General features: G+C 60.2%; 48 protein-coding genes, 3 tRNA genes and 3 rRNA genes (2 of these 54 only partly in view). 22 read left to right on the top strand and 32 right to left on the bottom strand.

Annotation, left to right across the window (positions count from 1 at the left end; all coding sequences use genetic code 11):
- The 8 genes from argB to ACMVPR_RS12980 form a co-directional block, all read right to left on the bottom strand.
- A protein-coding gene (gene argB / locus ACMVPR_RS13015; protein ID WP_300580519.1) for an acetylglutamate kinase crosses the window boundary here: on the bottom strand, positions 1–400 show its start. Its footprint begins 470 nt before the window's first position; 400 of the gene's 870 nt are visible here — the first part of the coding sequence; its start codon is at positions 398–400; the stop codon falls past the left edge of the window.
- A gap of 87 nt (positions 401–487) precedes the next feature.
- Complete coding sequence (gene yihA, locus ACMVPR_RS13010) at positions 488–1,138, bottom strand: ribosome biogenesis GTP-binding protein YihA/YsxC (RefSeq protein WP_292268285.1); 651 nt, start codon at positions 1,136–1,138, stop codon at positions 488–490.
- Between the two features lies 1 nt (position 1,139).
- Positions 1,140–1,883, bottom strand: a complete 744-nt coding sequence (locus tag ACMVPR_RS13005) for an MOSC domain-containing protein (RefSeq protein ID WP_416883232.1) — start codon at positions 1,881–1,883, stop codon at positions 1,140–1,142.
- The gene (gene yidC, locus ACMVPR_RS13000) at positions 1,880–3,694 is read right to left on the bottom strand and encodes a membrane protein insertase YidC (protein ID WP_416883231.1); all 1,815 of its coding nucleotides are present in this window, start codon (positions 3,692–3,694) and stop codon (positions 1,880–1,882) included. The genes ACMVPR_RS13005 and yidC overlap by 4 nt, the downstream gene beginning before the upstream one ends.
- Before the next feature lie 143 nt (positions 3,695–3,837).
- On the bottom strand, positions 3,838–5,367 hold the full coding sequence (locus tag ACMVPR_RS12995) for an EAL domain-containing protein (protein WP_416883230.1): 1,530 nt from the start codon (positions 5,365–5,367) through the stop codon (positions 3,838–3,840).
- Positions 5,368–5,426: 59 nt separating this feature from the next.
- The gene (gene ttcA, locus ACMVPR_RS12990; RefSeq protein WP_416884656.1) at positions 5,427–6,308 is read right to left on the bottom strand and encodes a tRNA 2-thiocytidine(32) synthetase TtcA; all 882 of its coding nucleotides are present in this window, start codon (positions 6,306–6,308) and stop codon (positions 5,427–5,429) included.
- A gap of 66 nt (positions 6,309–6,374) precedes the next feature.
- Positions 6,375–8,828 carry an ATP-dependent helicase HrpB gene (hrpB, locus tag ACMVPR_RS12985; RefSeq protein WP_416883229.1) on the bottom strand — a complete coding sequence of 818 codons (2,454 nt, stop codon included), beginning with the start codon at positions 8,826–8,828 and terminating at the stop codon, positions 6,375–6,377.
- A 42-nt stretch (positions 8,829–8,870) separates the two neighbouring features.
- On the bottom strand, positions 8,871–9,341 hold the full coding sequence (locus ACMVPR_RS12980) for an excinuclease ABC subunit B (protein ID WP_416883228.1): 471 nt from the start codon (positions 9,339–9,341) through the stop codon (positions 8,871–8,873).
- A 121-nt stretch (positions 9,342–9,462) separates the two neighbouring features.
- Here ACMVPR_RS12980 and ACMVPR_RS12975 point away from each other — a divergent pair, with 121 nt between their 5' ends.
- A complete protein-coding gene (locus ACMVPR_RS12975) occupies positions 9,463–9,729 on the top strand; it encodes a zf-TFIIB domain-containing protein (RefSeq protein ID WP_416883227.1) in 267 nt (88 codons plus the stop codon).
- A gap of 150 nt (positions 9,730–9,879) precedes the next feature.
- Here the strand turns inward: ACMVPR_RS12975 and ACMVPR_RS12970 are convergent, their stop codons facing one another.
- Both ACMVPR_RS12970 and uvrB read right to left on the bottom strand, forming a co-directional pair.
- Positions 9,880–10,461 (bottom strand): hypothetical protein, encoded by a 582-nt coding sequence (locus ACMVPR_RS12970; RefSeq protein ID WP_416883226.1) that lies wholly within the window; start codon positions 10,459–10,461, stop codon positions 9,880–9,882.
- Positions 10,462–10,664: 203 nt separating this feature from the next.
- Positions 10,665–12,845, bottom strand: a complete 2,181-nt coding sequence (gene uvrB / locus ACMVPR_RS12965) for an excinuclease ABC subunit UvrB (protein WP_416883225.1) — start codon at positions 12,843–12,845, stop codon at positions 10,665–10,667.
- Between the two features lie 400 nt (positions 12,846–13,245).
- On the opposite strand from uvrB, the gene ACMVPR_RS12960 reads away from it, so the two are divergent.
- The 3 genes from ACMVPR_RS12960 to ACMVPR_RS12950 all read left to right on the top strand — a co-directional run bounded on the left by ACMVPR_RS12960 (position 13,246) and on the right by ACMVPR_RS12950 (position 14,144).
- Positions 13,246–13,557, top strand: coding sequence for an ETC complex I subunit (locus ACMVPR_RS12960; protein ID WP_292268283.1), 312 nt, complete (start codon positions 13,246–13,248; stop codon positions 13,555–13,557).
- Positions 13,545–14,021, top strand: coding sequence for a GNAT family N-acetyltransferase (locus ACMVPR_RS12955; RefSeq protein WP_416883224.1), 477 nt, complete (start codon positions 13,545–13,547; stop codon positions 14,019–14,021). The genes ACMVPR_RS12960 and ACMVPR_RS12955 overlap by 13 nt, the downstream gene beginning before the upstream one ends.
- A gap of 46 nt (positions 14,022–14,067) precedes the next feature.
- Positions 14,068–14,144: transfer RNA gene (locus tag ACMVPR_RS12950), tRNA-Arg, on the top strand.
- 56 nt (positions 14,145–14,200) lie between these two features.
- Here the strand turns inward: ACMVPR_RS12950 and ACMVPR_RS12945 are convergent.
- Entirely contained in the window at positions 14,201–15,493 is a 1,293-nt protein-coding gene (locus ACMVPR_RS12945) for a PQQ-dependent sugar dehydrogenase (protein ID WP_416883223.1), read from the bottom strand.
- A gap of 104 nt (positions 15,494–15,597) precedes the next feature.
- A complete protein-coding gene (locus ACMVPR_RS12940) occupies positions 15,598–17,517 on the bottom strand; it encodes an FAD-dependent monooxygenase (RefSeq protein ID WP_416883222.1) in 1,920 nt (639 codons plus the stop codon).
- Between ACMVPR_RS12940 and ACMVPR_RS12935 the strand changes: the two genes are divergently transcribed.
- From ACMVPR_RS12935 to rrf, 6 genes are all read left to right on the top strand, one after another.
- A complete protein-coding gene (locus tag ACMVPR_RS12935) occupies positions 17,516–18,082 on the top strand; it encodes a MarR family winged helix-turn-helix transcriptional regulator (protein WP_416883221.1) in 567 nt (188 codons plus the stop codon). The genes ACMVPR_RS12940 and ACMVPR_RS12935 overlap by 2 nt on opposite strands.
- Before the next feature lie 563 nt (positions 18,083–18,645).
- Positions 18,646–20,110 (top strand): 16S ribosomal RNA (locus ACMVPR_RS12930).
- Between the two features lie 222 nt (positions 20,111–20,332).
- Positions 20,333–20,408: transfer RNA gene (locus tag ACMVPR_RS12925), tRNA-Ala, on the top strand.
- 103 nt (positions 20,409–20,511) lie between these two features.
- A tRNA-Ile gene (locus ACMVPR_RS12920) sits at positions 20,512–20,588 on the top strand.
- A gap of 474 nt (positions 20,589–21,062) precedes the next feature.
- Positions 21,063–23,957: ribosomal RNA gene (locus tag ACMVPR_RS12915) — 23S ribosomal RNA — on the top strand.
- Positions 23,958–24,141: 184 nt separating this feature from the next.
- Positions 24,142–24,256: ribosomal RNA gene (rrf, locus tag ACMVPR_RS12910) — 5S ribosomal RNA — on the top strand.
- The 16S, 23S and 5S rRNA genes sit together here with 2 tRNA genes alongside, the layout of an rRNA operon.
- Before the next feature lie 162 nt (positions 24,257–24,418).
- Here the strand turns inward: rrf and ACMVPR_RS12905 are convergent.
- From ACMVPR_RS12905 to xylB, 8 genes are all read right to left on the bottom strand, one after another.
- On the bottom strand, positions 24,419–25,921 hold the full coding sequence (locus tag ACMVPR_RS12905; protein ID WP_416883220.1) for a mannitol dehydrogenase family protein: 1,503 nt from the start codon (positions 25,919–25,921) through the stop codon (positions 24,419–24,421).
- Positions 25,909–26,682 (bottom strand): L-iditol 2-dehydrogenase, encoded by a 774-nt coding sequence (locus ACMVPR_RS12900; RefSeq protein WP_416883219.1) that lies wholly within the window; start codon positions 26,680–26,682, stop codon positions 25,909–25,911. The genes ACMVPR_RS12905 and ACMVPR_RS12900 overlap by 13 nt, the downstream gene beginning before the upstream one ends.
- Positions 26,679–27,683 carry an ABC transporter ATP-binding protein gene (locus ACMVPR_RS12895; RefSeq protein ID WP_416883218.1) on the bottom strand — a complete coding sequence of 335 codons (1,005 nt, stop codon included), beginning with the start codon at positions 27,681–27,683 and terminating at the stop codon, positions 26,679–26,681. Before ACMVPR_RS12895 ends, ACMVPR_RS12900 begins: the two co-directional genes overlap by 4 nt.
- 25 nt (positions 27,684–27,708) lie before the next feature.
- Positions 27,709–28,539 (bottom strand): carbohydrate ABC transporter permease, encoded by an 831-nt coding sequence (locus ACMVPR_RS12890; protein WP_416883217.1) that lies wholly within the window; start codon positions 28,537–28,539, stop codon positions 27,709–27,711.
- A gap of 2 nt (positions 28,540–28,541) precedes the next feature.
- Positions 28,542–29,408: a carbohydrate ABC transporter permease gene (locus ACMVPR_RS12885; protein WP_300580327.1), complete on the bottom strand. Its 867-nt coding sequence runs from the start codon at positions 29,406–29,408 to the stop codon at positions 28,542–28,544.
- A 135-nt stretch (positions 29,409–29,543) separates the two neighbouring features.
- Positions 29,544–30,845: an ABC transporter substrate-binding protein gene (locus tag ACMVPR_RS12880; RefSeq protein WP_416883216.1), complete on the bottom strand. Its 1,302-nt coding sequence runs from the start codon at positions 30,843–30,845 to the stop codon at positions 29,544–29,546.
- 91 nt (positions 30,846–30,936) lie between these two features.
- Complete coding sequence (locus ACMVPR_RS12875) at positions 30,937–31,968, bottom strand: LacI family DNA-binding transcriptional regulator (RefSeq protein WP_416883215.1); 1,032 nt, start codon at positions 31,966–31,968, stop codon at positions 30,937–30,939.
- 140 nt (positions 31,969–32,108) lie between these two features.
- Positions 32,109–33,545 (bottom strand): xylulokinase, encoded by a 1,437-nt coding sequence (xylB, locus tag ACMVPR_RS12870; RefSeq protein WP_416883214.1) that lies wholly within the window; start codon positions 33,543–33,545, stop codon positions 32,109–32,111.
- A 111-nt stretch (positions 33,546–33,656) separates the two neighbouring features.
- Here xylB and ACMVPR_RS12865 point away from each other — a divergent pair, with 111 nt between their 5' ends.
- Together ACMVPR_RS12865 and ACMVPR_RS12860 are read left to right on the top strand one after the other, a co-directional pair.
- A complete protein-coding gene (locus ACMVPR_RS12865; protein ID WP_416883213.1) occupies positions 33,657–34,871 on the top strand; it encodes a pyridoxal phosphate-dependent aminotransferase in 1,215 nt (404 codons plus the stop codon).
- The gene (locus ACMVPR_RS12860; protein WP_300580312.1) at positions 34,868–35,671 is read left to right on the top strand and encodes an aspartate dehydrogenase; all 804 of its coding nucleotides are present in this window, start codon (positions 34,868–34,870) and stop codon (positions 35,669–35,671) included. The genes ACMVPR_RS12865 and ACMVPR_RS12860 overlap by 4 nt, the downstream gene beginning before the upstream one ends.
- A 4-nt stretch (positions 35,672–35,675) precedes the next feature.
- Here the strand turns inward: ACMVPR_RS12860 and ACMVPR_RS12855 are convergent, their stop codons facing one another.
- From ACMVPR_RS12855 to ACMVPR_RS12845, 3 genes are read right to left on the bottom strand one after another with little or no spacing between them, the layout of a single operon-like run.
- The gene (locus ACMVPR_RS12855; protein ID WP_300580342.1) at positions 35,676–35,807 is read right to left on the bottom strand and encodes a hypothetical protein; all 132 of its coding nucleotides are present in this window, start codon (positions 35,805–35,807) and stop codon (positions 35,676–35,678) included.
- Entirely contained in the window at positions 35,804–37,108 is a 1,305-nt protein-coding gene (locus ACMVPR_RS12850; RefSeq protein WP_416883212.1) for a c-type cytochrome, read from the bottom strand. The genes ACMVPR_RS12855 and ACMVPR_RS12850 overlap by 4 nt, the downstream gene beginning before the upstream one ends.
- A gap of 1 nt (position 37,109) precedes the next feature.
- Positions 37,110–38,360, bottom strand: a complete 1,251-nt coding sequence (locus ACMVPR_RS12845) for a formate dehydrogenase subunit gamma (RefSeq protein ID WP_416883211.1) — start codon at positions 38,358–38,360, stop codon at positions 37,110–37,112.
- Positions 38,361–38,557: 197 nt separating this feature from the next.
- Here ACMVPR_RS12845 and cls point away from each other — a divergent pair, with 197 nt between their 5' ends.
- Together cls and ACMVPR_RS12835 are read left to right on the top strand one after the other, a co-directional pair.
- Positions 38,558–39,961 (top strand): cardiolipin synthase, encoded by a 1,404-nt coding sequence (gene cls / locus ACMVPR_RS12840; RefSeq protein ID WP_416883210.1) that lies wholly within the window; start codon positions 38,558–38,560, stop codon positions 39,959–39,961.
- Entirely contained in the window at positions 39,961–40,638 is a 678-nt protein-coding gene (locus tag ACMVPR_RS12835) for an endonuclease/exonuclease/phosphatase family protein (protein ID WP_416883209.1), read from the top strand. The genes cls and ACMVPR_RS12835 overlap by 1 nt, the downstream gene beginning before the upstream one ends.
- Positions 40,639–41,194: 556 nt before the next feature.
- On the opposite strand, the gene fdh3B is transcribed toward ACMVPR_RS12835, so the two are convergent.
- The 6 genes from fdh3B to ACMVPR_RS12805 all read right to left on the bottom strand — a co-directional run bounded on the left by fdh3B (position 41,195) and on the right by ACMVPR_RS12805 (position 46,935).
- Entirely contained in the window at positions 41,195–41,788 is a 594-nt protein-coding gene (fdh3B, locus tag ACMVPR_RS12830; RefSeq protein WP_416883208.1) for a formate dehydrogenase FDH3 subunit beta, read from the bottom strand.
- A gap of 15 nt (positions 41,789–41,803) precedes the next feature.
- Positions 41,804–44,692 carry a formate dehydrogenase subunit alpha gene (locus tag ACMVPR_RS12825; protein ID WP_416883207.1) on the bottom strand — a complete coding sequence of 963 codons (2,889 nt, stop codon included), beginning with the start codon at positions 44,690–44,692 and terminating at the stop codon, positions 41,804–41,806.
- A 103-nt stretch (positions 44,693–44,795) separates the two neighbouring features.
- Positions 44,796–44,987 (bottom strand): ubiquinol-cytochrome c reductase iron-sulfur subunit N-terminal domain-containing protein, encoded by a 192-nt coding sequence (locus ACMVPR_RS12820; protein ID WP_292267669.1) that lies wholly within the window; start codon positions 44,985–44,987, stop codon positions 44,796–44,798.
- Positions 44,988–45,077: 90 nt separating this feature from the next.
- Positions 45,078–45,692: a TorD/DmsD family molecular chaperone gene (locus ACMVPR_RS12815; protein ID WP_416883206.1), complete on the bottom strand. Its 615-nt coding sequence runs from the start codon at positions 45,690–45,692 to the stop codon at positions 45,078–45,080.
- Positions 45,689–46,372: a DUF3306 domain-containing protein gene (locus ACMVPR_RS12810; protein WP_416883205.1), complete on the bottom strand. Its 684-nt coding sequence runs from the start codon at positions 46,370–46,372 to the stop codon at positions 45,689–45,691. The genes ACMVPR_RS12815 and ACMVPR_RS12810 overlap by 4 nt, the downstream gene beginning before the upstream one ends.
- Positions 46,369–46,935, bottom strand: a complete 567-nt coding sequence (locus ACMVPR_RS12805; RefSeq protein WP_416883204.1) for a DUF3305 domain-containing protein — start codon at positions 46,933–46,935, stop codon at positions 46,369–46,371. The genes ACMVPR_RS12810 and ACMVPR_RS12805 overlap by 4 nt, the downstream gene beginning before the upstream one ends.
- A gap of 124 nt (positions 46,936–47,059) precedes the next feature.
- Here ACMVPR_RS12805 and ACMVPR_RS12800 point away from each other — a divergent pair, with 124 nt between their 5' ends.
- Positions 47,060–49,030, top strand: coding sequence for a 4Fe-4S binding protein (locus ACMVPR_RS12800; RefSeq protein ID WP_416883203.1), 1,971 nt, complete (start codon positions 47,060–47,062; stop codon positions 49,028–49,030).
- Between the two features lie 76 nt (positions 49,031–49,106).
- On the opposite strand, the gene ACMVPR_RS12795 is transcribed toward ACMVPR_RS12800, so the two are convergent.
- Positions 49,107–49,868, bottom strand: a complete 762-nt coding sequence (locus tag ACMVPR_RS12795; protein ID WP_416883202.1) for a hypothetical protein — start codon at positions 49,866–49,868, stop codon at positions 49,107–49,109.
- A 98-nt stretch (positions 49,869–49,966) separates the two neighbouring features.
- On the opposite strand from ACMVPR_RS12795, the gene ACMVPR_RS12790 reads away from it, so the two are divergent.
- Genes ACMVPR_RS12790 through ACMVPR_RS12775 form a run of 4 tightly spaced genes read left to right on the top strand, consistent with a single transcriptional unit; the run spans position 49,967 to position 52,405 of the window.
- On the top strand, positions 49,967–50,158 hold the full coding sequence (locus tag ACMVPR_RS12790) for a DUF6494 family protein (RefSeq protein ID WP_292267676.1): 192 nt from the start codon (positions 49,967–49,969) through the stop codon (positions 50,156–50,158).
- A gap of 2 nt (positions 50,159–50,160) precedes the next feature.
- A complete protein-coding gene (locus tag ACMVPR_RS12785; protein WP_416883201.1) occupies positions 50,161–51,225 on the top strand; it encodes an Mrp/NBP35 family ATP-binding protein in 1,065 nt (354 codons plus the stop codon).
- Positions 51,222–51,926, top strand: a complete 705-nt coding sequence (locus tag ACMVPR_RS12780) for a DUF4444 domain-containing protein (protein WP_416883200.1) — start codon at positions 51,222–51,224, stop codon at positions 51,924–51,926. Before ACMVPR_RS12785 ends, ACMVPR_RS12780 begins: the two co-directional genes overlap by 4 nt.
- The gene (locus tag ACMVPR_RS12775) at positions 51,926–52,405 is read left to right on the top strand and encodes a DUF6505 family protein (RefSeq protein WP_416883199.1); all 480 of its coding nucleotides are present in this window, start codon (positions 51,926–51,928) and stop codon (positions 52,403–52,405) included. The genes ACMVPR_RS12780 and ACMVPR_RS12775 overlap by 1 nt, the downstream gene beginning before the upstream one ends.
- Positions 52,406–52,453: 48 nt before the next feature.
- Here ACMVPR_RS12775 and ACMVPR_RS12770 read toward each other — a convergent pair whose 3' ends face one another.
- The gene (locus ACMVPR_RS12770) at positions 52,454–53,158 is read right to left on the bottom strand and encodes a DUF1194 domain-containing protein (RefSeq protein WP_416883198.1); all 705 of its coding nucleotides are present in this window, start codon (positions 53,156–53,158) and stop codon (positions 52,454–52,456) included.
- A 133-nt stretch (positions 53,159–53,291) separates the two neighbouring features.
- On the opposite strand from ACMVPR_RS12770, the gene ACMVPR_RS12765 reads away from it, so the two are divergent.
- Both ACMVPR_RS12765 and ACMVPR_RS12760 read left to right on the top strand, forming a co-directional pair.
- Positions 53,292–53,699: a c-type cytochrome gene (locus ACMVPR_RS12765; RefSeq protein ID WP_416883197.1), complete on the top strand. Its 408-nt coding sequence runs from the start codon at positions 53,292–53,294 to the stop codon at positions 53,697–53,699.
- A gap of 120 nt (positions 53,700–53,819) precedes the next feature.
- On the top strand, positions 53,820–54,566 hold the full coding sequence (locus ACMVPR_RS12760; protein WP_416883196.1) for a methyltransferase domain-containing protein: 747 nt from the start codon (positions 53,820–53,822) through the stop codon (positions 54,564–54,566).
- 6 nt (positions 54,567–54,572) lie between these two features.
- Here ACMVPR_RS12760 and pepT read toward each other — a convergent pair whose 3' ends face one another.
- A complete protein-coding gene (pepT, locus tag ACMVPR_RS12755; protein WP_416883195.1) occupies positions 54,573–55,811 on the bottom strand; it encodes a peptidase T in 1,239 nt (412 codons plus the stop codon).
- A gap of 169 nt (positions 55,812–55,980) precedes the next feature.
- On the opposite strand from pepT, the gene ACMVPR_RS12750 reads away from it, so the two are divergent.
- Positions 55,981–57,178 carry the 5' portion of an FAD-binding oxidoreductase gene (locus ACMVPR_RS12750; protein WP_416883194.1) on the top strand. Its footprint extends 515 nt past the window's final position, so only the first 1,198 of its 1,713 coding nucleotides appear in the window; its start codon is at positions 55,981–55,983; its stop codon lies off the right edge, out of view.

The raw sequence follows: 57,178 nt of genomic DNA, 5'->3' as shown, positions 1-57,178 counted from the left end.
CGTCGTCTTTGCCGGACAACCCGACAGCCCGCCCGCCTTCGTCCATGATCGCCTGAACGATGCGCTTGTTCACAAGCCCGGTCAGAACCATCTCGACCACTTCGACCGTCGCCTTGTCGGTCACGCGTTTGCCGCGCACGAATTCCGATTTGATCCCCAGCTTGTTGAGCATGTCGTTGATCATCGGCCCACCGCCATGCACGACAATCGGGTTGATCCCGACCTGTCGCATCAGAACGATGTCGCGCGCGAATTCCGCCATTGCGTCCTCGTCGCCCATCGCATTGCCGCCGAACTTGACGACAACAATGGACCCGGCATAGCGCTGCATGAAGGGCAGGGCCTCGGAAAGAGTACGGGCAGTGGCAATCCAGTCGTGGTTCATATCTCTGGGTTTCATCTTTGGTCTCGATCCATACCGGACCCATGCCCGGCGCTCATCCTGTGTGCGACATGGTTATCGCAGAGGCAAGCCGTTTTGCGGCGCTTAGCCGATCCCGGCAATGATGCTGCGCAACGTGGCAATGCCGTCGCCCTTGTCGCTGCTGGTCAGCACCAGTTCGGGATAGGCCGCAGGGTGCTTTGACAACTTGCCCCGCACCTGATCCAGAAGCCGGTCATACTCCGACGGTTTGATCTTGTCGGCTTTCGTCAGCACCACCTGGAAGGTCACCGCGCTTCTGTCCAGAAGCGTCATGATCTCTTCATCCACGGGCTTGATTCCATGGCGGCTGTCGACCAGCACGAAAGCACGCCGCAGGCTGGCGCGGCCCGACAGGTATTGCTTGAGCAAAGCTTGCCATTTTTCGACCACCGCCACCGGGGCGTTGGCATAGCCATAGCCGGGAAGGTCGACGAGGTAGCGTTCATCGCCCAACGTGAAATAGTTGATTTCCTGCGTACGGCCCGGCGTGTTAGACGCGCGCGCCAATGCCTTGCGGCCCGTGATCGCATTGATCAGAGATGATTTCCCGACATTCGACCGACCGGCAAAACAAACCTCGATCCGATCATCGGGCGGCAGGCCTGACATTGCCACGACACCCTTCAGGAACTCGACCTCGCCCGCAAACAGTTTGCGCCCGACCTCGCGGCTCAGGTCATCCGGTTCTTCAGCAAGCGGGAAGGGCAGTTTCATTTCAGACACGGGCCACCTCGTCGCCGGTCCGGATCGCGCCGCCCTGGATCACCTCGGCCCGTACTGAAAAATCCTGATGCCCCCAGCTGCCAAGCGCGCTCAGAACGTCGGCATCCCGCTTTCCCGTGTCCGGGTTGCTGTGCGTCGACTTGCAGCGATCCGTCCGTTCGCGAACCCGCAGGATCGTTTCGCCAATCCGGATGTCGCGCCCGTCCCAATCGAACTCTTCCCATGGGGCAAGACCGTCGATCCAGATGTTTCCACGCCACCGCAGATGCGACAGTGGTTTACCCACGCGCTGCTCGACCGCCCGGTGCGATGCGTGGTTGCACAAGGTGACGCTTGGAAAATCGCTGTCCGTAAATGCCTGCGCCTGCGCCTTGATAAGCCGCGCGGGGCGCAACGTGTCGTCAGGGGCCAGCGCATTGACCCAGTCCAGAAAAGCGGCGCTGTCCGTGTCCGGTTCGAACGTGATGTCGGCCACGTCTGGATGGCGGAGTGTGATCCGGCCGGTCGCTTCGTCGAATGCGGCGCTGATCGCCATCAGGCTCGGCAGCTTGGCCACCCGGCAGAAATGCCCGCAGCTCACCCATTCCGATCCGTCGGCCTGCGACCGTTCATGCGCGACCGCCCAAAGCCGGTCGAACGGGATCGTTCCTCCGGTGGCAATCGTCACCGACTCCAGCTTTTCCCGGCCATGACTCTTGATCGGGTGCCGCCAGATCTCGGTGACGGTTGCGGTCATTTCTGATCCGTTTTCGCGTTGCGCTTGACGCTGGATTTGATGTTGCCGAACACGTCCGGCTTATACCCCTGCGAGCGCATGATCAGATATTGCTGCGTGAAGGTGATCGTGTTGTTCGCGATCCAGTAGACGACCAGTCCACTTGCAAAGCCACCCAGCATGAACATGAAAACCCAAGGCATCCAGGCAAAGATCATCGCCTGTGTCGCGTCCGTGGGTGCCGGGTTCAGCTTTTGCTGCAACCACATCGAGATACCCAGAAGCAGCGGCAGGATACCGATAAAGATCAGCGCCAGCAGCGATCCGGGTGTCGGTGCGGCCCAGGGCAGCAAGCCGAACAGGTTCATGATCGAGGTGGGGTCGGGCGCCGACAGATCCTGGAACGGGCCAAGCCATGGGGCGTGACGCAGTTCCAGCGTGACAAAGATCACCTTGTAGAGCGAGAAGAAGATCGGGATCTGCAACAGGATCGGCAAACAGCCAGAGGCCGGGTTCACCTTTTCCTTCTTATAGAGCTCCATCATCTCCTGCTGAAGCTTCTGACGGTCGTCGCCAGCCCGCTCCTTGATCTTTTCCATCTCGGGCTGAAGCTCTTTCATCTTCGCCATCGAGACATAGGATTTGTACGCCAGCGGGAAGAGCGCCGCCTTGATGATCAGCGTCAGGCCGATGATCGCCCAGCCCATGTTCCCGATCAGCAGGTTCAGGTTGTGCAGCAGCCAGAAAATCGGCTTGGTGAGGAAAAAGAACCAGCCCCAGTCGATGCTGTCGATGAAACGGTCGACGCCGCGGTTCTGATACTCGCGGATGGTTTCCCATTCCTTGGCACCGGCGAACAACTGCGTCGACACTTCGCGTGTTTCGCCCGGAGCGATCGTCACGGTCGGCTGCACCGCTTCGGTCTGGTAGATGTTGCTGGCATCGCTGTATTTTGCCACCTGCCGGAACGGCGTGCCGTTCTCGGGGATGATTGTGGTCATCCAGTAGTGGTCGGTAAAGCCGATCCAGCCGTTCTCGGTGACTTGGGTAACCTCGGCGCGTGCCCCTTCGGTGGGCACGACGGGGAAATCGACCATGTCCTTGTAGTCGATTTCGGCAAGTGTGCCGTCCGCCATGGCCACCACGCCTTCGTGGAGAATGAAGAAATTCTTGAGATCTGCGGGTTCACCATGCCGGGCAATCAGGCCGTAGGGTGCCATCGTCAGCGCACTGTTGCTGGCGTTTTCGACTGACTGTGTCACGGTGAACATGAAGTCGTCATCGATTTCGATGATGCGGCGGAAAATTGAACCGTTCGGGCTGTCCCAGCGCAGTGTGATCGGGGTGTCTGGTGTCAGGGTCTCACCCTCTTCCAGAGTCCAATTGGTTGTGACGCTTGGCACATCGTCAATGGTCAGCCCACCGCCCGGTGCCCAGCCAAAGAGGGCATAATACGGGCGATCCGACCCAACCGGGTTGAGCAGGTGAACGACATCCGCGTCCTCTTCGACGGTGACGCGGTAGTTTTTGAGCGACAGGTCGTCGATCCGACCGCCAACCAGCGAGATGGAACCCATCACGCGGTCGGTTTCGATTGGCACACGCGGGGCATCTTCGACTGCGGCGGGGCCTGTCTGGTTGATCCCCGCGGTGCTTCCGGGCGCTGCGTCCGGCGTGGCGGCGATTGACGGGGTTGCGTCCTGCGCTGCCGCTGGCACTGCGCTGTCTGGATTGACAGTCGGTTCGGGTGGCGGAAACAAGACAAACCATACCAGAATAACCGCAAAGCTGAGCGCTGTTGCGATAAGAAGGTTCTTGTTCTGATCGTCCATGGGGCCGCCGCCTGTGGTTTTTGGATTACCGCTGCGTTCAACAGGCACTATGCCTGAACGTCAAGCGGATTCACAGGAATGACCCGTCCGGTGCGGCAATTGTTCAGCCCATTCGGATGCGGTGGAACCCGCGATTTTGCCTGTCACCTGATGTGCCTGATCTTCGCACCGGTGCGAGGTGTTTTCAGCGCTTGTCGACTTTCCAGCCAGATCTTGGTGTCGGCTGCGCTGGATGGGGGCGCGTACAGGAAACCTTGCGCGTGGGCGCAGCCCAGGTCGCGCAACAGGCTGTCGTCCTCGATCGTTTCGACACCGGCAGCGACAGCCGGCAGTTCGAGGCGTTCACTGATGGCAAGAACCGCATGCAGTGCGCGCGTTCTGTCCTCGGATGCCGCCGCTCCGTGAACTAGGCTCTTGTCCAGTTTAAGGCGCGTGACCGGGAGCTGTTGAACGACAGTGATGCTGCATCCACCCAAGCCGAATCCCTCAAGGTCAAGCCCGCAGCCAAGCCCTGCCAGCGACACGAGGTTGCGCCGGATCATGTCATCAGCCGCCTTGTTCAGAAGCGTTTCCGGAATGTCGAACACCAATCGGTGCGCCGGTATTCCGCATCGGTCCAAGTCGCTGGCAATGCGGCCGGGAAGTTCGGGATCGCGCAACTCTTCTTCCGACAGGTTCACGCTCACAGTACCCACATTGAACCCGGATTCGTCCCAGTGGTGCAGGGCCGTGACCGCCTGCAAAAAGATGGACCGGCCAAGCCGCACCATCTGGCGACTGTCCGTCGCGGCGGGCAAAAACTCTGCCGCTGGCAGAACGCCGCGCGTGGGGTGAAGCCACCGTGCAAAGGCTTCCATCCCGCTGACTTCGCCAGTCCTGACGCTGATCTGGGGTTGAAAATACGCCCGGATGGCACCCTCGTCCAACGCGGTTTCGATGTCCTGCCGCAGGGCATACCGCGACCGCTTCCTGCGCGCGAGCCGGTCGGACCAAAGGCGCGTCGTGCTGGCCCCGGCCATCACCGCTTCGTCCATGGCATCGGTTGCAGATTGCAGCCAGACGTTTGCGGTCACGTTCCGGCCGAAGTTCAGCGATGACGCGATCCCGATGCATGCAGTCAAGGTGTGTGTCGTGCCGTCCAGCACAAGCGATGTTTCCGCCGCCTCGCGCAAGCGTTTCCCCAAGTCGATAAGATTGTCGAGCCTCAGACGGAACCCCGGCGAGATGAGGACAGTGAACTGCGTTCCTTCCGACCGGAACACGTAATCAGATGCCCGCAGCGACGTGCGAAGCCGTGCTGCGATCAGATCCCGCGACTCGCCCGCAATGTTTGCGCCAAAGCGGTGTGCAATCTGATCAAGCTCGGGAATGGTGATCTTGAAACATGCGGTCGTCTGGCCGGTATGTTGCGCGATCTCAAGGAATTCCTGCGCCACCCTGTTCACATCTGGTGCGCGCGCTGCGTCGGTATGTGCGGCGCTGGACCATCCGCCAAACCCGCCGAACACCGCGTATACCAACGGTGTCGCCAAAGCGCACAAGACAAGGGGGACTTCGCCCCCGATCCAATAGGCAGACAGGCAAAGGGCAGGCAGGAAGGCCAGCATCTGAGGGCCGGTCAGGCCCTTGGCAAACTTCTGCCGCAGGTCGGGAAGATCCAAAAGACGTCGCATCGCGGCCTTGCCCCAAATTCTGTTTCGGGCAGTTTCGCGCAGCCAGGTTAATCGAACGCTTAACGCAGGTCAGGAATATCTCGAGAATTGTCGCTTTCGTCGCGACTTTGCGTCATCAGTCCTTTAAAATCAAAGAGTTCGCTGTCCAGCAAATGGGACGGCCGCGCATTCGTGAGCGCGCGGAAAATCACCTGTCGCCGACCGGGGCTGTTCTTTTCCCATCCGTCAAGGATGGCTTTGACTTGCTGTCGCTGCAGCCCGTCCTGGCTGCCACACAGGTCGCAGGGGATGATCGGATAGTTCATCGCCTTGGCAAATTTCTCGCAATCGGCCTCGGCCACATGCGCCAAAGGGCGGTAGACGAACAGATCGCCGTCTTCATTGACCAGTTTCGGCGGCATCGTGGCAAGGCGCCCACCGTGGAACAGGTTCATGAAAAACGTCTCAAGGATGTCATCGCGATGATGACCCAGAACAACGGCATCACATCCTTCTTCACGGGCGATGCGATAGAGGTTCCCACGCCGCAACCGCGAACAGAGCGCGCAATAAGTCCGCCCCTGCGGGACTTTGTCGACCACGATGGAATAGGTGTCCTGATATTCGATGCGGTGCGGAACCCCCATCTTTTCCAGAAATTCCGGCAGCACCGTCGCCGGAAAGCCGGGCTGCCCCTGATCAAGATTGCACGCCAGAAGATCGACCGGCAAAAGCCCACGCCATTTCAACTCATAAAGCACCGCAAGAAGCGTATAGCTGTCTTTCCCGCCGGACAGGCACACCAGCCATTTCGGTGTTTTCGCCGGGTCTCGGCCAACCATGCCATAATGCTCGATCGCCTCGCGCACGTTCTGCACGATGCGCTTGCGCAGCTTCTTGAACTCGGTGGTTTTGGGCGCACCGTAGAACAGCGGGTGTATGTCGTCGGCATCATCAAGCATGAGCGGCATGTACGGTGGATCCAGCGTTTCGGCAAGCATGGCGTTAAGCGGGCGTGCCTGACGCCGTTAGCTTTCGTGCCTGCGCTTGGCCCGCAAGGTCGGGTCGGCCTGCGTGGGGTCTTCGGGCCACGGGTGTTTCGGATAGGCCGCTCGCATGTCCTTGCGCACGTCCGCATAGGATCCGGCCCAAAACCCGGGCAGATCAAGCGTTGTCTGCACAGGTCGTTGCGCCGGGGACAGCAGCGTCACGCGCAGCGGGGTTTTCCCCACACAAGGATGGGTTTTCTGGCCGAACAATTCCTGCAGCCGCAGGGAAATTTCCGGGTGCTCACCGGAATAGTCGATCGGGATCTCACGCCCCAACGGGGTTGTGAACTTGCCGGGCACCAGCCGATCCAAATCCTGCATCTGCCCCCAATCGAGCATCGCGCGAAGTGCAGGCAGAAGATCGAACCGTTTCCAGTCATCGGAACTCCGCACACCGCCAAGATGGGGAAGCAGCCGGTCTTCAAGACTGTCCATCAGGGCGCGATCGGACATGTCTGGCAGGGTCAGTCCGGCATCGCGGGCCAAGGCAACGCGGGCTGTAAACCGGCGCGCGGCATCGCTCATGGCAGGGGTCAGACCCAAGTCGCGGACACCGTCCAGCATCGCCGTCGCAATCAACTCTGCCGTCGCGTCCTTCCAAACCCGGTCATCCAGCGCGATGGCACCCAGCTTTTCCTGCTGACGGGCCACAACGCGGCGGTCGCGCTTGGACCATTCGCACAGGTCCACCCAACGGATCTGATCCGCGAACAACGCCCGGATTGCGCTTTCACTGATCTGGATGGCCTGCCGGATGCGCGCCTCGCGCGGGTTGCCATCAAGGTCGGTGGCGACGATCAGCCGGGCTCCGGCCAAGGCGTCGCCGCTTTCCATCACCGCGCCTTTGCCGCCAGACAGCTGGTAGCGCGGGTCATCGCCCTTGCGCCGCAAGCCAATGCGGTCGGGATAGGCGAGGGCAGCCATCTCGGCGATCCCCAACGGATCACCCTTGGCCTTGGGGGCCACGCGCTCCAACCGCTTTGCCTCGATGCGGATGCGGTCCAATGCGCCCCGGTTGAGCATGGCATTGCGCCGCTCGGCAAACCGCTTTGGGTCGCGCAGCGCCTCCATCCGCAGGGCAAGATCGACACCGCCGCCCTGCACCGGATCGCGGTCCGCCAGCAGCGCCGCCAATGGGGCTGCATCCGATCCTGCAACGGCAACCATATGCGCCAATCTCGGATGCAGGGGCAGGGCGGACAATGTGCGCCCGTGGACGGTGATGCGGTTCTCTGCATCCAATGCGCCCAGCAGACGCAGAAGCGTCTGAGCTTCGGCATAGGCCCCTTCGGGAGGTGCTGTCAGGAAAGGCAATTCGCCCGGTTGGGCCCCCCACAGCGCCAATTCGAGCGCGAGGCTTGCCAGATCCGCGGCTTCGATCTCGGCCGGAGGAAAGGCCGCAAGCGCCCCGTCTTCGCCCCTGGTCCAAAGCCGATAGGCCACGCCTTTGGTCACACGCCCGGCGCGTCCGGCCCGTTGGGTCGCTTCGGCCTTGGTGACCTTCTCGGTCACCAGCCGCGACATGCCCGACCCCGGGTCGAACCGCGACCGCCGTGCAAGGCCACCATCGACCACGACGCGAATGTCCTCGATGGTCAGGGAAGTCTCTGCAATCGACGTGGCGAGCACGACCTTGCGGCCTGCTGTTTCCGGGCGGATTGCGTCCTGCTGCGCCTTGAAGGGCATCGCGCCGAACAGGGGCCGGATGGCGCAGTCCTTGGGCAACCTGCCCTCCAGCGCAGCCTGCGCCCGGCGGATTTCTCCCTCCCCCGGCAGAAAGGCAAGAATTCCCCCCGAACAGTCCTGTGCGGCGGTCTGGATCAGGTCCGCCATTGCGGTTTCGAACCGCACGGTTTTGCCAACGGGTTTGTCGAGCCAGCGGGTTTCGACGGGATAGCTGCGTCCTTCCGACGTCACGATGGGCGCGTCCATCAGACGTGCGACGGGCTCTGCGTCCAGCGTCGCCGACATCGCCACGAGGATCAGGTCGTCGCGTAAGGCGCCGGTGATTTCGAGACACAGTGCCAAGCCCAGATCGGCGTTCAGGGAGCGTTCGTGGAATTCGTCAAAGATCACCGCGCCGATCCCCGACAACTCGGGGTCGGATTGGATCATCCGGGTCAGGATGCCTTCGGTCACGACCTCGATCCGGGTCTGGCCCGACACTTTGGACTCGCCGCGCACGCGGTAGCCGACGGTCTGGCCCGCCGCTTCGTCCAGAGTTTCGGCCATCCGCTCGGCTGCGGCCCGTGCCGCCAGACGCCGGGGTTCCAGCATGACGATGCGCTGCGATGTCAACCCCGCGTCCAGCATTGCCAGAGGCACCCGCGTGGTCTTGCCCGCCCCGGGGGGCGCTTGCAGCACGGCGCGGCCCCGATCACGCAGATGCGCGATAAGCTCTGGCAAGACGTGGTCAATGGGAAGCCGGGTCATGGCGTCTTCTAAGCTGGTCCGCAGGCACGCCGCAAGCCGTGCTCAGGACGCCTGTTTCGCCCGTGTCCAAGTCCCGTGGACAAGCTGATCCGTCGGACAGGCGCGAAACTCCTCGACCGCGGGTGCCGCGCCATCCAGCGATACAGGCACTTCGAGATCGCCCAGAACCGCCACAGCGCGCTGGTTGAAGTTCAACCCGTTCAGGACATTCCCGAACCCCCGGTCACGGACCGTCAGGGTGCGTGTATCCTCTGTCTCGATCACATGCTGCGTGGTGGAAATCGTCAGCCCGCGTGGGCCTTCGAACCGCATGGAAAACACCGCCGCGTCGGGCCACCCGCCCTCACGCGACAGGTGAATGGCATATTCACCGCCATCCGGGTCGTACGTGACCATCACAGCCACTTCTGGGTCCTGATGGAACAAGGTGCAGATCGGCACGGGCGTGAACTCCCACGCCATCGCGGGGAGGGGCGCAACTAGGAGGGCAAGGGCAACAAGAACCGTACGCATGAAGCTATGGTAGCGTACGGTTCGAATTGCGCCAGTGTCTTTGGGAAGGACTGTCGCACCGGGGATGATATTCGGTACAGAGTGCTTATCTCCTGCGTGCCAAACCCAAGGAGATGGCCCAATGAAATGTCCTATCGACGGAACCGCACTGGTGATCGCCGAACGCTCTGGTGTCGAAATCGATTACTGCCCGCAATGCCGGGGTGTCTGGCTGGATCGCGGCGAGCTGGACAAAATCATCGAGCGCAGCGCGACCTATGCGGCACCACCTCCGCCGCCGCCTGCCGCACAGGAACGCATCAGCGGCCAAACCACGGGCTACGGGGACACAGGTTTCGGCAAAAAGAAGAAACGCGGCGGCTTTCTGGAAGACCTGTTCGACTTCTGATGCGTCCTCGCCTAGGTCGGAGAGGTGGTTCCGACCTATGGAGGCGTTATGCGTGTGTGGTTTGCGATTGTGAGCTTGTTGGCCCTCAGCGCCTGTGGCGTGCCCTTTGTGCCGTTTATCTGAAATCAAACGGCAACATAAGTTGTGCGGTCACCCAGCCCAAATTCGGTAGAACAGTCCGGCGACCCGCCGCGCCGCTGGCTCAATGTGCAAAAGAGCCGACCGCAAGAGGACTTTGTTCGATTCGATGACCGCAGCTATGCGCGAATAATGCGGTCTCTGCGCCTCTGTTGGTGAGCGCAAGAGAATGGTCCGCGCTTCGTCCATCGCGCCCAGCGTTTCGTTCCGAAGCAGCGGAATGGCTTCTACTTTCACCGCGTTGAACACGCGCCCACCTTGCCGGAGTGGCGGTCTGGACCGGTCTATATTGGCCGAGACGACTGACGCGATGCGATCTTCGACAAGACGCAGCGCATCTTCTGCCGGAGCATATTCCGAAAGCCCATCCAGACGGTCGGCCGCGCTACGGTAGCTTTGGCTATAACAATCATAGCGAAAGACCAGGATCAGTTCGCCGCATTCGCGGAAATCGCCCTGCAGGATGCGGATCACTGCATTTGTGGTCCTGTTGCTGAGTCCATTGCCCCATGTGTTGTATTGCGCATGAGCTGAGGAAGAAATGGCGCATGTCAGAACGACACTGGCGATGGCGCGAGACAGGTACTTTCGCATAAAATTCAGATGAATCTCTAAGTTAGACGACAGTAGTTCGCCCGCCTGTTCCGTGATCTTTCGTGGGCAGCGCGTCAGCAGAAAACTCCTAGCGTGGCACCATATGCCGCGCAATTCTTGTTTTCAAAACAAGCACGTCACAAGATTGAGATGGCGCTGCGTCGGTCACAGATCAGAAGGTTGGCCCGTCTGCCCGATCTGCCTTACCGCTTCCGCCGCTTCACATTCCCGCCGCGCTGACCTGGGCGCCCGGCTGTCGACCGTCCCGACGATTTGACCGCCGCTTCCGCTGCCGCCTCGACCGCGGACTGACGGGCAAGCGGGTCGTCTGCGATGGCGAGATCGACCGCTTCCAGCCGTTTGACCTCGTCCCGCAGGCGCGCCGCCTCTTCGAATTCGAGGTTTTCCGCCGCCTTGCGCATATCCGCGCGCAACCCATCGAGAACCGCCTGCAGATTGGCCCCGGCCAGCGGTTTGTCCACCTTGGCGGTCACGCGGTTCATGTCCACGTCGCCTTTGTAGAGCCCTTGTAGAATATCATCGACGTTCTTCTTGATCGTCGCGGGCGTGATGCCGTGCTCTTCGTTATAGGCGATCTGCTTGGCGCGGCGGCGGTCGGTTTCCGCCAGCGCCCGCTCCATCGACCCGGTGATCCGGTCGGCATACATGATCACGCGGCCTTCGGCGTTCCGTGCGGCACGGCCAATGGTCTGGATCAACGATGTTTCCGAGCGCAGGAACCCTTCCTTGTCCGCATCCAGAATGGCGACCAGACCACATTCCGGAATGTCCAACCCTTCGCGCAAGAGGTTGATCCCGATCAGCACGTCGAACGCCCCAAGGCGCAGGTCACGCAGGATTTCGATCCGTTCGATCGTGTCGATATCCGAGTGCATATAGCGCACGCGGATTCCCTGTTCGTGCAGGTACTCGGTCAGGTCCTCGGCCATGCGTTTGGTCAGCGTGGTGACCAGCGTGCGATACCCGCCCGCTGCCACTTTGCGGATCTCGTCCAGCAGATCGTCCACCTGCATCTCGACCGGGCGGATTTCGACCATCGGGTCCAACAGCCCCGTGGGGCGGATCACCTGTTCGGTAAACACACCGCCGGTTTGTTCGATCTCCCACTTGGCGGGCGTCGCGGACACGAACACGGATTGCGGGCGCATAGCGTCCCATTCCTCGAACTTGAGCGGGCGGTTGTCCATGCACGAGGGCAGGCGGAACCCGTGTTCGGCGAGCGTGAACTTGCGTCTGTAGTCGCCCTTGTACATGCCACCGATCTGCGGAACGCTCACATGGCTTTCGTCTGCAAAAACAATGGCATGGTCGGGGATGAATTCGAAAAGCGTGGGGGGCGGTTCACCCGGCGCACGACCTGTCAGATAGCGCGAATAGTTCTCGATCCCGTTGCACACGCCGGTTGCCTCCAGCATCTCCAGATCGAAATTCGTCCGCTGCTCCAGCCGCTGCGCTTCAAGCAGTTTTCCCTCGTTTACCAACTGATCAAGCCGCTGCCGCAACTCTTTCTTGATGCCCACGATGGCTTGCTGCATCGTCGGTTTCGGCGTCACATAGTGGCTGTTGGCGTAGATTCGGATACGCTCGAAACTGTCGGTCTTTTCCCCTGTCAGTGGGTCAAACTCGGTGATGCTTTCCAACTCGTCGCCGAAGAAGGACAGCTTCCAGGCCCGGTCCTCAAGGTGCGCCGGGAAAATCTCAAGGCTGTCCCCACGCACGCGGAACGACCCGCGCTGAAACGCCTGATCGTTGCGGCGGTATTGCTGCGCCACCAGATCGGCCATCACAGCGCGCTGGTCATAGCTTTTGCCGACATGCAGATCCTGCGTCATGGCGCCGTAAGTCTCGACCGAGCCGATACCGTAGATGCAGGACACCGAGGCGACGATGATCACATCATCCCGTTCCAGAAGTGCGCGAGTGGCCGAGTGGCGCATCCGGTCAATCTGTTCGTTGATCTGGGATTCCTTCTCGATATAGGTGTCCGACCGGGGCACATAGGCTTCGGGCTGGTAATAGTCGTAATAGCTGACGAAATATTCGACCGCGTTGTCCGGGAAGAACCCTTTGAATTCACCGTACAATTGCGCCGCCAGCGTCTTGTTCGGGGCCAGAATAATCGCCGGGCGCTGCGTCTCCTCGATCACTTTGGCCATGGTGAAGGTCTTGCCGGTGCCCGTTGCCCCCAAAAGCACCTGATCCCGTTCCCCCGCCAAAACGCCTGCCGACAGTTCCTTGATGGCATTGGGCTGGTCGCCCGCCGGTTCGAATTCCGTATTCATCCGAAACCGGATACCACCCTCGAGCTTTTCACGGGCGCGGACATCGGGGGCAGGGGCGTGCAGAATCTGGGTATCGGGCATGGATCACCTGATGGAATCGGTTGCTGCGACAAGACCTGCAGCCGCACTCGGGAAAGTCAAAATGGGGGGTTGGCCGTGGAAATGCAACCTTGGTCGCATAGACCCATTAGGGTGCTGTTTTTATTGCATTTGAATTCATCTGCGTGCTGATAAATCGGGTTTCCCATCGGGACGTCCGCTTTTTTCCTTTCAAAGTTGTACGAATTAAGTACCTTTTAACTGCAAGCAGTTGGCATCATTTGGTTTCGAGCGGCACACACCCACCCCTCGCTCCCCGCTTCTCGTGATCCGGTGGTTCCCTGCTTGCACTGACAGCCCTTTGTGCTGCGACAGGATCATCATCTTGCACGTCAGACTGTTTTTGCGCATACCTGCCGCAACGATCAAACAGGTGAGACCTATGCGCGCCCGGATTTATCAGCCGTCGAAAACCGCCATGTCCTCTGGCACCGCCAAAACCAACCATTGGGTGCTCGAATACGCGCCCGACAGCCCGCGCGAGATTGATCCGCTGATGGGATGGACCTCGTCCTCCGACACGCAAAGCCAGGTTCGCCTGAAGTTCGATACACTGGAGGCGGCCAAGGCCTATGCCAAGGAACATGGCATCGAGGTGATCCAACTCACCCCGAACAAGCGCAAACCCAACATCCGCCCCCGGGGCTATGCGGAAAACTTCGCGGTGGATCGCAAAGGCGCGTGGACGCATTGAACACCGCGCTCCGTATAGAGCCGGTTGTCGCGCTGACCTGGGACGTTTCGGAATTGCTCACCCGCCATTTCGAGATGATGCAGGCGCAGACACCGTCTGAAAGCTGCCATGTGATGAGCGCCGATGATCTTTTTGCGGCAGGCGCAAAAGTCTTTGCTGCTCGGGACGACATCACAACGCTTGGCATCGCGGCGATCAAGCCGCTGGACAGCACGCATGGCGAACTGAAGTCGATGCACACCCGCGCCGAAGCCCGGAGCAGGGGTGTCGGAGCGGCTCTCGTTCAAAGAATACTGAGCGAAGCGACAGACCTCGGCATGACACGCATCAGCCTCGAGACCGGATCAGAGGCTCCGTTCGCTCCGGCGCGGCGTTTGTATGAACGCTATGGTTTCGACTATTGCACGCCTTTCGGCGATTACGTCGAGGACCCACTCAGCGTTTTTATGACCAGAACCCTGTGACCTTCTCTTGCCCCGAGCGGGCAAAGTCTGCAAATAAACACCCAGCGGTCCCTTAGCTCAACTGGATAGAGCAGCTGACTTCTAATCAGCAGGTTGAGGGTTCGAGTCCTTCAGGGATCGCCATCAGACTTCATGCCGACTCGCCTCCGCACATGGTCCTGCCCGCGGCTTTTTCGACATCAATCCGCGGCGGTCACCCGCCAGATGATGTCGCCCACGTCATCCGCCATCAACAGCGACTTTCCGTCCGGCCCGATGGTCACACCAACGGGGCGGCCATATGCCAGCTTTTCGTCTTCCGACAGGAACCCGGACAGAATGTCCCGTGCGGGACCGCTTGGCGCACCGTTCTCAAATGGTACGAAGATCAGTTTGTATCCACTGAGCTTGGAGCGGTTCCATGACCCGTGTTGGCCAATCACCATGCCAGCGCCGAAGCCCGGCAGCGTGCCTTCTGGCATCCAGCACAGCCCTAGCGACGCCGTATGTCCGCCAAGTGCGAAATCCGGAGTGATCGCTTTCGCCACCATCTTGGCGTCCTGCGGTACGCGGTCATCCACCGTTCGTCCCCAATAGCAATAGGGCCATCCGTAAAAGCCACCGTCCTGAACCGAGGTCAGGTAATCCGGCGGGGTTTCATCGCCAAGGCCGTCACGTTCATTCACAACGGTCCACAGCTTGCCGGTCACCGGTTCCCACGCCATGCCAACGGCATTGCGCAGACCTGAGGCAAAGATGCGCGCTTGGCCCGTCGCCACGTCCAGTTCCCAAATCGCGGCGCGGCCTTCCTCCACCTCCATACCGGCATCGCCGATATTCGAAAGCGACCCGACACCGGCATAGATTTTCGAGCCATCCGGCGAGGCCAGCAGGCTACGGGTCCAGTGACCATGCGGTTTGAACGCCACCAGCGGTTCGCCGGGGCCTGACAGGGCCGTATCGCCAGAGGCATAGTCAAAGACGCGGATGCCGTCAGTATTGCCAAGGTAGAAGCGGTTTCCGACAAGGGCCATGCCGAACGGCTGGTTCTGGTTTTCCACAAACACTTCGCGGATTTCGGCAATGCCGTCCTTGTCTGCATCTCGCCAAAGGGTAACGCGGTTGGCGCTTTCCCCAATCGCTTTGACCCGTCGCATCGTTGCCTGTGCCGCGTGATCCATCAGAGTCTTCGGCGGGCCAGCCTGTTCTTTGGACTCCGCCACAAGAACATCGCCATTCGGCAGCACTTCGATCCAGCGTGGGTGATCCAGTCCGGATGCAAAGGCATTGACCTTGAGGCCGGGGGCGCATTTGGGCAGCCGTCCGTTCTTCCACCCTTCGGCAATCGGCATCTTGAGGGTCATGATCCCCTGTTTGCGCGCCTCGGGAATCTCGGGGTGAGCGCCAAAAGCCTGCCTGTCGGGCGCACTCAGCCGCCGCAGAAAGGCGACCGTGCCACCAACGATTGCAGTTGCTTTTGCGACAAGTTCCATATGTGCACTCCACTTAGTTACCTTGCAGCGTAACGAAGGTCAGCGCGGAGTGACAGCCTGTTTGCACTGCCTTCGGACGAGGCCGAGAGCCGCGGTTTGATGCGCTAAGCAAGCGGCAGGAAAATCCCTTCGAAGAACTTGGCCAACGCGGCCGTGGCATCCAATGGCAGGATATGGGCCACATATTGATCCGGTCGCACGACGATCATGCACCCGTTGTCCCGGTCGATCCCGCGCATGTCATATATATCCTGACCGGACTTGTGATCGACGCAGAACACCTTTTCGAAATCGCGCAGACCGTAACGCCCTTTTGCGGGGCGTAGGAGATCGGGCATGTCCTCAAATCGCAACGACATAAAGTCCTGCTGGAACACCGCGCGCAGGTCGATCCGCCTGTCCAGATCGTCACCCTTGCGCATGACCCGCGCGATAGGCGACGCCGGATCCGTCGCGAGAAAGGCGCACAGCCTGTGCATCGCGCCATCGGCTGACCCCGTGTCATCCCGACCGGCAAAGGCATAGATCCGCCACCGGCCATCGGCCTCGGCGACATGACCCAATTGCAAAGGCTTCACATCGGCCAGCCGGATCACGGGCGCTGAATGAAAGCGCTTCCCGACAATCTGTCCCGTCGCAAGATCCTGACGCGCCGCCGCTGACGTGAGCCGCGACGGCTCGTAATGCACCGCCAATCCGCCCGTGAATTCGAGGTTCTCGATGAACTGCTTCTGGAACCGTGGCATCTCATCGCCATCCAGTTCGGACTGACCCGGCGGGGCACTCATGATTCGCGCCCATGTGTGATCCGTCTCGACCAGTCTTTTTGCCTCCAGATGCCGTTCGGCGGAATAGCTGTGCAACAGACTTGGGTCCGAAAGCCCCTGAAGAACATGCGCCAGTTTCCAGCCAAGATTGAACGTATCACCCATCGACACGTTCATGCCCTGTCCAGCCTTCGGGCTGTGCGTGTGGCAGGCATCTCCGGCGGTGAACACCCGCGGGAGACGCGTGCCGATCTGGTCAGACGGCACATCGTCAAACCTGTCGGACAACCGATGGCCGATTTCGTAGACCGACCACCAGACCACCTCTTTGACGTCGATGCTGTAGGGCCGCATGATCCGGTTCGCCGCAGAGATGATGTCCTCGGCTGCGAGATTCCGGCCTGACACGCGCTCGTCCGGGTTCAGCTTGTCCAACTCCACATACATACGGAAAAGGTATCCACCCTCGCGCGGGATAATCAGAATATTACCTTCGCGGGCAGACTGGATCAGGCATTTCCGGCGCAGATCGGGGAAATCCGAGTTTGCCAGGATGTCCATCACCCCCCAGGCCTGATGTGCGGCATCCCCCTCCAAGCGACCGCCAATCGCACGGCGCACCGTGCTGCGCGCGCCGTCGCACCCAACCAGGTAATTGGCACGGACGGTTGTCGTCCGACTGACCGTCCCATCCTCCGACACATGTTCCAGAACAACGGATACAGGGTGATCGTCGGTCGCGGTGTCGATGGTCAGATCGCGCACCCGCATTCCGTAATTTGGCTCCAGTCGCGTCGGCGCGTTCTTCATCACATTGAGAAACAGCTGATGAATGCGCGCCTGATTCACGATGGTATGCGGCATCTCGGATTGATCGTCGGGAACATCCTGCGTGATCCCGATACGGAGGATGTGATCCGGTTCGTCCGGGTCGGGCCGCCAGAAGGCGGTCTGGTTCACCCAATAGCCCTCGCGTTTGACGGTCTCGGCAAAGCCGAACGCCTGAAACATCTCCATGGAGCGGACGCTGACACCATCGGCCTGTCCCTTTTCCATCGGACCGGATTTCGGCTCCACAATCATGGTCGTAATGTCGGGAAAGCCTGCCAGTTGTGCCGCAAGACACAATCCCGCCGGTCCGCACCCGGCGATCAGCACATCGACCTTTTCCGGAAGACCGGTGGGTCTGGCGCGCTCCGGGGCAGGGGGTTTGATGTCCGGATCGCCGGGTCTGAAGCCGTCGAGATAATACTGCATGGTCAGGTCTCCAGCGTGGTTGCTTGAAATTAGTAACCACACATATCAATTACACAGAGAAATAAATAAGTATACATATTTTTCTTGTCATCCACCTTCCGAGGTCGAAGACTGTCTTCTCAAGAGCCAGGAAAGGGAACGCGCCTTGGAAATTCTCACGATGCCCGGTCACGTGATCCGGCGCCTCAACCAGATGTCGACTCAGGTTTTTGCCACTCGCATGCAGGAAAAAGGTTTCGACCTGACGCCCGTGCAATTCGCAGCACTCGATGCGATTCGTGCCACGCCGGGACTTGATCAGGCCAGCATTGCGGCAAAGATTGCCTATGATCGGGCAACCATCGGCGGCGTTATCGAAAGGCTTCTCCAAAAAAACTATGTCGCCCGTGTGGTCAGCGAAAAAGACCGTCGTGCACGGGTCATTACACTGACCGAAGAAGGCGAGAAGGCCTACCGGAGCATCTTTCCCGTCGTTGCAGAGTTGCAGGACGATATATTGGCAAAACTGACAACTGAGGAACGAGAGGTGTTCCTGTCTTTGGCCTCCAAGGCCCTTGGCGCCTGACATGGGGGAAGGTGCATCTGCCCATGAAATCGGCATCAGATCAGGTTTTGAAAAAAAATCGAACGGAACCGAAAAAAGGGCTTGCGGAGTTTTGCGCTGATATCTAGATAGCGCTTCACCGGCGGCGCTGAGGCGGATGCTGGGACATCGGACGGGGCGTTGATTGCTTACGGTGGTGGATAATTCAGGGGTATATGAGGGCGGGCGCGCCGGGAAGTTAGGGCGCACTGGTCTTGTTGTTTGTCTCTGGGTTGCTCTTTGACATTGCTAATATCTGAAGAGATATGCGGGCGGTTTGGTTTGTTTCGGCAAGTCTGGGCGTCTGTATGTCGCGCTCTTAGGGTGTTTGTTTGGCGATTTGGGTTGATGGGTGTTTCGACATTCCTGGGCTCAAGTAGCGAAGCGGTAGCCCGATGATAGAGTGTCAGCTTCACTGTTTGGCGGCTTTTGTTTCCTTGTGAAACTTGAGCGCATCAAACAGAGAAAACGCCAGGTGATGTCAGTAATGTCATCTGGTGGATGTGCAGAGGTTCGACTGTCAAGAAGGCTATTATGTAGCCTTTCAACTTGAGAGTTTGATCCTGGCTCAGAACGAACGCTGGCGGCAGGCCTAACACATGCAAGTCGAGCGAGGACTTCGGTTCTAGCGGCGGACGGGTTAGTAACGCGTGGGAACGTACCCTTTTCTACGGAATAGCCTCGGGAAACTGAGAGTAATACCGTATACGCCCTTAGGGGGAAAGATTTATCGGAGAAGGATCGGCCCGCGTTAGATTAGATAGTTGGTGGGGTAATGGCCTACCAAGTCTACGATCTATAGCTGGTTTGAGAGGATGATCAGCAACACTGGGACTGAGACACGGCCCAGACTCCTACGGGAGGCAGCAGTGGGGAATCTTAGACAATGGGCGCAAGCCTGATCTAGCCATGCCGCGTGAGTGATGAAGGCCTTAGGGTCGTAAAGCTCTTTCGCCTGTGAAGATAATGACTGTAGCAGGTAAAGAAACCCCGGCTAACTCCGTGCCAGCAGCCGCGGTAATACGGAGGGGGTTAGCGTTGTTCGGAATTACTGGGCGTAAAGCGCGCGTAGGCGGACATTTAAGTCAGAGGTGAAATCCCAGGGCTCAACCCTGGAACTGCCTTTGATACTGGGTGTCTTGAGTTCGAGAGAGGTGAGTGGAATTCCGAGTGTAGAGGTGAAATTCGTAGATATTCGGAGGAACACCAGTGGCGAAGGCGGCTCACTGGCTCGATACTGACGCTGAGGTGCGAAAGTGTGGGGAGCAAACAGGATTAGATACCCTGGTAGTCCACACCGTAAACGATGAATGCCAGTCGTCGGGCAGTATACTGTTCGGTGACACACCTAACGGATTAAGCATTCCGCCTGGGGAGTACGGTCGCAAGATTAAAACTCAAAGGAATTGACGGGGGCCCGCACAAGCGGTGGAGCATGTGGTTTAATTCGAAGCAACGCGCAGAACCTTACCAACCCTTGACATCCTCAGCTACATCCAGAGATGGATGGTTCCCTTCGGGGACTGAGTGACAGGTGCTGCATGGCTGTCGTCAGCTCGTGTCGTGAGATGTTCGGTTAAGTCCGGCAACGAGCGCAACCCACATCTTCAGTTGCCATCAGGTTATGCTGGGCACTCTGGAGAAACTGCCCGTGATAAGCGGGAGGAAGGTGTGGATGACGTCAAGTCCTCATGGCCCTTACGGGTTGGGCTACACACGTGCTACAATGGTAGTGACAATGGGTTAATCCCAAAAAGCTATCTCAGTTCGGATTGGGGTCTGCAACTCGACCCCATGAAGTCGGAATCGCTAGTAATCGCGTAACAGCATGACGCGGTGAATACGTTCCCGGGCCTTGTACACACCGCCCGTCACACCATGGGAGTTGGGTTCACCCGAAGGCCGTGCGCCAACCTGCAAAGGGGGCAGCGGACCACGGTGAGCTCAGCGACTGGGGTGAAGTCGTAACAAGGTAGCCGTAGGGGAACCTGCGGCTGGATCACCTCCTTTCTAAGGATGTTTCTAGCTTTTATGCCTAACGCAATCGCGCTCAAGTAGCCGGAGGCGGTAGAGCACAAAACATGAAACACTTAGCAGATGGCTTCTCAAGGCCATCATAAACAGGTCTCGCAAGAGGCACTGTAAACCAGGCCGTCCTCATATCTCTTCAGAACGTCAGACCCTGTATGGCAGGACCTTTCGGAAAGGTTCGGTGTCAGGGTCCCAAAGCATGGGGCCTTAGCTCAGCTGGGAGAGCGCCTGATTTGCATTCAGGAGGTCAGGAGTTCGATCCTCCTAGGCTCCACCAAGTTTTACGGCCCTTGTTTTAACCACGTTGGGCTGGTCGCTCTCGTGACCTTCCTTCGGAAGGCACTGCCGCGACGACGAGTTTTTGCTTTGCAAAAATCTCTGGGTCGGTAGCTCAGGTGGTTAGAGCGCACGCCTGATAAGCGTGAGGTCGGAGGTTCAAGTCCTCCTCGACCCACCACTAACTTGCGGGAAGTGACGTGTCTGGGAACATACTTCTGAGCATTCTTAGGAATGTTGAGATGTTTGCTCCAAGCAAACTACGGTGTGCGTCGGCAGACTTTCTTCGAAAGTCGCCTATTCGCACCTGACAGACTTTCCTTCGGAAAGTCGTCAATTGACATCGTTTAGAGAGATACAAAATCAACTATGTTTGATTGCCATAAGTGTTTGGCGATCTCCATGGGTCTGACTTCGGTCAGAGGTGTTGATTGGGTCTAGCCGGCTCGATCTGCATATCCTCATGTGAAACGAACATACGTTGTCCAAGTCAAGTACACTAACCCGTCGTTCATTCCGCACGGATTGAACGACATAGTCCTCGCTAAAGCGAGGGCGGGAAAAAAGTGACTTTTGATCGGAAGGATCAACAACTGCGCTCAAGTAGCGAAGCGGTAGCGCTTCAAAACTGCTCGGTTTTGTTCTTTCTGGATCAAATCAAGCGCGAGAAGGGCGTTTGGTGAATGCCTAGGCAGTAAGAGGCGATGAAGGACGTGATACTCTGCGATAAGCCGTGAGGAGCTGAGAATAAGCTTTGATCCACGGATTTCCGAATGGGGCAACCCACTTGATTGTTTATTATTGTCGGCCGCAAGGTCGATCAATAGTAGGCAAAACCAAGTACTTATAGACTGAATACATAGGTTTATAAGAGCAAACCCGGGGAACTGAAACATCTAAGTACCCGGAGGAAAGGACAGCAATAGCGACTCCCCTAGTAGTGGCGAGCGAACGGGGACCAGCCGAGCCGAGATCGTGACCAGAATGTGCTGGAAAGCACAGCCATAGCGGGTGACAGCCCCGTATGGGAAGCGTGATCGGACGTATCAAGTAGGGCGGGACACGTGAAATCCTGTCTGAAGATCGGAGGACCACCTTCGAAGGCTAAGTACTCCTTACTGACCGATAGTGAACCAGTACCGTGAGGGAAAGGTGAAAAGCACCCCGACGAGGGGAGTGAAACAGTACCTGAAACCGAACGCCTACAATCAGTCGGAGCCCCCTTGCGGGGTGACGGCGTACCTTTTGTATAATGGGTCATCGACTTGGTCTATCTAGCAAGCTTAAGCCGTTAGGTGTAGGCGCAGCGAAAGCGAGTCTGAATAGGGCGCATGAGTTAGATGGATCAGACCCGAAACCGAGTGATCTAGGCATGGCCAGGTTGAAGGTTGGGTAACACCAACTGGAGGACCGAACCCACATCCGTTGAAAAGGATCGGGATGAGCTGTGCCTAGGGGTGAAAGGCCAATCAAACTCGGAGATAGCTGGTTCTCTGCGAAATCTATTTAGGTAGAGCGTCATCCGAATACCCCCGGGGGTAGAGCACTGGATGGGTAATGGGGCCCCACAGGCTTACTGATCCTAACCAAACTCCGAATACCGGGGAGTACTAGATGGCAGACACACGGCGGATGCTAACGTCCGTCGTGAAGAGGGAAACAACCCTGACCGACAGCTAAGGCCCCCAATTCATGGCTAAGTGGGAAAGCAGGTGGGACGACCAAAACAACCAGGAGGTTGGCTTAGAAGCAGCCATCCTTTAAAGATAGCGTAACAGCTCACTGGTCTAAACAAGTTGTCCTGCGGCGAAGATGTAACGGGGCTCAAGCCATGAGCCGAAGCTTCGGATGCACATAGTGCATGGTAGCAGAGCGTAGTGTGACATAGGACTACGTCTTACTGATCTTTTGCATGACTGACGGAAGTTACGAGGGTGTTCGCACTCAAGTAGCCGAAGGCGGTAGTGCAAATAAGAGGTCAGAAAAGACGAAGTCTTTTCTGTGAAGCGGGCGCGTGAGCGATCCCGTGGAGAGATCACTAGCGAGAATGATGACATGAGTAGCGACAAAGAGTGTGAGAGACACTCTCGCCGAAAGTCCAAGGGTTCCTGCTTAAAGCTAATCTGAGCAGGGTAAGCCGGCCCCTAAGCCGAGGCCGAAAGGCGTAGGCGATGGGAACCACGTTAATATTCGTGGGCCAGATGGAAGTGACGGATCTCGAAGATTGTTCCTCCTTATCGGATTGGAGGGGCCGTTCAGAGGTTCCTGGAAATAGCTCCATCATCAGACCGTACCCTAAACCGACACAGGTGGACTGGTAGAGCATACCAAGGCGCTTGAGAGAACGATGTTGAAGGAACTCGGCAAAATACCTCCGTAAGTTCGCGAGAAGGAGGCCCGGTTCCTAGGCAACTAGGGGCTGGGGGCACAAACCAGGGGGTGGCGACTGTTTATTAAAAACACAGGGCTCTGCGAAGTCGCAAGACGACGTATAGGGTCTGACGCCTGCCCGGTGCCTGAAGGTTAAAAGGAGGGGTGAGAGCTCTGAATTGAAGCCCAGGTAAACGGCGGCCGTAACTATAACGGTCCTAAGGTAGCGAAATTCCTTGTCGGGTAAGTTCCGACCTGCACGAATGGCGTAACGACTTCCCCGCTGTCTCCAACATCGACTCAGCGAAATTGAATTGCCTGTCAAGATGCAGGCTTCCCGCGGTTAGACGGAAAGACCCCGTGCACCTTTACTACAACTTCGCACTGGCATCAGGATTGTGATGTGCAGGATAGGTGGTAGGCTTTGAAGCAGGAACGCCAGTTTCTGTGGAGCCTCCCTTGAGATACCACCCTTCGCACTCTTGATGTCTAACCGCGGTCCGTTATCCGGATCCGGGACCCTGCGTGGTGGGTAGTTTGACTGGGGCGGTCGCCTCCTAAAGCGTAACGGAGGCGCGCGAAGGTTGGCTCAGAGCGGTCGGAAATCGCTCGTTGAGTGCAATGGCAGAAGCCAGCCTGACTGCAAGACTGACAAGTCGAGCAGAGTCGAAAGACGGCCATAGTGATCCGGTGGTCCCAAGTGGGAGGGCCATCGCTCAACGGATAAAAGGTACGCCGGGGATAACAGGCTGATACTGCCCAAGAGTCCATATCGACGGCAGTGTTTGGCACCTCGATGTCGGCTCATCTCATCCTGGGGCTGGAGCAGGTCCCAAGGGTACGGCTGTTCGCCGTTTAAAGAGGTACGTGAGCTGGGTTTAGAACGTCGTGAGACAGTTCGGTCCCTATCTGCCGTGGGTGTAGGATACTTGAGAGGAGTTGCCCCTAGTACGAGAGGACCGGGGTGAACGATCCACTGGTGGACCTGTTGTGGCGCCAGCCGCAGTGCAGGGTAGCTATGATCGGAAAGGATAACCGCTGAAGGCATCTAAGCGGGAAGCCCCCCTCAAAACAAGGTATCCCTGAGGGCCGTGGTAGACCACCACGTCGATAGGCCGGAGGTGTAAGCGCAGCAATGCGTTCAGCTGACCGGTACTAATGGCCCGATAGGCTTGATTTGATCCAGTAACAACAAAATCGTCCTCCGCAAAGCGGACACGATTGGTGGCACGCAGGGTATGACGCAGTCATGCCCGTTGCCACACCGTGGAACAGCGCACAAACGCCAACCACAACTGGAACAACGACCAAAAGCACTACACCAGCAATGTGCACATGACTTGGACAACACACTCTTTACTCGGTTTGGTGATCATAGCGTGAGCAAAACACCCGGTCCCTTTCCGAACCCGGCCGTTAAGTGCCACCGCGCCAATGGTACTGCGTCTCAAGACGTGGGAGAGTAGGTCATCGCCAAACCTAGTAAAGAGTGACAATATCTCTCTAAATCGATACCCAAACATATAGTCAGAACGATCCGCGCACACCAAACCTAGGTTTGAGTGGGCTTCCAGTCGTTTGCGCCATGGGCTATTCGGTCGCCCGACACTAAAGAGCCACGACGCGCGCGGCTCTGCGTTCTTAGGCTCGGGACAGGTACTCGGCCAGTGCCGTTCGGGTGCCGTTTTTCCAGATGACCGACAGCCAGTCTGAGAAGGCTGTGGCAAACTGCATATCCTGCGCAAGGTCGCCGTAAATCTGCGACTGCGCCAGCCAAGCGGCCGGCTCAGTCTGCGCACGCTGCGCCGCGCTTACGAGGTCTGACCAGATCGGATCGTTTGCTTCGATCACGCTGCCATCTTCGCGGGTGCCGTAGCACATGCGTGCCCAAAGGGCTTCGGTCAGGGCCAGACCCGAAATAAGTGTTCCCGCTGCCAAGGCATCGCGCAGGATCGGCAGGATGAATCCGGCGTGGCGGGATGAACCGTCAAAGGCCACACGGCGCGTGGTGTCGTGGATTTCGGGGTTGGAGAAGCGCCGCGTGACCAGGGCGAGATAGGCCTCGGGGGACGTGCCCGGCACGGACGCCACATGGGGGCTGATCTCTTTGGTTTGCACCTTCTGAAAAAACGGCGCGATCTGCGGGTCAGACATGCAGGCGGCGATCGTCGGCAGGCCGAGGATTTCGCCGGCATTCGCCAACACCTGATGCCCGGCATTCAACATGCGGATCTTCATCGCCTCGTAACTGTGTACATCCTGTGTGAACGTCGCGCCGACCTTGTCCCAGTCCGGACGGCCCTGACAGAAGGCGTCTTCGATCACCCACTGGCGGAAGTTTTCATGTGTGACGGGCACCGCATCGGCGATGCCCAGATCATGGGCGCGCTGACGCTCAGCGTCACCTGTAGCCGGCACAATGCAGTCGACCATGGAGTTGGGGAAACGGCCTGCGCTGTCGATCCAGTCTGCAAGTTCGGGGTCGCTGCCACGGGCCAGCCCGACAAGGGTCTGCCTCAGGATCGTGCCATTGCCCTGAAGGTTGTCGCAGGACTGCCCGGTGAACGGGGGGTGGTCTGCGATTTTGCGGGCCCGCAATGCCGCGACCATCGCACCAAAGGCGGTGCGCGGCGCGTCGGGATGGGCCATGTCATGCTGAATGTCCGGGTGCGCTATGTCCAACGCTCCGCCGGCATCGAGGTAATATCCGCCTTCGGTCACAGTCAGCGACACGATGCGGATGCGTGGATCGGACATCGCGGCGATCAATGCGCCATGCCCATCCTCGACCGGCACGAAATCAATCATCGACCCGATCACTTCGGCAGAGATGCCAGCGGGGTCCAGTTCGATCAGCGTGGTCAGGCAGTCCTGCGCCAGAAGATGCTCGCGCATCCGCGCATCCCCGGGGCGCACACCGGCGCCGATGATCGCCCAGTCATGGGCCAGCCCCTGCTGCATCAGCCGGTGCAGATACCACGCCTGATGGCCGCGATGGAAATTGCCAAGACCGATATGCACGATGCCGGGGGTCAGGTCGACACGCTTATAGGTCGGGCGGGCAATCCCTTCGGGCAACATGTCCAGATTGGCCAGCGACAGTGCCACGGCTTTGCTTCGGCTGTCCTGTTTCAGCTCATCCATTGGCCACCATCCACATTGTAGCATTGTGCGACGATGTATTCGGAATCGTCGCTGGCAAGGAACACCGCCATGCCTGTCAGGTCGTCTGCCGTGCCCATGCGCCCATAGGGGACAGAGGCACCGACTTCGCGTTTCTTCTGGCCCGGGGCCTTGTTTTCGTATTTGGCAAAGAACGCATCCACACCATCCCAGTGTTCGCCATCGACGACACCTGGAGAGATCGCGTTCACGTTGATCCCGTGCGCGATCAGGTTCAGTCCTGCCGATTGGGTCAGAGAAATGATCGCCGCTTTGGTCGCACAATAGACCGCCACGAGAGGTTCGCCGCGGCGTCCTGCCTGGCTCGCCATGTTGATGATGCGGCCTTTGATACCACGGTCAATCATGTGTTTCGCGACCGCCTGCAACGTGAACAGGGTGCCTGCCACGTTGATGTCAAAGGCGCGGGCGTAATCGGCGCGGGTGATCTCGGTGATCGGGGCGGCGGTGAAGATCGCGGCGTTGTTGATCAGGATGTCGATCTGGCCAAGCTGCTCCACGCTGGCGGAGACTGCCGCATCGATGCTCGCCTGATCGGTCACATCCATATGCACCGCGATCGCATGTTCGCCAATCTGCGAGGCGGTTTCCTCTGCGCGGGCAATGTCGATATCCGCAATCGCCACGCGCGCGCCCTCTGCGACATAGCGTTCGGCAAACGCGCGGCCGATGCCACGCGCTGCGCCGGTGATCAATGCCGTCTTGCCGTCCAGCCGTTTCATGCGATGCGAAGCCCCTGAGCGTCGAATTTATGCATCTGATCGAGCTGCGGCGTCAGGTAGATCGTGTCGCCATGGCGCACGGAAATATCCCCTGTGATCCGAACGGTGACCATGTCGTCTAACCCCGTGTCGTGGACGTGGATGAACGTGTCAGACCCCAGATGCTCGGCAACACCGACTTTGCCTTTCCAGGTGCCTTCGGTCATCGACACGTCGATATGTTCGGGCCGGATGCCTGCCTTCACGCCACCGTATTTCTGCGCCTCGGCGCCGCCGAAGATGTTCATCTTGGGCGACCCGATGAAGCCGGCCACAAACTCGTTGCGCGGTCTGTGATAAAGCTCCAACGGGCTACCGACCTGCTCGATATGGCCAGCACGCAGCACGACGATCTTGTCGGCCATGGTCATGGCTTCAACCTGATCGTGGGTAACGTAGATCATGGTGGTTTTCAGGCGTTCATGCAGTTCGCTGATCTCGAGCCGCATGCCGACGCGCAAGGCAGCGTCGAGGTTCGACAGCGGTTCATCGAAGAGGAACGCGGCGGGTTCGCGGACAATCGCGCGGCCAATGGCGACACGCTGGCGCTGACCGCCCGAAAGCTGGCCCGGACGACGATCCAGATAATCGGTGAGGTTCAGAACAGACGCCGCGTTGGCGATCCGTTTTTCGATCTCGGCTGGGTCCATCTTGGCCATCTTCAGCGGGAAGGCGATGTTCTTGCGCACCGACATGTGCGGATAAAGCGCGTAGGACTGGAACACCATCGCCAGACCGCGTTTGGCGGGAACGACATCGGTCGCGTCTTTGCCGTCGATCTCGATATGGCCGGTGGTGATGTCCTCAAGCCCGGCGATCAGACGCAACAGCGTGGATTTTCCGCAGCCCGAGGGGCCGACGAACACGGTGAACTCTCCGTCTTCGATGGTCAGGTCCAATGGCGGGATGACCTGCACGTCGCCAAAGCTTTTGGTGACCTGTTTGAGTGTGATTTGTCCCATGGGTCAGGTTCCTTGTGTCAGGTCGTTATTTGACGGCGCCGAAGGTCAGGCCGCGGACAAGTTGTTTCTGGCTGAACCAGCCAAGGATGAGGATCGGCGCAATGGCCATGGTCGAGGCCGCGCTGAGCTTGGCGAAGAACAGGCCTTCGGGGCTGGAATAGCTGGCAATGAACGCGGTCAGCGGGGCGGCGTTGACGGCCGTCAGGTTCAGCGTCCAGAAGGCTTCGTTCCAGGCGAGGATGAAGTTCAGGAGCATGGTAGAGGCAATACCCGGAACCGCCATCGGCGTGAGGATATACAGCACCTCTTCCTTGAGCGTGGCCCCGTCCATCCGCGCCGCTTCGAGGATCTCGACCGGGATTTCGCGGAAGTAGGTATACAGCATCCAGACAATGATCGGCAGGTTGATGAGCATCATCACGACCACCAGACCGGCCCGGCTGTCCAGAAGTCCCAACTGAATGAACAGCAGGTAGATCGGGTACAGCACACCCACGGCAGGAAGCATCTTGGTCGACAGCATCCACAAAAGGATGTCCTTGGTCCGGTGTGACGGCGCAAATGCCATCGACCAAGCCGCAGGCACCGCGATGATCAAACCGAGGATGGTCGATCCTCCGGCGATGATGATCGAGTTCATCAGGAACCGGCCATAGTCAGACCGCTCCATAACGACGCCGTAGTTTTCAGTTGTCCAGTCGAAGGCCAGAAAGATCGGCGGGCTGGCGATCGCCTGTGCCTCGGTCTTGAAGCTGGTGAGGATCGTCCAGAGGATCGGGAAGAAGATCAGCAAGCCAATCGCCCAGGCAAGGCCGGTATTGATCAGTTTGCGGCGGGAAGAAACAGAACGGGCCATGATCAGTTGTCCAGGTTCTTGCCGACGATCCGCATCAGGAAGATCGCGACGATGTTGGCGAGGATGATGGCGTAGACACCACCGGCTGAACCAAGTCCGACGTTTTGGCTTTCCAGCACGCGCTGGAAGATCAGATAGGACAGGGTGCGGGTTCCGAACGCGCCGCCCGTGGTCACGAAAATCTCGGCAAAGATCGCCAGAAGGAAGATTGTCTGGATCAGGAGAACGATGGTGATCGCGCGGCTTAGATGCGGAAGAATGATATAGAAAAACCGCTTGAGAACCGGGGCGCCGTCCATTTCGGCAGCCTCCAACTGTTCGCTGTCAAGCGACTGGATGGCGGTCAGCAGGATCAGTGTGGCGAAGGGCAGCCACTGCCAGCTGACGATCATGATGATCGATTGCAAGGACGCGTCGGACAGCCAACTGACCGGTTCGGCCCCAAAGAAGCGCCACAAATGGGCGAACAAACCGTTCACAGGATCCATGAACATGTTCTTCCAGACCAGCGCGGACACGGTCGGCATCACGAAGAAGGGGGCAATGACCAGAATACGAACAATGCCCTGTCCCCACATCGGCTGGTCCAGCAGGATCGCCAGAAGGATGCCCAGGCAGACGGTGATGACCAGCACACCCAGAACGATAATCAACGTGGTCTGTACGGCGGGCCAGAAGGCGCTGGAGCTCACGAAGCGGACATAGTTGTCGAACCCGGTCCAACCCTGATCGCCACCGCGCAGCGGCAGGTAGGTTCGGAACGAGAACCAGAGGGTCATGATCAGCGGGACCAGCATCCAGCCCAGAAGCAGGATCACCGCCGGGGCCATCATCAGTCGGGCCGCTGATCGGGATGCTTTCGTCGCCATGGGATACATCTCCTCCGTTGCCAGCCCGCGTACACTACCGCGCTGTCAGAATAGGGCCACGTTCAAAACATGTGTATTGGGGTGTGGGGGGAGAGGGCGGTGCGATGACCGCCCTCTCCAACTCGATCACAGGGATCAACGGTAGCCGGCGGCTTCCATTGCTTCGGTTGTGATCGCCTGAGCTTTCGCGAGCGCTTCTTCGACTGTCTGCTGACCAGCATAAGCGGCCGAGAACTCCTGGCTCACTTCGGATGCGATACCGGCAAATTCGGGGATCGCAGCGAACTGAATGCCAACATACGGCGACGGCTCAACGGTCGAGTTGTTCGGATCAGCCGACAGGATCGAGTCCAGCGTCATCTTGGCGAACGGAACTTTCTGGTACTCGGGGTTCGCATACAGAGATGTCCGTGCACCCGGAGGTACGTTGGCCCAGCCTTCTTTGGCGGCTACCAGCTCGATGTAGTCCTTGGATGTGGCCCACTCGATGAAGGATTTTGCAGCGGCTTCTTTCTGGGTGCCTGCCGGGATGGCAAGGGCCCATGCCCACAGCCAGTTCGAGCGCTTGCCCAAACCATTGTCAGGCGCCAAGGCAAAGCCCACGGAGTCAGCAACGGTGGAGTCTGCGCCGGTCACGAAGGATGCGGCAACAGTCGCATCGATCCACATCCCGCACTTGCCCTGGTTGAACAACGACAGGTTCTCGTTGAAACCGTTCGTTGCGTAGCCGGAAGGACCGGACTCGTCCATCATGCCCTTGAAGAAATTAAGGGTGTTTGCCCACTGTTCCGTGTCGAACTGAGCGTTCCACTCCATGTCGAACCAGCGTGCGCCGAAGGAGTTGGACATCGCCGTGATGAAGGCACCGCCTTCACCCCAACCGGCCTTGCCACGCAGACAGATGCCGTTGATGTCGTTGGCGCGGTCCGTCATTGCGGCCGCAGCTTGACGGATGAACTCCCACGTGGGGGCTTCCGGCATGTCCAGACCGGCTTTTTCCATCAGGTCCGTGCGGTACATGACCATGGAGCTTTCGCCATAGAACGGTGCCGCATAAAGCGTGCCGTCATGCGAAAGGCCACCGGCCATGGCCGGAAGGATGTCTGCGGCATCGTATTCTGCCGACAGACCGTCCAGCGGAACAAGCCAGCCGTTGGCACCCCAGATCGGGGTTTCGTACATGCCGATGGTCATGATGTCGAACTGACCACCTTTGGTGGTGATGTCCGTGGTCACACGCTGACGCAGCACGTTTTCTTCCAGCGTCACCCACTCGACTTCGTGGCCGGTCTTGGCCGTGAAGTCGTCGGTATAACCCTGCATGCGGATCATGTCGCCGTTGTTGACTGTTGCGATGGTGATGGTCTCTGCCTGTGCGGCCCCGACCATGATGAGCGACAACGCTGTCGCCGCACGAAGTGCGTTACTCAGGTGCATCCGAATCCTCCCTGGTTTTTGGATTACCTGGGGGCACTCAACACCAAATCATTTACTCGCGTCAATCAAAATTTTACTCGCGTAAATTTTACTACGCAAACTCCCGCATGATCAAACGTGCCGGAAACAGGCTTTCTGCCCTGTTTTCAAAGCGCCCGCCGCTTTCGATCAGGCGAAACAGAGTCTCAACCGAGTGGTCCGAAACCGCGTTGTAATCATGCGCTGCGGTGGTCAGGGACGGGCAGGTAAACCTCGAGAACGGGTGATCGTCATGTGACGCGACTCGCAATTCGCACCCCGGAGCACGCCCGACCCGCACCCCGCTTTCGTAACACGCCGCAAGAAACCCAATGGCCAGACGGTCGTTGCTGCACAGCACCGTATTGGTGGGCAGCGACTTTTCCGACAACACCTTCAAACCGCCCTGACGCCCAATCTCTTCGAACCCCCATCCTGTGCCGTCAATCTTGATCACGTGTGGCTCAAGCCCAAGCCGCTCCATCATCGACAGATAGGCGATCCGGCGTTTGTTGGCGTTCGGGTTGGCGGGTGTTCGCATCTCGAAGAAACAGGGCGACTCGCCGGTGCGGCTCAGATATTCCACGGTCTGCGACACGAAACTGTGGTTGTCCGAACCGACAAACGCTTCACCCATCCCTTCGATATTACTGTCAAAAAGCACAGTGGGCACGTGTTTGCAGAAGGTCTCGATGGCCGCCTTGTCCGACTGCCGTCCGAGCGGGGCAAGCAGCACGCCCGCCGGTTTCATCGACCGCAAACTGTCCAGAATGTCGTTCTCATGCGCCTGATCGCCATGCGCGCTGAACAACGACGGCGTAAACCCCGCTTCGATACAGCGGCCTTCGATCATCCGCACGATTTCGCCAAAGAACGGGTCCGCCAGATAGGGCACCACGATGCCGATATTCTTGGTCAGCTTCCGGTTCTGGTTCATCGCGTAGATGTTGGGCCGGTAATCGTACTTTTCGAGCGCCGCTTCGATCCGCATTCGTGTGGATTTGCGCACGCTGCTGGGGTCGTGGAAATACTTCGACACGGTGGGCCGGGAGATGCCGCTGATGGCGGCGAATTCTTCCATGTTCCGGATCTCGGGTTGTGACATTGTGGGGCCCTGCAGACGCGTCGGAATACTCTATCCAATTTTGACAATTTCTTATCGCGCGCAAAAAATCAACAATGCGCGTAAAGTTTCTGTCCCATGCCGCAGGCGGTGCCGCATAGTGCGTCACGCGGTGCCAAGGATCAGCGCAAAGGCTTAAGGGCTTGGTAAAGCGCACGATACCGCTGCAAGCGGCCGTCGAGGTCCGGGACCGAAGTTGGATCAAACCAATCCGCGATCTCGGGTTGGTGCCCCAGATCAGACAGGCTCATCGCACCCATGCCACAGGCCGCCAGCCGGGCAGCCCCCATGGCGGGGCCTGCATCCGATCCAACGGTCCGCCCGATCCGCTGACCCGTCGCATTGGCGATCAGTTGCAACAGGAAGGGCGATTTGCTGCCGCCGCCGATTGCGGCCAGATGCGGAAGACCGGCAACGGTGTCGCCAAAACTGTCAACGGCATCGGCAAAGGTAAAGGCCACCGCCTCAAGCACCGCCCGACAGAGCGCGGCGCGATCCGTGCTGTCCTCCAGCCCAAAGAAACCGGCACGGATATGCGGATCACCATGCGGACTGCGTTCGCCGGTCAGATAGGGCAGGAAGATCGGCACGCGGTTCGGGTCAGCACTCTCGGCCAAGTCGACAACCTCACCCGCACTGATCTGCAACTGCCCCGCTAGCCACGCAATCGGCCGCGCCCCATTCAGCATCGCCGCCATCTGATACCAGCGCTCTGGCACCGTATGGGCAAAGGCATGCACGAATTTGGCCGGGTTCGGATGATAGGCATCGCCCGCCACGAACAACTGCCCCGATGTCCCAAGCGAGATGAACCCGCGTCCCGCCTCAGTCGCGCCCAGCGACACTGCCCCGGTTGCGGCATCGCCGCCACCTGCGACGACAGGAATGCCCGCAGGCAACCCGGTCTCGGCCGCGGCCGCAGCCGTGATCTGACCCGCCACCTCATGCCCGTCAGCCAGACGCGGCAGCCAAGCCATCTCCGTGGCACTCGCCCCGGCCACAGCCGCGCTCCACTCACGCGCACCCTGATCCAGCCACAACGTCCCCGCCGCATCCGATCGGTCCGTGACAAGCTCACCATGCAGGCGCAGGCCGATGTAATCCTTGGGCAGCAGGATATGCGCGATCCGCGCATGGACCTGCGGCTCTTCCCGCGCCACCCACATCAGCTTGGGCGCGGTAAAGCCGGGCAGGGGAAGCACCCCGGCAATTGTGCCGATCTCTGGCAACGCCGCTTGCAGATGCGCGCAATCCTCGGTCGACCGGCTGTCATTCCACAGGATCGCGGGACGTAGCACGTCCCGAGCACTATCCAACAGAACCGCCCCATGCATCTGTCCCGACAGACCAATCCCGGTCACACCGGACAACGGAACCGTCCCGGCAACCTCGTTCAACGCAGCCCGAACCGCCGACCACCATGCCTGGGGGTCCTGTTCCGACCAGCCCGGATGTGGCGATTGAACTGTCAGATTGGCGGTCGCCGAAGCATGAATGACGTCACCATCGGTGCAGATTACCTTGACCGCCGATGTGCCTATGTCGATGCCCAGAAACATGCCGCAGCTTTACGTCAGCGCTAACAACGGCGCAAGCCACCTGATCGCGTTCTGGAACTGGCGCAAGCCTGCCTGCCGGGCTAGATAAGACGGAACACAAGGGAGGGACAGATGAGCAGTCTTGACGCGAAATTCGCACGGCTGGGCGCAGACAACGCGCCGGGACAAGAGGTGCGCCAGAACGCGGACGATCTGAAATCGGTGATGCGCGGCGATATCCTGCCCGGCACTCCGGTCGATTTCTCGCATGGCGATGTCGACGCGTTCGAACCCACCCCCGGCGCACGGGCCGCATGGGAAGCCGGGTTTAAGGAGGGTGGGTCACAGGCCTATACCGAATATCGCGGTGCCGCCGCGATCCGCGCAGACGTGGCCGCGAGCCTTGCCGCCTTTACAGGCGCACCGGTCGATCCGGTGGATGAGCTGATCATCACCCCCGGCACCCAAGGCGCGCTGTTTCTGGCGCTTGGTGCAGTGGTGGACCGGGGCACCAAGGTTGCCATTATGGAGCCGGACTACTTTGCCAACCGCAAACTCGTCGCCTTCTTCGGCGGTGAGATCATGCCGGTTGCCCTCCACTACCACGAAGACGCCCCGCAGCGCGGCCCGGACCTTGGCCAGTTGGAAGCGGCGTTCAACGCCGGGGCCGAGGTGCTGGTCTTCTCTACCCCCAACAACCCGACCGGCGTGGTCACATCCGAAGACGCGATCATCGAAATCGCCCGCCTCGCGGCAGAGCACAATGTGACTGTGATTGTCGATCAGCTCTATTCCCGCCTGCGCTACAGTGGCGAGACCTACACCCACATGCGCGCCTGCGCGACGCGACCCGAGAACCTGATCACCATCATGGGGCCGTCCAAAACGGAATCCCTCAGCGGCTTCCGCCTTGGCGTTGCCTTCGGCTCGGCCCCTTTGATCGACCGAATGGAAAAACTGCAGGCTATCGTGTCTCTGCGTGCTGCGGGCTATTCCCAAGCCGCGCTCAAGACATGGTTCCACGAACCCGAAGGCTGGATGGACACCCGCATTGCCCAGCACGAGGCAATCCGTGACGACCTGCTCAAGATCTTCCGCGATGCCGGTTTCCGGACCGCCTGCCCACAGGCGGGCAGCTACCTTTTCCCGGAACTGCCCAAACTGGTGGTCTCACCCGAGGATTTTGTCCGCCTCCTGCGCCTTCAGGCCGGGGTCACGGTCACACCGGGGTCGGAATTCTCACCGCACACGCATTCCAGCGTGCGTTTGAACTTCTCACAGGATCACGCGGCGTCGGTCGCTGCAGCACACAGAATTGTAGATATGGTCGAAAGGTACAGGGCATGAAAATCGGAATAGCAGGACTTGGCGCCATCGGGCTGCACGTCGCTCAGGAACTGGATCGCGGCGGCATTCCCGGCTGCGAATTGGGGGGCATCAGCGCCCGCACCGCAGACCGCGCCGCCGAGGCGAATGCGACCCTGTCGAAACCCGCCCCGGTCTATTCCCTGAGCGAGATCGCGGATCATTGCGACATCGTCGTCGAAACCCTGCCGCCGCAGTTGTTCATGGAACTGGCCGTGCCCACCGTTGAGGCAGGCAAGGAATTGATCGTCCTGTCGGCCAGCCAGTTGATGGGCCAGCAGGCGCTGTTCGACCGTGCGGCCGAAACCGGAGCGAAGATCCTCATCCCATCAGGCGCAATTCTCGGCCTCGACGCGATCAAGGGGGCTGCGGTCGGCAATCTGGAATCGGTCGTGATCGAGACCCGCAAACCCGTCGCAGGCCTCGCCAAGGCACCTTACGTGATCGACAACAACATCGATCTTAGTAACCTGACAGAACCGAAGTTGGTGATGGGCGGCGCGGTCACCGATGTGGCCAAGGTGTTCCCGGCCAACGTGAACGTCGCAGTCGCGGTCAGCCTTGCAGGCTACGGCACCGACAAAACCCGGATGGAGGTTTGGGCCGACCCGTCGCTTGAAAAGAACCAGCACACCGTCCGCGTTGTGTCGGACAGTTCAGACTTCACCATGACGATCCAGAACCGCCCGACCGCAGAAAACCCGGCCACAGGCAAGATCACAGCACTAAGTGTGATTGCGATGCTGCGGCAGAAAACGTCGGTGCTTCAGGTCGGTACCTGACCGGTCAGTTGCCCAAACGCACATTGGAAGGGGACGCGCCCTGCTCAGCGGCGCTCCACCCCATCTGATCCAGCGTATAATCCGCGCCAACGGCGATCACGGCGATGGCGACAAATCCAAGTAGCATGGCTTTCACTGCGAACTCTCCTCAGGTGCGGTTGTCTCACGCAGATAGGTCACAAGATCGGCGCGGTCCTGCGCCCCTGTGATCCGCTGCATCGGCATCTTGGTGCCGGGTATGTAATGCTCTGGTCCGATATCGAAAAGAGCATCAATCGTGTCTTCGTCCCAAATGATGTCCGACCCGTTCAACGCGTCGGAATAGGTGTAATCCTCGACAGTGCCCGCCTGCCTGCCGAACAGGTCATAGAGGCTCGGCCCGGCGCGGCGCGCGCTGCCCGGCGTCAGTGTATGACAGATCGAGCATTTGCGCATGAATTGCCGCTCGCCATTTGGCATCGTGTCGGCGGCCTGCAGGAAAGACGGCGATCCGGTTGCCATCGGATCGGCCTCGCCCATCGCGGCGATGGGCCAGGAATACATGCGCGGGTCCAGCCCGCCCGCATGGATGTTGGTCCCATCGTTGGAAAACGCCAGAGCCCAGACCGGGCCGCGTTCGGTTGCGCGGAAATCGCGGGCGATGCGCCAGTTCGGCGTGTCGACCACCATGATATACCCCTCGCCATCCCCCACGGCGAGCGTCATGCCATCCGGACTGGTGGCCATCGACAGGATCGGTCGCCGCTCCAGCGTCAGATCGGCCAGCGTGTCTCCGGTCGCAAGATCAATTGCCCGTGTCCCGCCATCGACAGCGCCATAGGCGAGCCAGCCCGCGTCTTCGTTCAGCTCAAGCTCGTTCACGCCGAACCCGTGTTCGATCACCCGCTGGCGTTCGCTGTTGATGGACAAATCCCACAACCGAATGCTGCCATCGGCCGAGGCGGAATAAAGGCCCAGACCGTCACGGGTAAACGCCACGTCATTCACCGGCCCGCTATGCCCGGTCAGAAACACCGGCGCGCCGCCGTCCACAGGCCAGAGCCCGATGCTCCCGTCCCAACTGGCCGACGCCACCATCGTCCCGTCCGGAGACAGGGCCAAAGACACAACCTTTCCCTTGTGCCCATCGCGAACCGCAACCGTCGTCCCGTCGGCAGCCCAGACCCGCAGCGTGAAATCGTCACCCGCTGAATAGATCCGGCCATCCGGCGCAAAGAGCACGGCGTTGACCGCCGCCTCGTGCCCGTCAAACCACACAGGCATCTGATCCGACCAAAGCCCCACCGCATTGTCGAAACTCACGGTGGCGATCTGGTCGGTCTCGGACACGGCGATCCCCATGATGGGGCCGCCATGACCTTGGAGTGTGAAAAAATCGCCTGCGGCCCCGGAGGTCGCCCAAAACAGGGCCGCAGAAGTGGCCAAAGCCGTGCGCATGTTACTCGGCGGGGGTGGCGCCGCTGGGCGCCTTGTTTTCCCGCTTCTTCACTTCTTCGACCCACAGGCTGTGGTGCTCTTTGGCCCACTGTTCCTCGACCATGCCGGTGCCCATCGCGTCATAGGCGCCTTCCATGCCGACCGAGCCGATATAGATATGCGCCAGAATGATCGCCATCAGCACAAAGCTGACAATCGCGTGCCAGAGCTGCGCATACTGCATCTCTTCATGCGGAGTCATGGCTTCGGGCAGGATACCAAAGCCCAGCATTTCCGGCAGGCCGGTGGTGTTCAGGATGGCAAAGGTTTTGGCAAACATCGGCAGTTCGAACGGGAACAGCAGCGACAGACCAGAGACCGAGATGGACCCGCCCAGAATGATCACCGACCAGAATATCAGTTTTTGACCCGCGTTGAACTTCTTGGCTGGGGGATGTCCGCCGCCGAAAAGACCACCGCCCTTGGCCAGCCACTTGAGGTCTGTCTTGTCGGGGAAGTTGTGCACGACCCACATCACGAAGACCATCACCAGCGCCAGCATGAAGGCCCAGGACACGTTGTTATGTATCCATTTCGACGCCCCCGCGATCAGCGCATAGCTTTCGTGTCCGATGGTCGGAATCAGGAATTTGCGTCCCATGAGGGACACCAGACCGGTGATCCCCAACAAGATGAACGACCCCGCCAAAAGCCAATGACCGAAGCGTTCGAAGTTCTTGAAGCGCTCGATGCGGCGTCCGGTCTTTTCACCGTCGATCTTGACCCGACCGCGCAGCAGGAAAAACAACACCAGCGCGCCGATGGTCCCCAAGAGCAGATAGCCGCCATAGGTCAGCAACGGGCCTTCGCGGAACAGCAGCCACCACATGCCGCGGTCCTGGATGAGCACATCGGCAGCCGGTCCGCGCGCCTGCGTGGTGACATCCGCCGCGTTGAACCGCATCCCGCGCCACAGATCGGGATCGGAGGCGCCACCAAGGGTGCCCAACTGATCGGTGATGCCAGCGGCAGCCGACGGATCGCCGATGTTTTCGGCCCGGAATGAATTGTCGACAGGCAAGCCTTGCTGGCGACGCATGATGTCTTCCAACGTCGTAGCCCCACCCGTAGCAGAGCGATCGATCTCGGTCTCGGTTGCAACGGAACCGGCCTCTTGTGCGTTTGCCATACCCGTGGTCAGCCACGATGCCAGAACCAGAACGGCCAGTGCGGCCATGATGCAACCAAGGATGTAGTGTCGAATGTCACGCATATCCCTGCGTCCTCCCTAATGGGCGCATGAAACGCCCGGCCTTGCGAAATGCAGTGTTTTTGGGTCAGGTTTGACCGTATTTTTTGACGATGTCGGACCGCAAAACATGGGCGAGCCATACACCTTTGTCAGGATACTAAAGATGATGCCAACAGCAAGCCATTCTGAAATGAAGACGGACGTAGAATTGACGGTTGATGGCTGAATTTATCACGCTCACCAACGCCGCCATCGCTGCGGCTCTTGCGGCGCTTGGGCTGTTTGCGGCCTACCGCGCGCTCCTGACCTCCCGTACGCCGCAAGGGGCGACGGCATGGATTCTGCTCATCCTGCTTTTGCCCATTTTCGGCACGTTGCTTTACCTTGTGTTCGGCCATGCCGATTACAAAAGCTTTGAACGCGACCGCCGGAAATCCGACGAAGACATCTTTGATATGGCCTCCGAGGCCAATGTCACACACGAACCGTCGCGGCTCGACACGTTTGCGCGGATTGCGCGCCTACCGGTGACCGATGGCAACGACATGTCGCTGCTCGTCGATGGGCACGCGACCTATGAGGCCGTGCAAGAGGCGATCCGATCCGCGCAGCACACGCTTTTCGTGCAGTTCTATACGATTGAGGATGACGACATCGGTCGTGTCCTGCGGGATGCCCTGATCGAGCGTGCGAAGGCTGGCGTGTCGGTCTGGTTGCTGCATGACGAACTGCCGTTCTTCGGTCTGCCGCGCGGCTTCAAGAGGTCGCTGGAACAGGCAGGCATAAGGCTGGCGCGGCCGAAGGGGCCAAGTCGCTTGCTTGGGCCGTTTCAGCTCAACTTCCGCAATCACCGCAAACTTGTTGTGATCGACAACACCGTCGCCTTTACCGGCGGTCTGAATGTGTCGAAAACCTATGTCGGGCGGAACCCATCCATTGGCCCGTGGCGCGACACCTTTGCGCGCTTTCGCGGCCCTGTCGTGGCGCAGCTTGCGCTGCATTTCTCCTCGGACTGGATGTGGGCCACCGGCGAAGACCTTGGCGACATCGCCGCATCCACGCCGGCACCCGCTGGCCCTCTGAGAGCCGTGGCACTTGCCCCGTCCCCGGCCGAGGAAATCGCTGCGGGCAATCTTTATTTCATCGCGCTGGCCCATGCCGCACAAGGGCGCCTCTGGATCTCGACGCCCTATTTCGTACCCGACCGCGACGTGCTGACCGCGCTGCGCTTTGCCGCCTTGCGGGGAGTCGACGTCAAGATCCTCGTTCCGGGCCGGGCCGATCACTACATCACCTATTTCGCGGCGATGGCCTATTTCGACGACCTGCGCTCTGTGGGCGGTGAAATCTGGACCTATGATCCGGCGTTTGTGCATCAGAAGGTCGCGCTGGTGGATGATGACCTGACATCGATCGGGTCAATCAATCTGGATGTCCGTTCGGGCCTGCTCAATTTCGAACTGACAGTGGTGATGGAGGGCAAGACCGCCGCGTCCGAGGTCGAGACGATGCTGAGCACCGATTTCGGCAATGCCACGCGGGTGGACATCGACCTTTCGGATCGCAACATGATCGTTGGCATGCTGGCGCGGATCGCCCGCCTGTTTGCCCCGGTGCTGTGATGCGGATCGCCAGCTACAACATCCGCAAGGCGGTGGGGCTGGATTGGCGGCGCGATCCGTTGCGGATCATCCGTGTGTTGGCCGAGCTTGATGCTGATGTGGTGGCGCTGCAGGAGGCGGACAAACGGCTGGGGGCGCGTCCCGCCGTGCTGCCCGAAGACGCGCTGTTCGAACACACCGGGCTGCGCGTGCTCAATGTCACCAACGGGCCAAGTTCCGGTTGGCACGGCAACGCGCTTTTGGTGCGGGACGGCTGGCGCATCGGCGCGACCGAACGTCTGAGCCTGCCGGGGATCGAACCGCGTGGCGCGCTGATCGCCGATCTTGAAGGACCACGGACACGTCTGACGCTTGTGGGCACCCATCTGGGCCTGCGCCGAGGCTGCCGTCAGTTGCAACTGGCGCATTTGCTGGATGAGTTGGCGGCGCGGACGGACAGGGCGGTGATCGCTGGTGATTTCAACGAATGGTCGCCGCGCATCGGCTTCGACATTCTGGAACATGCCTTTGACGTCATCAGTCCCGGACGCAGTTTTCATGCCTCCCGTCCCATCGCGCCGCTGGATCGCTTTGCCGTGGGGCGCGGCTTGCGAGTGGCCGGGGCAGGGGTGTTCGAGCAGGGCGAGGCGCGCCGCGCGTCCGATCATCTGCCGGTCTGGATGGATCTTGACATCTGATAGGCGTGGCACCGCACGCCCCGTTTCGAGGTCCTTAACCAACGCTCCGTCATACCCACGCCCACAAAAGCTTTTGAGCGGGAAGGGTCACTCCCATGCCGCGTAGACGACACTGACTCGCGAGGTTTGCGAAAAACAAACATTGTGTATTGCCAATGTCCCGAGAGCGCGCAGCGCGGCAGGGTATTGGCGATCCATGATTTCGCAAAACTCGCATTTCTCTCACATGCCGGAAGGCTGACCATGAGAGACCGGTCTGAACAGGCTCTGGCAACCCCGGAGTACAGGTCACGCGTTGAATCGCGGATTTGAGAGAACCGTCAGGCCCAATGGGGCGGCGCCGCTTCTTCTCTTTCGATACACCGTCATCCTCGGGCGAAGACCCGAGGACCTCATACCAGACAGATCCTCGGGTCAGGCCCGAGGATGACGATGCTGCGTGACATATAGCAACCACAAATCCGCATAGGCCGGAGCTTCAGCCCGGCATACCCCAACGAAAAAGCCCCGGAGCGAACTCCGGGGCTTTTCTTTGGTCAATCATGTAAAACGACGATCAGCCGTCTTTCTGATCGTAGGCTGTGCCCCAGCCCCAAGCACCCGAGCCGAACCCACGGGCGACGACGCGCTCGCGGTAGATCGACGCGACGATGTCGCCGTCCCCGGCAAGCAGAGCCTTCGTTGCGCACATTTCGGCGCAGATCGGCAGCTTGCCTTCGTCGATCCGGTTGCGGCCGTACTTGGCGAACTCGGCTGTGGAGTGGTTCTCTTCCGGGCCACCGGCGCAGAAGGTGCACTTGTCCATCTTGCCGCGGCTGCCGAAGTTGCCCGCTTGCGGGTACTGCGGTGCGCCGAACGGGCAGGCATAGAAGCAGTAGCCGCAGCCGATGCAGAGGTCCTTGGAGTGCAGGACCACACCTTCTTCGTTCTGGTAGAAGCAGTCCACCGGGCAGACGGCCATACAGGGCGCGTCCGAACAGTGCATGCAAGCCACCGAGATCGAGCGTTCGCCAGGCATACCGTCGTTGATCGTGACCACCTTGCGGCGGTTGATCCCCCACGGAACCTCGTGCTCGTTCTTACAGGCTGTAACGCAGGCGTTGCATTCGATGCAGCGTTCGGCGTCGACTAGAAATTTAGCGCGTGCCATGTCTCATTCTCCTCCTTACGCTGCCATGATCTTGCAAAGCGTTGCTTTGGTTTCCTGCATCTGGGTCACCGAGTCATACCCGTAGGTCTGCGCGGTGTTGGTCGATTCACCCAAGACATAGGGGTCTGCACCTTCCGGGTACTTGGACCGCTGGTCCTCGCCCTGGTAGTGCCCACCGAAGTGGAACGGCATGAACGCCACACCCGGAGCAACCCGTTCGGTCAGCATGGCCATAACCTTGACCTTGCCGCCTTCGGGGCCTTCCACCCAGACCTGTGCCCCGTCACGCACACCAAGGTTGTTGGCGTCGCGCGGGTTGATCTCGATGAACATGTCCTGCTGCAGCTCGGCCAGCCACGGGTTCGACCGTGTCTCGTCGCCGCCGCCCTCGTATTCGACCAATCGGCCAGAGGTGAGGATGATCGGGTAATCCGCCGAGAAATCCTTGGCCTGGATCGACTTGTACATCGTCGGCACACGCCAGAACTTCTTGTCCTCGTAGGTCGGGTAGTCGGCCACGAGGTCGTAGCGATTGGTGTAGAGCGGTTCGCGGTGCACCGGCACCGGATCCGGGAAGGTCCACACGACGGCACGGGCCTTGGCGTTGCCGAAGGGCGCGCATTCATGCTTGATCGCCACCCGCTGGATACCGCCCGACAGGTCGGTCTTCCAGTTGGCTTTCGGTCCGCCCACGGCGTCGATCGCCGCGCGCTCTTCCGCTGTCAGGTCGCTGTCCCAACCAAGGTCCATCAGCATCTGCATGGTAAACTCAGGATATCCGTCCTGAATTTCCGAGTTCTGCGAATAGACGCCTTCCGCGAGCAGGTTCTCGCCATCCTTTTCCACACCAAAACGGGCGCGGAAGGTCAGGCCACCTTTGGAGACGGGCAGCGACATGTCATAGAGGTTCGCTGTTCCGGGATGGTTCATCTCGGGTGTGCCCCAGCAAGGCCACGGCATGCCGTAATAGTCGCCATCAGCCGGACCGCCATTTGCCCGCAGGGTGGTGCGGTCAAAGGTGTGCTGGTTCGCCATGTGCAGCTTCATCCGCTCGGGCGACTGGCCGGTATAGCCGATTGTCCACATGCCGCGGTTGAACTCGCGGGTGATGTCTTCGATCACCGGGGTCAGGCCGTCGTCTTCCAGCGCGATATTGCGGAAGATGCGGTCGTGGAAGCCAAACTTCTGGGCGAACATCGCCATGATCTCATGGTCGGTCTTCGATTCGAACATCGGAGCCATGACCTGATCCCGCCACTGAAGCGACCGGTTCGAGGCGGTGACAGAACCACGGGTTTCGAACTGAGTCGTTGCCGGCAGAAGGTACACGCCATCGGTGCGATCATGCAGAACGGCAGAGACGGTCGGGAAGGGATCGATCACCACCAGCGTGTCGAGCTTTTCCATCGCCGTCTTCATTTCCGGCAGACGGGTCTGCGAGTTGGGCGCATGGCCCCACAGCACCATCACGCGGGTGTTGTCCGGCTGATCAAGGTTTTCCTTGTCTTCCAGAACACCGTCGATCCAGCGCGATACCGGAATCCCGGTCAGCTCCATCATCGGCGTGTCGCCCACTTTCTCTTGCGAGAAGCGCGCTTTCAGCCAGTCGAGGTCTTCCTCCCAAACGCGGGCCCAGTGCGCCCACGATCCTGCGGCAAGGCCGTAATAGCCGGGCAGGGTATCGGCGAGAACGCCAAGGTCGGTTGCGCCCTGCACGTTGTCGTGGCCGCGGAAGATGTTTGTGCCGCCACCTTCGGTACCCATGTTGCCCAGAGCCAGCTGCAGGATGCAGTAGGCGCGGGTGTTGTTGTTGCCGTTGGTGTGCTGGGTGCCACCCATGCACCAGATCACGGTGCCAGGACGGTTGTTGGCCAGCGTGCGTGCAACGCGCTCAAGCTGCGAACCGGGGGTGCCGGTGACGCGCTCGACCTCGTCAGGGTTCCACTTGGCGACTTCTTCCTTGATCTGGTCCATGCCCCAAACTCGGGTGCGGATGAACTCTTTGTCTTCCCAGCCGTTCTCGAAGATGTGCCACAGGATACCCCAGACCAGCGCCACGTCGGTGCCGGGACGGAAGCGGACATATTCGTCGGCATGGGCTGCGGTGCGGGTGAAGCGCGGGTCGCAGACGATGAGCGGCGCGTTGTTCTGCTCTTTCGCCTTGAGGATGTGGAGCAGCGACACCGGGTGCGCTTCGGCAGGGTTGCCGCCGATCAGGAAGATCGCACGCGACTTGTGGATGTCATTGTAGCTGTTGGTCATGGCGCCGTAGCCCCATGTGTTCGCCACACCGGCCACAGTCGTCGAGTGACAGATACGCGCCTGGTGGTCGATGTTGTTCGTGCCCCAATAGGCGGCGAACTTGCGCATCAGGTAGGCTTGTTCGTTGTTGTGCTTGGCGGAACCGAGCCAGTAGACCGAGTCCGGACCGCTTTCGTCGCGGACCTGAAGCATCTTGTCACCGATCTCGTTGATCGCCTGTTCCCACGAGATGCGCTTCCACTCACCACCCTCTTTTTTCATCGGGTACTTGAGGCGGCGCTCACCATGGGCGTGCTCGCGAACGGCGGCACCTTTGGCGCAGTGGGCGCCAAGGTTGAACGGGCTGTCCCAGCCGGGCTCCTGCCCGATCCAGACGCCGTTGCTGACTTCGGCAACAACGGTACAGCCGACGGAACAGTGCGTGCAGACCGACTTGACGGTCTGAACCGCGCCGTTGACGGCGGATTGTGCACTGGCTTGCGTGACGGCTCCACCTGTGGCGCTGATCGCGGCAAGGCCACCGATGGCCAGACCCGATCCGCGCAGGAACGAGCGTCTGTCGACAGATTTATTGGAAATCTCGGAAATCAGGCCTGTCCGCGCAGCGCGCCGTGTCAGCCCTCCGGTTTTCTTTCTTAGCATGTTATCCCTCTCAAGCTACCTGGGCGCGATGCGCCGTTGGCGGGGTTGCGTCCTGCGACCGGTCTCTGTCCGGTCGGATCAGGGAATGCGTGTGACCGTTTCTTCAGAAGCGGGCGCTGGCGAGATAGGCGCGGGTGTGCGCGGTATCTTGCATCCGGCCGTCTGCCTTGGGCGTTTCCGCCGCTTCGGCTTGGGTGCCGGACACGGCGACCGCCGCAACGGCAGCCGGGGCTGCGGTGCTTGCCAGCTTCAGAAAATCACGGCGACTTTTGGACGCCTCGGTTTTCTCAGTCATGGAAGGTTTCCTCCCTTCTTCCAAGATGCGCGGCAAGTGGGCCGCATTGGGGCGGTTTCCCGCCCGGTTCTTAACCGAACCCGACCGGGGTCAGGACGGCGTCAGCCTGAACGCTTCGCGCTCAATCTGCATGAATGCCTTTCCAACCGAGCCGACCGCGCTGTACAGCATCGCGGTCTTTGCGGTTTCAAGATCGGCGTAGAAATGGCTTGCCCACGGGGCGATATGGCGGTTGAAGAACAGCTTTTGATCTTCGATCGTCGACGGCGTTGAAAACCGTCCGACAATCAGCCCCCCCATCACTTCCATGAGCGTGGCAATGTTGTCTTCGGGTTCATAGACATTGGGCGCGCGTTCGATCCGGCGCGCCGACAGGTCGCTGCGCAGCACGGCCAGCGGTTTTTCGTGCAGAAACCCGGTCAGGTAGAAACTGGCATAAGGCAACAACTCGCCCCGGCCCAAACCGATAAACAGCTTATTGAATTCGCGCTCTGCCTGTTGCGGAGTTGTGGTTCGGGCGCAATCCGCAAGACGGGTGATCGCCTGACCAAGGTCCGTGTCATCGCCCGTCAGACCAGCGGTTTGCGCCAGCAAAAACTCGTCGGGCGGCGCGGACAGGATCAGGCCAAGATAGTTGTAGAGATCCGCGCGCAGGCGGTCTTCTTCTGACACCGATGGCGAGGTCTGAGCCGCGCTCATTGTCATCCTGTCTCACTTTCTATTCTGAATCGCATCCGCCGTGGACGCGCAGGTTCCTCGGATACTGTATCCAACGGTGTGCTGTTGGCATATTCATCCTGGTTCGCATCGTCTGCGACCATGGTCGTAGATGCAGGCGCGGCAATTGCATTGTCCTGCATAATTTCCGGAAATGGGCCACTATCCGGAGAATCTTCGCGGAACGTATCTGCTATAGCGATTTCCGACAGATTCTGTGGGGTATCAAGGTGTTCGCCAGATTGCGCCGCGATCTTGGCCCGCTCCTGTTCCTCCAGAGCCTGCACATGACGCAGCAATCCCTTGCCCACCTGGTAGGCCGTTTTGACCCCCGGCGCGTCGGTCGCGGCATTGGTGAAATCACCGTCGTAATCGTTCAGCCCGTCCAGATTGGCGAGCACCGGATTGAGCCGCCACAACTGCCGCATCGCGCGGCGGCGCAGACGTTCGGGCACCGCCTTGTTCATGAAGCCCGCGATGTCCTGACCGGGTTCAAGTTTTTCTGGGTCGGGCAGGCCGAACTCCTCCAGGATCTCGGCGTCAGTCTTTTCCTCAAGCTGTTTCTGCTGCGCCTCGACTTCCGCCACTTCGGCGCGGCGTGCCTCTTCGGCTTCTTCCGCTTCGACCCGCGCCTTGCGGCGGGACCAGAAATCCGACCCCCGGCTCATGACTCGCGCGCCTTTCGGGCGCTGGACGGTGCGCGATACACGTCGCTGACCTGAGCAATGCGTGGATCGCCTTTGCCGTCTTCGACCTTGTCTTCCAGATAGCGCTTACGCTTGCGTTTCACGAAAGGCTCTTCCACGAAGTGAAGGTCGGTCCATTCCTGCACCCAGGCCACAAGGGCAGGCGGCATCGGGACTTTTTCGACAACGTCCTCGCCCCCATCGGAATATTGCATCGCCTCATGCGGGTTGGCGGTGATCAGCTTGACCTTGTAGGGCCATTCATCGTCGCCGGGCTGCAGCACGACATAGGCGCAGACGACTTTTTCCGCGAGCCCGATGCGATACGCCTCGGCATCGGTGCGCCACAGGGTCAGCGCGCGGGTGCCAACATGGAATTCGGCAATATCGCCTTCCTCCCGCAGCAATTTCCAATGCGCGGGCCCGGCTCCGGGCAACAATGCTGTGGGCGCATAGGCCCATTTCTGCCAGCGGGTCACACCGGGGCGGCGCTGCATCACAACGCCCACCGGCATCTCGATGGAACGGGTCTCTGTCGTGGTCAAACGTGTGTCCTCCCAATCCGGCCTCACGGGCGCGGTTGACATCTGCCTAGCATAGCCCTTGGGTATGTCCAAATATCAACCAACGACAAGAGACCACGCGGGCAACCGCCGCGAAAGGGCCAACATGGGAACCAGACTGCTTCTTTGTGACTGCCTTGGCAGCCAGACCGTCGATGCCGCCGCCATCGGCGATGTGACATCGCTTGATCCGTCAAAGGTCTATACCAACCTGTGCGGCACACAGACCGAGGCCGCCGCGAAGGCGATCGAGGCCGGGGACGTGATGATCGCCTGTACGCAGGAAAGTGCATTTTTCGAGATGCTGGCCGAAGAGTTGGGCGTCGATGCCCCCGGATTCGTCGACATCCGCGACCGCGCGGGTTGGAGCGATCAGGGCGCCAAGGCCGGACCGAAACAGGCAGCCCTTGCCGCAGAGGCAGCACTCAGCCTGCCTGCGCCCAAAGTGGTCGATGTGGTCAGCGAAGGCACCTGCCTGATCGTCGGCAGCGGCGAAACCGTGTTCGCGGCAGCCGCCCAGCTCTGCGACACGCTGGCGGTGACGGTTCTGCAGACGGACACGTCAGATGTGCCGCTCGACCGTCGCTTTGATGTGGTACGCGGACGGGTGCGGAACCTGAACGGCGCGCTCGGCCAGTTCGAAGTGCGGATCGACGGGTTCTCGCAACTCCTGCCTGGTGGGCGCGGGGCGTTCGGCTTCAGCACCCCCAAGGATGGTGCTGTGTCGGAATGCGATCTGGTGGTCGACCTGACAGGCGATCCCGCCATGGTGCCCGCGCCGCACAAGCGCGAAGGCTACCTGCGCGCCGATCCGCGCCAGCCCGTTGCAGTGGCGACGGTTCTGGCTGAGGCGGCGCAAATGGTCGGCACTTTCGAGAAGCCGCTCTACATCGCATTGGAGCCCGCATTATGCGCGCACAGCCGTGCGGAACAGACGGGCTGCTCGAAATGTCTGAACATCTGCCCGACAGGCGCGATCACCTCGGCAGGGGATCACGTCGCCATCGACCCGATGATCTGCGCCGGATGCGGGGCCTGTGCCGCGCTCTGTCCGTCGGGCGCCATCGCCTATGACGCGCCGCCGGTATCGGCGGTGTTCCGGCGTCTGGACGCGCTGTCTTCGACCTATCGCAAGGCGGGCGGTACCGCGCCGCGTCTGCTGGTCCACGATGCAGACCACGGGACCGAGATGATCAGCCTCTCGGCCCGCTTTGGCCGGGGCCTGCCTGCGGATGTGATCCCCTTCGCGATGGACAGTCTGGCCGCCTTTGGCCATGCCGAGATGATGGCCGCGCTCAGCTGTGGATTTGCATCGGTTGATGTGCTGCTCGCCCCGCGCACCGAGCGGGACACGCCCGAACATGAGGCGATGCTGGCCAATGCGCTGTCCGGAGGTGGCCGCGTGCAGGTGATCGACATGGTCGATCCCGACGCGCTGAGCGATCACCTTTACGGCGGTGCAGCGCCGAAGCCCGTCGCATCCCCCAGCCTGCCCATCGGCACACGCCGTCAGGTGGCGCGTGTGGCCGCCAAGGCGATGATGCCCGAGGCCGAGATCCTCCCACTGCCTGAAAACGCGCCCTACGGTGCGGTTCTGGTCAACACCGATTCCTGCACATTGTGCCTGAGCTGTGTGTCGCTTTGCCCGTCCGGTGCGTTGGGCGACAACCCGGACCTGCCGCAATTGCTGTTTCAAGAGGACGCCTGCCTGCAATGCGGGATTTGCGCCACGATCTGCCCGGAGACCGCGATCACGCTCGAGCCGCGGATGAACCTCACCGATGCAGCCTTCAGCCAGGTTGTGCTGAACGAGGAGGAGCCCTTTGCCTGTATCGAATGCGGGGCGCTGTTCGGGGTGAAATCGACCATCGAAAAGATCACCGAAAAGCTGGCGGGCAAGCATTCGATGTTCGCCACCAGCGACGCTGCGAAGATGATCCAGATGTGCGACAATTGCCGGATTCAGGCGCAATACCACTCGAAGAACAACCCCTTCGCGCTGGGCGAACCCCGCATCCCGCGCACGACTGATGATTACCTGAAAGAGACGCCCTACTCGAAACGCAAGGATCATTGAACGGGCAAGCGCGTTCGAACGCGCTTGTCGCGATTTCGAAATCGCGGGGGAACGCCTTTCGAAAGGCGTTCTTCCCTCAGTCCTGCATCGACTGAACCGGCCGCCCCAGATCTGCAGGCGCAATGCCCTGCACGAAGGCCATGATGTTCTCCAGATCGTCCAGCGTCATCTCGACCGCCGCAATCGGCGACGGGCGGGTTGGGTCAAACGGCTCGGTCACGTTTTCGATCTGGGTAAAGGCCGGGTGCGGTTTCAGCACGTAAAAGGCCTGAAACCGGTCTTCCCAATCCCGCAGCGTGCGCAATACCGCGAAGGACGGGGTGGACCCAATGGAGTTCATGCGGTTCTTGTCGCTCACCACATGGCAGCGCCCGCAATGGGAGAGAGACACCTCTTCGCCGCGCAGCGCGTCCCCGTCATAGGTGATCTGGACCACGACTTTCTCGACCTTGATCTCGGACGTGAAGGGCGCAACCCCGTCGACCTGATAACTGTCCACCGTGTTGCGCCCCACATCCGAGCGAAGCCAGTCGGCAAAGCGCTGGGCGTCGGGATCGTCGCCCGCGTCGAATTTCCAAACCGTGTCGAGGCCTGCGAACGCGACAATGCCACCGTCTCCGAACCGGGCATCGGCGGGTGTGCCGGGTTCTGCAAGCGTGATGCGCGTCTGGGTCTTGAGCGAGAATCGCGGCAGTAGGAACTTGAGCAGTCCGCTGTCCACCAGCGCGTCAGGGGCTTCCAGAGTAAAGGTCTTGTCCTGCGCCAGCACAGGCTGCGTCAGCAAAACGGCGGCCAGCGCGCCGAAGCTGAAACGCCAAAGATGTCGGGTCGCGGTCATTCTACAGCGCCTCCTTGCTTGAAAGCCTACTTGCGCTGGCTTACACCCGTCAACGCTTCGCCTCGCAAAGAACGAGGGAACGCCAAGGGAGATAACCGATGAGCGATGATTTCAACATGTCGATGCGCAAGTTCCTCAAGCAGGTTGGGGTGACCTCTCAACAGGCCATCGAAGAGGCGATGCGCAACGCCGACACCAGCGGCAAGTCCTTCGAGGCAAAAGTGATTCTGACGATCGACGGTCTCGAGCTTGAGCATGTCGTAACCGGCACCATCAAGGGACAGGACTGACTGTGGCCCTGGATCGTGAGGCGGTTCTGGCCGCACTGAAAGCCGTGACCGATCCGGTCTCGGGACAGGATATCGTGGCTGCAGGTATTGTCCGCGCGCTGAACGTGGATGGCGGTGCGGTGCGGTTCGTGGTCGAAGTGACCCCGGACAAGGCCGACGTCTATGGCCCGGTGCGCCAAGCCGCCGAGGACGCGGTGAAGGCGCTGGGTGCGGCCAGCGTGTCGGCGGTGATGACCGCGCATTCCGCGCCGAAACCGCCGCCCGATCTCAAGGGCGGGGCGAAGCCAAAACCGGCAGGCCCCGAGAAGATCCCCGGTGTGGACCGGATTCTGGCGATTGCGTCCGGCAAGGGCGGCGTCGGCAAATCCACCGTGTCGGCAAACCTCGCCTGTGCGCTAGCTGCCGAAGGGCGGCGCGTTGGCTTGCTTGATGCGGATGTCTATGGCCCGAGCCAGCCGCGGATGCTGGGCGTGTCCGGTCGTCCCGCCAGCCCGGATGGAAAGACCATCCTGCCGATGCGCAATTTCGGTGTGACCATGATGTCCATCGGTCTCATGGTGAACGAAGGTCAGGCAGTTGTCTGGCGTGGTCCGATGCTCATGGGCGCGTTGCAGCAGATGATGATGCAGGTGCAATGGGGCGCTTTGGATGTGCTTCTGGTGGACCTGCCGCCGGGCACCGGTGACGTGCAGATGACCCTGTCGCAGAAGGCGCATGTCGATGGCGCGGTGGTGGTTTCGACCCCGCAGGACGTGGCGCTTCTGGATGCGCGCAAGGGGATCGACATGTTCAACCAGATGAACGTGCCGATCGTCGGGCTGATCGAGAATATGTCGACGCATATCTGCTCCAATTGCGGCCATGAAGAGCACATCTTTGGCCATGGTGGGGTGGCGGCAGAAGCGGCCAAGATCGGCGTGCCCTTGCTGGCGGAAATCCCGCTGCATCTGGACATCCGCAAGGCGGCTGACGGCGGTGCGCCCATCGTGGTGTCGAAACCCGACAGTGCTCAGGCACAGGCCTTCCGTGATCTGGCCCGCACGCTGATTGCCGCTGGCAAGGCATGACCTCTGGTCCGATGTTCCCGCCCTTGATGCAGGGCATCAACGCGGCGGGGGCCGACCCGTTCGAGGCGGCGTGCTCGGAGGCAGCGCAAGGCTGTGATGCGGGCACGATCCTCTATGATGTGACGCCCGAACGGTTGCAGGCGGCCATCGTACTGGCACCCGAAGTGCCGTTGGCGGATGCGGCGGCGATGCTGCCACTGACCGGGGTCGCGGTGCAGAATGCGCTGGGCGCGCTGGGTCCGTCGGAACTTGCGGTGCATCTGTGCTGGGACGGGCCGATCCGGGTGAACGGGGCGCGCTGTGGATATGTGCGGGGCGCGACGGATGTCTCGGACGTGGCGGAAGAGCCCGGCTGGCTGGTCGCCGGGTTCGAACTTGTCTTTGCCCGGCCGCACGTGGCGGGGGGCGAAACACCGGACGAGACCGACCTGATGAGCGAAGGCTGCGGCGACCTGACCCCGACTGATCTGCTGGAAAGCTGGTCGCGGCATCTTCTCAACTGGATCAGCCGGTGGGAGGACGAGGGCATCGGACCGCTGCACGCTGAATGGTCCGGTCTGGCGCATGGGATAGGCGCGGACGGGACATTCCTTGGCCGCTCTGGTCACTTCCTTGGGCTGGATGAAAAGCTTGGCCTCTTGCTTCGGACCGAGGGGCAGACCATGCTCCTGCCGGTGACCGACCTTTTGGAGATCCGTTGATGAAACTTGCCCGTGCCATCCATTTCGACGAAAGCGACCAGCGCGTCTTTCATTCCCCGGCACGCACGGGCGAATGGTGTATCTCGGGCGGGTTCGAGTTTTCCAACTGGTCCGAGGGCGATCTGGAGGGCCGCGCGAAACAGGCGTTCACGAACGGCTGGCTCGGGGCCGAGACCTTTGGCCGGGTGAGTTTCGTGGCGGTGACGCAGATGGAGCCGGTCGAGCATGAAGCGCTGGTGCATGGCCTCGCGCAGCATTTCGTCGACATGTATGGCGCACCGTCGGTTGAGGCCGCGCGGCCCGTGGCCGAGGCCGAAATCGCGCATATGGCGGAGCTGTGCGACGAACATGCACCCAACACGTTGCTGACGGTGAGCCGCGAGTTGACCGAAGCCGGGGTGAAGGAAGCGTTTCGGGTGATCGAACCGCAGGAGGCGGATATGGCGCTGCTGGCTGTGCACGGGTCGCTGGACGAGTAAACCTTTCGACCGTCATCCTCGGGTCGAGCCCGAGGATGACGGTGTACTCTATCGCGCCTCAGCCACGTCCTGCGTCGGCATCTCGCCCGAGATCTCCAGGATCAGCTTGCGCTTCACCGCTTCCGCGAATGAATCGCGGTTCTCGGCGGTAACCACAAACGCCCCCAGCCCGCCGATGATCTGCGCCTCGTACTGCGCCTCAAGCCCGCCTTGGGCGCGACCGGGATCGTCCGGGCGCAGGATCGGCAGGGCGTTGATCGTCACGCCAGCGGCCAGCACCGTCGCGCGGGCTTCTGCGATGGAGGGGCCGGAATAGCTGCGCACAGAGTCGCCGGAAAAGTCGATCACCCGCCGCCAGCCGTCAAACTCGTTGGTGTCCATCAGCCGCAACCCGTCGAGCAGCGCCGCGCCGATGGCGTTGCGCCCATAGGCCTGGCGCGGTTTGTTCAGCAATTCGGCGGCAAAAAGCGTTGCACTTTCCGGCCCGTCGATCTTCATCCAGTCGGCAACCACCGCCGTGTTGGCCGCCCATTCGACGTAGGTCACGGCAATCGAGCCATAGGCCGTGTTGGCAATCGCGGCGAGCACCTCCGGATCGGTGATCGCCTGCGCGTAGCCTTGGCGTTGGAAGTCGATCTCGCGCTGGTCGATGGAACCCGAGGCATCCGCCAGCAGCACCAGTTCGAGGTCGGTGTCTTGTGCCATGGCCGGGCCGGCAAGGCATAGAAGAAGGATCAGAAACAGGCGACGCATGGCAAACCCTCATGACACACTTCAACAAAGCTAGGGCATCCGCGCCAAAGCTCAAAAGGATTGATCCGGATCAACGCGGGAACGGTGCATTTCAGGCAGGCTTGCCTCAGCTTTGGTCAGATGGAGTCTCCTCATGCGACGTGTTCTTGCCGGTCTCACCCTCATTGCCCTGACCGCCGCGCCCGTGATGGCGCAGGATGTGGATCACGGGCGCGCGCTGTTCCAAACCCATTGCGCTACCTGTCATGGTGCTGATGCCAAGGGGCAGGGACCTTTGGCGGGGGCGCTGGTGTTGCAGCCTGTTGACCTCACCGCGCTGGCGTCCCGCAATGGCGGTGTCTTTCCGTTGGAGCGGGTGCTGAAACGGATTGACGGGACCGACCCGCTGGTCAGCCACGGATCGCCCATGCCGGTCTATGGCCCGTATTTCGAAGGGGTCGCCAATTCCGCGATGAAACTACCCAGCGGTCAGCCAATGCTGGTGTCCGAGCCGATTGCCGATCTGGTGGGCTATTTGCAATCGGTGCAGGCGGGCAACTAAGCCTGCTGATCACATGGTGTTTTCGCGCATCGCTGTGCGGGAGGATCGGCACAGTCCGGGTTGCATTGCCTCCCGTCCCGGCGGAAGGTGCGGCGCACCCGTAACCAGTGAGAACTCTCCATGTCGATACCCGATACCTTGGGCAAGCTGCTGATCGAGACCGTCAAGGGACATCAGCTTGGCGGGGCGTTTCTCATGCTGGGGCGGCAGGGTTTTGTTGGCAGCCGCCGGGGGCAATCGGCCAAGGATTTCGAAGTTGCGATCCAGACTCATCTGCCGGGCCTCACCGAGGACGATCTGCGCAACCCGGACAATGCCTATAGCGAGACGTTCTTTGCCAAGCTGGGGTTTGACAGCGTGGATTCGCTTGATTTTTCGGATTTCGAGAACGCGAGTGTCATCCACGACCTGACGCAGCCCGTAGGTGCAGACCTAACCGCGCGGTTCGACGTGATCTACGACGGGGGAACGTGTGAGCATGTGTTCGAACTGCCCACCGCCTATCGCAATATCGACCGGATGCTGCGTCCCGGCGGTGTGCTGATCGGGCATTCGCCTTGCAACAACTGGATCAACCACGGCTTTTATCAGATCACCCCAGAGATGGTGTACGGGTTCTGGCAAAAGGCCATGGGATACGAGGTGCTCGACCTGCTGTTGCAGCCGATCCGCCCGGCCCATGCGGCGAAGACCGCACGTACGACAAACCCCAACGAAACCGGTGTGCGCCCACGCATCAAGGGAGAGCTTCCCGCCGGATCGCCGGTGATCCTGCATTACGTCGTGCGCAAGCCGTTGACCGAACAGGCGCAGGGCGGGGTATACCAGACGGATTACATGAAGCGCTGGTCAGACGACGAAGACTAGCTGTCCTCAGCCTGGATGCGCGGCACGTTCCGCAATCCGCACGCAGAGGTCCGTTGCCTTTGTCATGTCCTGCACCGACACCCATTCCAACGGGCCGTGGACGTTCTGCATGCCGGTGAAAAGATTGGGGCAGGGCACTCCCATTTCGGTCAGGCGTGAGCCATCGGTGCCGCCACGGACGGGTGCTGAAATCTCTGGGATGTTCAGATCGGCCAGTGCCTCGCGGGCCAGTGTCACGGGGGTCATGTCATCCTCAAGCCAATAGCGCATGTTGCGATATTGTGGGGTGATGGTGCAGGTGATCTCTGCGCGGGGTTCGGTGGCGGCGATGGTGTCGCAGACCTGCCGCAGAAGCGCGCCTTTGGCCTCCAGCCCCTCGCGTTCGAAATCGCGCAAGATAAAGCGCAATTCCATCTGGTCAGCGTTGCCGCGCATGTCGACCGCGTGGATGAAGCCTTCGATGCCATCCGTGGTCTCGGGCGTCATGGTGACCTGTGGCAGGGTGTCGATGATCTTGGACGCAAGATGGATGGCATTGACCAGCTTGCCTTTCGCCCAGCCGGGATGGATCGACACGCCGGTGACGGTGACAACGGCAAAGTCGGCAGAGAAGGTCTCGTAGGTCACTTCGCCCAGATCGCCGCCGTCGAAGGTATAGGCGAAATCGACACCCAGATCTGCGGGCAATTTGGGATCGACCCCACGCCCGATTTCTTCGTCCGGGGTAAAGGCCACACGGATCGTGGGGCGTTTGATCTGCGGGTTTTCAAGCAGGTGCCGCGCGGCGGTCATCACGATGGCCACACCCGCCTTGTCGTCGGCCCCCAGCAGGGTCAGACCAGAGGCGGTCACGATGTCATCCCCCACCTTGCCCGCGAGATAGGGAAAGGCCACTGGGTCGAGCACCAGATCGGGATCGTCGGGATAGGTGATCACCCCGCCATTGTAGCCTTCGATCACACGCGGCTTCACACCCGTCGCGTTGAATTGCGGCGCCGTATCGACATGGGCCAGAAAGCCGATGGTCGGGCCGGGGGCGGTGCCGGGGATTGTGGCGATCACGGTGCCATACGGCGTCTTGGTCACATCCTGCGCACCCATCCCAGACAGTTCGGTGACCATCAGATCCAGCATGTCGTGCTGACACGCGGTCGACGGCGATCCGGGGCGGTCCATGTCCGACTGGCTGTCGATGGCGCAATAGCGGACCAGACGGGTTTTCAGCTCATCGTGGAAGGGGTGCATGGAAGGCTCCTGTGGGGTCTGCGCCGAAGGGGCCGGAGGATGCCCCAAGAGTCAAGGCACCGGGTATGGCTGAAATCGCCTGCAACATCTTGATCGCAAAAAAAACCTTAGGACTCGAGCAGCTTTTGTGGCTAGGCTTCATGATTATTGTAGTTCGAGGATTTTCGTTTTGACTCATAAAGATCACCGGGGCCACCACGGCAAACACGATGCCGCTTGGAAGACCTTCAAGAAGAAAGAGACGGGTCTTCCCTCTTACAAGCCAAAGCACTTTGCCAAGCTCGAACAGCGCGTCAGCGGTCGTGTGCAAGTTGCGGGTGCGCCGGGCTATAACGATGACCGCATGGTTTTCATGCACACCTACCAGCAATATCCGCAGGTGATCGTCTATTGCGAATGCGAGACCGATGTGGTGGCCGCGCTGAAGTTCGCACGCAAGTCGAGGCTCATGGTTACGGCGCGGTCGGGCGGGCATTGTACCGCCGGGTATTCCGTCAACGATCAGGTGGTCATCGACACGTCAGGTCTGAACCACGTGATCGTCGATGAAGACGCGCCTTCAGTGCGTTGCGGACCAGGCGTGGCCTTTCGCAAACTGAACCGGATGCTGGAGTATCACAAGCTGCACCTGCCGGGTGGCGGCTGCGAGACCGTGAACGTCGCAGGTTACATGATGGGCGGAGGATACGGGTTTACCTCGCGCCTGTTCGGTATGAATTGCGACCGGGTCACGGGCGTCAGAATGGCGCTTGCGGATGGCAGTATCGTCAATGCGAATGCGCAGGAAAACACGGATCTGTTCTGGGCCGTGCGCGGTGGTACCGGCAACCAGTTCGGCATCCTGCTTGAGATCACCTACGATCCTGTGCCGCTCGACCGCAAGTTCTTTGGCTTCGGCCTGCGCTGGGATATGCGCCATAAACACGAGGCGGACATCGCAAGGGTGTGCCGCGTGCTTGAGCTTCTGCAAGCGGAGTATTCGAATTGCGCGCCGAAAAAATCGGATTGCGAGCCGAAAAAATCGGATTGCGAGCCGGAAAAATCGGATTGCGAGCCGGAGTATTCGCATTCCCAGCCGGAGTATTCGAATTGCGAGCCGGAAAATTCGAATTGCGGGCCGGCAAAGATGGGGCATCAGGCGCTGCTGATGTACCTTCCCGACGCAAATCACCCGGACGGTCAAATCCCCTGCCTGTCATTGCGGGGTCTTTATGATGGCACGCGGGACGAGGCCAAGCCGGCGCTTGATCCTTTACTGGATACGCTTGAAGACCCGCAAAAGGACGTCGAGATCTGGACGCACAAGCATCGCTACACGCGGCTTAACGAGATATTGCTTCAAACCGTGAATCCGCCCGGCAATGACA

Source organism: Marivita sp. (genome assembly GCF_048006345.1).
Classification (GTDB): Bacteria; Pseudomonadota; Alphaproteobacteria; order Rhodobacterales; family Rhodobacteraceae; genus Marivita.
This window is presented reverse-complemented; position numbering and strand designations above follow the sequence as displayed.

Bases quoted from the DNA above. Each gene is read 5' to 3' on its own strand.
- ACMVPR_RS12860 (WP_300580312.1), top strand. From the start codon at position 34,868: ATGAAAATCGGAATAGCAGGACTTGGCGCCATCGGGCTGCACGTCGCT.
- ACMVPR_RS12905 (WP_416883220.1), bottom strand. From the start codon at position 25,921: ATGGATGAGCTGAAACAGGACAGCCGAAGCAAAGCCGTGGCACTGTCG.
- ACMVPR_RS12835 (WP_416883209.1), top strand. From the start codon at position 39,961: ATGCGGATCGCCAGCTACAACATCCGCAAGGCGGTGGGGCTGGATTGG.
- pepT (WP_416883195.1), bottom strand. From the start codon at position 55,811: ATGCACCCCTTCCACGATGAGCTGAAAACCCGTCTGGTCCGCTATTGC.
- ACMVPR_RS12895 (WP_416883218.1), bottom strand. From the start codon at position 27,683: ATGGGACAAATCACACTCAAACAGGTCACCAAAAGCTTTGGCGACGTG.
- xylB (WP_416883214.1), bottom strand. From the start codon at position 33,545: ATGTTTCTGGGCATCGACATAGGCACATCGGCGGTCAAGGTAATCTGC.
- ACMVPR_RS12865 (WP_416883213.1), top strand. From the start codon at position 33,657: ATGAGCAGTCTTGACGCGAAATTCGCACGGCTGGGCGCAGACAACGCG.
- ACMVPR_RS12770 (WP_416883198.1), bottom strand. From the start codon at position 53,158: ATGCGTCGCCTGTTTCTGATCCTTCTTCTATGCCTTGCCGGCCCGGCC.
- cls (WP_416883210.1), top strand. From the start codon at position 38,558: ATGGCTGAATTTATCACGCTCACCAACGCCGCCATCGCTGCGGCTCTT.
- ACMVPR_RS12885 (WP_300580327.1), bottom strand. From the start codon at position 29,408: ATGGCGACGAAAGCATCCCGATCAGCGGCCCGACTGATGATGGCCCCG.
- yihA (WP_292268285.1), bottom strand. From the start codon at position 1,138: ATGAAACTGCCCTTCCCGCTTGCTGAAGAACCGGATGACCTGAGCCGC.
- ACMVPR_RS12800 (WP_416883203.1), top strand. From the start codon at position 47,060: ATGGGAACCAGACTGCTTCTTTGTGACTGCCTTGGCAGCCAGACCGTC.
- ACMVPR_RS12970 (WP_416883226.1), bottom strand. From the start codon at position 10,461: ATGCGAAAGTACCTGTCTCGCGCCATCGCCAGTGTCGTTCTGACATGC.
- uvrB (WP_416883225.1), bottom strand. From the start codon at position 12,845: ATGCCCGATACCCAGATTCTGCACGCCCCTGCCCCCGATGTCCGCGCC.
- ACMVPR_RS12850 (WP_416883212.1), bottom strand. From the start codon at position 37,108: ATGCGCACGGCTTTGGCCACTTCTGCGGCCCTGTTTTGGGCGACCTCC.
- ACMVPR_RS12825 (WP_416883207.1), bottom strand. From the start codon at position 44,692: ATGCTAAGAAAGAAAACCGGAGGGCTGACACGGCGCGCTGCGCGGACA.
- ACMVPR_RS12780 (WP_416883200.1), top strand. From the start codon at position 51,222: ATGACCTCTGGTCCGATGTTCCCGCCCTTGATGCAGGGCATCAACGCG.
- ttcA (WP_416884656.1), bottom strand. From the start codon at position 6,308: ATGCTTGATGATGCCGACGACATACACCCGCTGTTCTACGGTGCGCCC.
- ACMVPR_RS12980 (WP_416883228.1), bottom strand. From the start codon at position 9,341: ATGCGTACGGTTCTTGTTGCCCTTGCCCTCCTAGTTGCGCCCCTCCCC.
- ACMVPR_RS13005 (WP_416883232.1), bottom strand. From the start codon at position 1,883: ATGACCGCAACCGTCACCGAGATCTGGCGGCACCCGATCAAGAGTCAT.
- yidC (WP_416883231.1), bottom strand. From the start codon at position 3,694: ATGGACGATCAGAACAAGAACCTTCTTATCGCAACAGCGCTCAGCTTT.
- hrpB (WP_416883229.1), bottom strand. From the start codon at position 8,828: ATGACCCGGCTTCCCATTGACCACGTCTTGCCAGAGCTTATCGCGCAT.
- ACMVPR_RS12960 (WP_292268283.1), top strand. From the start codon at position 13,246: ATGCGCGCCCGGATTTATCAGCCGTCGAAAACCGCCATGTCCTCTGGC.
- ACMVPR_RS12845 (WP_416883211.1), bottom strand. From the start codon at position 38,360: ATGCGTGACATTCGACACTACATCCTTGGTTGCATCATGGCCGCACTG.
- ACMVPR_RS12765 (WP_416883197.1), top strand. From the start codon at position 53,292: ATGCGACGTGTTCTTGCCGGTCTCACCCTCATTGCCCTGACCGCCGCG.
- ACMVPR_RS12875 (WP_416883215.1), bottom strand. From the start codon at position 31,968: ATGTCACAACCCGAGATCCGGAACATGGAAGAATTCGCCGCCATCAGC.
- ACMVPR_RS12810 (WP_416883205.1), bottom strand. From the start codon at position 46,372: ATGAGCCGGGGGTCGGATTTCTGGTCCCGCCGCAAGGCGCGGGTCGAA.
- ACMVPR_RS12760 (WP_416883196.1), top strand. From the start codon at position 53,820: ATGTCGATACCCGATACCTTGGGCAAGCTGCTGATCGAGACCGTCAAG.
- fdh3B (WP_416883208.1), bottom strand. From the start codon at position 41,788: ATGGCACGCGCTAAATTTCTAGTCGACGCCGAACGCTGCATCGAATGC.
- ACMVPR_RS12815 (WP_416883206.1), bottom strand. From the start codon at position 45,692: ATGACAATGAGCGCGGCTCAGACCTCGCCATCGGTGTCAGAAGAAGAC.
- ACMVPR_RS12790 (WP_292267676.1), top strand. From the start codon at position 49,967: ATGAGCGATGATTTCAACATGTCGATGCGCAAGTTCCTCAAGCAGGTT.
- ACMVPR_RS12775 (WP_416883199.1), top strand. From the start codon at position 51,926: ATGAAACTTGCCCGTGCCATCCATTTCGACGAAAGCGACCAGCGCGTC.
- ACMVPR_RS12900 (WP_416883219.1), bottom strand. From the start codon at position 26,682: ATGAAACGGCTGGACGGCAAGACGGCATTGATCACCGGCGCAGCGCGT.
- ACMVPR_RS12975 (WP_416883227.1), top strand. From the start codon at position 9,463: ATGAAATGTCCTATCGACGGAACCGCACTGGTGATCGCCGAACGCTCT.
- ACMVPR_RS12940 (WP_416883222.1), bottom strand. From the start codon at position 17,517: ATGCAGTATTATCTCGACGGCTTCAGACCCGGCGATCCGGACATCAAA.
- ACMVPR_RS12890 (WP_416883217.1), bottom strand. From the start codon at position 28,539: ATGGCCCGTTCTGTTTCTTCCCGCCGCAAACTGATCAATACCGGCCTT.
- ACMVPR_RS12880 (WP_416883216.1), bottom strand. From the start codon at position 30,845: ATGCACCTGAGTAACGCACTTCGTGCGGCGACAGCGTTGTCGCTCATC.
- ACMVPR_RS12795 (WP_416883202.1), bottom strand. From the start codon at position 49,868: ATGACCGCGACCCGACATCTTTGGCGTTTCAGCTTCGGCGCGCTGGCC.
- ACMVPR_RS12945 (WP_416883223.1), bottom strand. From the start codon at position 15,493: ATGGAACTTGTCGCAAAAGCAACTGCAATCGTTGGTGGCACGGTCGCC.
- ACMVPR_RS12935 (WP_416883221.1), top strand. From the start codon at position 17,516: ATGGTCAGGTCTCCAGCGTGGTTGCTTGAAATTAGTAACCACACATAT.
- ACMVPR_RS12995 (WP_416883230.1), bottom strand. From the start codon at position 5,367: ATGCGACGTCTTTTGGATCTTCCCGACCTGCGGCAGAAGTTTGCCAAG.
- ACMVPR_RS12820 (WP_292267669.1), bottom strand. From the start codon at position 44,987: ATGACTGAGAAAACCGAGGCGTCCAAAAGTCGCCGTGATTTTCTGAAG.